The sequence below is a fragment of the Lysinibacillus sp. FW12 genome (genome assembly GCF_050817245.1).
GTDB lineage: Bacteria > Bacillota > Bacilli > Bacillales_A > Planococcaceae > Lysinibacillus > Lysinibacillus irui.
This window is the reverse complement of record NZ_CP139094.1, coordinates 631,543-685,000: the sequence shown is the minus strand read 5'-3', so window position 1 is coordinate 685,000 and position 53,458 is coordinate 631,543. Positions and strand designations below refer to the sequence as shown.

Genomic DNA, 53,458 nt, shown 5'->3' with positions numbered 1-53,458 from the left:
TTAATGTTCACATTCTAAAAAATCATCGCCAGAAAAGCAAAAGTACTGAACAATTATTAACCGATAGAAAGTAAAAAATCCCCCAGAATTCTTTCGAATTTTAGAGGATGCCCATCTCTTATGTCTGTCCTAATTCAACACTTTACTTTGCAAGAGCTGAATTCTTTTTTCTAATTTTTCTTTCCAATCTTCCGCTAATGCATCTACTGCTTGTATTTGTTGCATGGCAATAGCATCTTTGTTTTTAAAATATACTTCATTGCAATACAAAACGGATATACGTGCAGGGTGCTTTTCTACTAATTCAACTTTTGAGTCTGCACAGATTGTTCCTTCTTCTAGTACGCGCGCAAGGAAGCCTGTATAGCCTGTCTCAATTAAACGTTTAAGTAATATGTTGGCCTCAGTATATCGATCAATCGTGCTACATGGAATACGCCCTTGTGTAATTTGGATGACAGCATCCCCAATTTTATAAATATCACCAATACAAACTTCTGCTTCCAACATATTCGTTACAGTTAAGTTTTCACCAAATGCAGCAGTAGGCAATGTTTTACCAAGTTCCTGTTCCCACTGTATGTAATGCTCCGCTGGATATAAACAAACAGCACGATCAGGGCCACCATGATGTTTTTTATCTGCCACATCATCCCCCTCGAAACCACGAGATGATAAATAAACTTCTTGTACTCGTTGCTTTTCAATCCCTGTAATCATCGAACGCCCTTTACTATCAAGTAATTCTTTCGGCATTCCAACTGCAAGTGTGTGAATCATCGGCATCTTTTGCTTCATTTAAATCACCCCTAATCTAAATAGTATCATTTCTTCCATTCATTTAGTTTACTACATACAGCGCTTTATCAGCAATTATTGCTTTATTTTACACTTTGAAGTTTTTGACTGAAGTTTCACTTTATAAACGAAAAAAACCCTAAAAACCTTTTATCAAGGTCTTTAGGGCATTTGTTTCTATTCCCACTCAATCGTTGCAGGTGGCTTAGATGTAATGTCATACACTACACGGTTAACATGTTTTACTTCGTTTACTAGGCGAACTGAGATTTTCTCTAGCACATCCCATGGAATACGTGCCCAGTCAGAAGTCATACCGTCGATAGATGTAACGGCACGGATACCGATTGCATAGTCATACGTACGAGCATCGCCCATTACGCCAACTGAACGGATATCAGGTAATACCGTGAAGTATTGCCAGATGTCACGATCAAGACCAGCATTTGCAATCTCTTCACGTAGGATATAATCAGATTCGCGAACGATTTCTAATTTTTCTTCTGTTACTTCCCCTAGTACACGGATACCTAATCCAGGACCAGGGAATGGTTGACGCCAAACGATTTTTTCGTCAAGACCAAGTTCTAAACCTAGCGCACGTACTTCATCTTTAAATAAAGTTTTCAGTGGCTCGATTAATTGGAATTGCATATCTTCTGGAAGACCACCAACGTTATGGTGTGATTTGATTGTTTGTGCAGTAGAAGTACCCGATTCAATAATATCCGTGTAAAGAGTTCCTTGTGCTAAGAAATCCATACCTTCAAGTTTTGATGCTTCTTCATCAAATACATAAATGAATTCATTACCGATAATTTTACGTTTTTTCTCAGGATCAGAAACACCAGCAAGTTTGTCCATGAAACGTTTACGTGCATCAATTTTAATAACATTCATGTCGAAGTCTTCTGTGAATGTTTTCATTACCTGTTCAACTTCACCTTTACGGTTTAAGTTATGGTCTACAAACATACATGTTAATTGATCGCCGATTGCTTTATGGATTAACACTGCCACAACTGAAGAGTCTACTCCACCAGAAAGTGCACATAATACTTTTTTATCGCCAACTGTTTCGCGAATTTTAGCGATTTCAATCTCAATGAAGTTTGCCATTGACCAATCGCCTTTTGCTTCACAAATATCGAATACGAATTGTCGTAATAAGTCATTACCATAAACAGAGTGACGTACTTCTGGATGGAATTGTACAGCATATAATTTACGTTCTACATTTGCCATTGCAGCAATTGGGCAAGATGCGCTTGTTGCGATAACTTCAAATCCAGCTGGAACTTCAGTTACATGGTCCCCATGACTCATCCATACGATTTGTTCAGCAGGTAACTCACCAAATAACTTGTTTGAAGTCGTTACTTGAATTTCAGCTTTACCATATTCACGCGTTTCAGCACCTTCAACTTTACCACCGTTTGTATGCGCCATTAGTTGCATACCGTAGCAAATACCTAAGATTGGTAAGCCTAAATCGAAAATAGCTGGATCCACATGGAAAGCATTCTCATCATAAACAGAGTTAGGGCCACCAGAAAAAATAATACCCGTTGCATTCATATCTTTAATTTCTTCCGCAGTTACCGTATGTGGATGTAATTCACTGAAAACACCAAATTCACGGATACGACGCGTAATTAATTGGTTAAATTGGCTACCGAAGTCCAGTACAACGATTTTTTCTTGCTCTTTTAATAAAGGGCTAGCTGTCAAAATTTCCACCTCTTCTACTATTTTTAAAGGATATTTTCATTTGTTCAAAGAAAAACGCGAAGAAAGTAAAATAACTTTCTACGCGTTCAAAAGCTCTAGAATCGTGATAAAGGCGAATGCGTAGCAAAGTAAAGTGATTTACTATACTTTTCACCTAACGAAAACATCCGCCTTCATAGAGAAACCATTTATGGTGATTTCGTAGAAACATCCGAACCCTATTATCGAACTTATATGAAAGCAATCCTTGCATTTAATTTTTTTCATTTTACTCTTTGTCTACGTTAAAATCAACTGATAGTGCGATTGATTAAATATTCCCAACTTTCTTTCAGCTTTATAAAATCAACGTCTTCTTTATCTTTCCCATAAACATGTTGCTCATATACTACTGTTAACTTTTGCATTTCATCTGTCTCAAGTGCTAAATCTACACGCTCTGCGAAAGCACGTAATGTTTCCCCATCTCTCCTGCGCAAGCCAATACGAGATAATTGCTTTAATAACACTTGATAAGAAGAATCAAAGTTTGACCAATCAGCTGCCTTTTTGCGATATGACCTTACATGCATTTTCGGGATCCACGTTTTCCTTTTCAAATATAAGGAAATACCAGTAATGATTAATAAAACAATGATGCCAATCCACACATAAGTATACTTTTTCAACCACGTCCACACAGCATCTAAGCTAAATGTTGCCGGAGACTGTACCTTTTCAGTTACCTCTTTTTGCTGTTTCTTCTGCTCAGGTTTTTGTTCTGGCTGTATTACTTCTTCCTGGTCAGATGTATCTAATGGCACATCATAATCTATGTTCACATTACCGGAAAATCCAATGGTAGGTTCAAATTCCATCCAACCAGCCCCTGGTATATATGCTTCAACCCAAGAGTGTGCATTGTCATTTGTGACTTGATATTCACGTAGTCCGTCTGTCATTGGTCCTGCTGTTCCAGGCGCAAAACCTTTAACCCATCTTGCCGGAATTCCTACAGAACGTAAGAGCACAACCATTGAAGTAGAGAAATTATCACAATACCCTACTTTTGTATCAAATAAAAATTGATCGACATAATCTTGATTTTCAGCAGGAATTGCAGCTTCCTTTTTATCATATCTAAAGCCATTTGTTCTAAAGTAACTTTCTACAGCTTTAATTTGATCGTATACCGAAGCTTTACCTTGCGTTATTTCAGACGCCAAGTCTCTTACACGCTGCGGAAGCTGATTTGGTAATTGTAAAAAACGATTAAACGAAGAATCTAATGTTTCAAGTGTAGAGGGATAGGACAATTGGAGCTGTTCCATACTATAAACTGGTTCACTATAAGATAATGAGTAGTTTGATAATGATTTTGATTCATCTACCTGCTGCTCTATCATCATCTTTTCAGTCTGCTCATCTTGAATAAATAACGTGGAGCCTTGTGCTGAAACAGATATCAAACCATATGTTTGAATTAAAAACGGCATTGGAATAGCAATATCTAGTTGGATGTGGCGTTCATTTTCAGATGGTCCTACTTGTAAAGAGGTTAAAATCGGTGTATCTGTCTCATAGACATTTTTCCCAAAGTTCCCCTCTGAAACAACCCAGCCTTTAGATGTATAGGTATCTTTCGTTTCGATGCGCCAATAATGACGATCACGAGAAGAGGCAGTAAAAATTAATGTATTATCTCCTTGAAAGGGACCACCCAACTGACTATCGTCTTGGCTATAACCAACTGATTTTTCACCAGCTCCATTTCCATCTTGTCCAGTAACTCCCTGGATAAATGGAACAGGATCTGCCCATGTTGGTCCAGTCTTTGGTAAAAAGAATGCAACAGAACTAACAAGTAATACTGACACAAGCATAGGAATAACAATTTTCCACTTCTCTATTGCAGTACTTGTTGTTTCCATTTGAAGCCATAGACGTTTAACAAAAAGTACACCTGTCATGATTAATCCAAGAACAACAACTTTTACAATTGCAGCTTTACCATCGTAGTCACTAAACGTATCTAAAGTGGCAATAAAGAATACTGTCATGGCAAAAAAGTAAAATATATTTTTTCGTACTGATACCCAATGGTGAATTAAATATACGAGCATCCAGATTAAAACAAGAAAGAGCACTGTCCTAAAAGCATCTGAAACTTGTCCAAAATCTCCTGATAGTATCGTTGCCATATTCCCTTTCCATTCAGACAATAAGAATGGTACAGTTTCTCGAGAAAGAACAGGACTTTTGCTATAAACAAAAACGATAAACCAAGTTATATAGCTAAACTTTACGAATCCCGATAACAACGGATGTACACGGAGTAAACTTAGCGCTAAGGACATCCCAATAAAAACAAGGAAGAGATTCATCCCACCAGTATTAGTTAATTGCATAATAGGAATGAGCCATTCTCGTAAAATGAAGAATACAATTATATACGCAATGGCCAATTCTATAAATTCCCCTAACGATTGCTTCACGGTTTTATCACCTCCGTGAATAAATGATAAAAATCTGTTGGGTCTACAAAGACAACTTGAATATGTTTATAACGCATCGTGTGCTCTGATTGCACAGGCGGCTGTTTTGCCACTACAAAACAAATACAGCTTTTTACTATATTCGCAAGAGTATGTAGCAACTCGTCAGAGACATCACTTGTCACATAAAGCAATGTTGCTACTTGCTTAAAGGCTTGTTGATCATAGAATCGGAATTTAACATTCTCAGCAGGTTTGATAGCAGCTAAATGATACATGACCTGATCTAACTGCTTTTCACCCTGTATAACCGGAAAAACTTTCGTCATTTCCCCAGCTGTAATAAAAGATAAATCACCACGCTCTTGTATAATCATCTGGAGCATCGATGCAACTAATTCCACTTTTTCTTCAAACATTGAAGACCTTTTAGCGTCAAGCACTAACATTAACTCAGATGATTGCCGATCCTCGAATTCCTTAGATTGTAAGGTTTGTGTTCTCGCAAACGATTTCCAATGAATCCATGAAAATCGATCACCCGGAACATACTCTCTTAACCCAACAGCCATAGAAGTGTCCTTTACAATGGAATAAGGAGACATCATTGGACCAACATCATATTTCGTCTGAAGTGCTGCGTATTTCATCTCTCGTATTCTCGGATAAACTAAAATAGTTTGTTCCTTTTCCGCTACGACAACTTTTTTTGCCCAGCCAAAGAAATCATAGAAGATAACTGTAACTCCTAAGTAGCGATGCTCTCCACGAGGAACATTATCCAAATCATAATGCCAGCTAAACTTTTTTCTAAATCCAACAAACTTAATGGCATTTGAATTTTCTTTTTTAGCTTGTACCAACCCTTTACTATCGACAAGTTCCTCCATCATAATATAAGCAAAAGGGAAACTTGTTTTTCGTTCTATCGTAATATGCACCTTTGCTGATTGCCCACGTTCTATATGCGCTGGTTCAATTTTGCGTTCTACTAATAGAATATCTTCTCGAACAACAAAGAACATGAGTGCGTACACTAAAAATGGACTAACTGTAAAAAAAACAAACCAGCTAACAAATCCACCTTGGAACATAGCATAACAAAATGTTACGACCATCAAGAAAGTAATTAATAGGAAATGTTTACTTTTTTCTAATAAAGCTTTCCATCGCTTCATTGTTCTGCAAACCTTTTTGTTGGTACTGGTGTTTTAGCAATAATACGCTGGATAATTTCATCTGCTGTCACATTATCGTAGCGAGCATCTGGCTTTAGAACTAAACGATGGCTGAAAACAAACGGCACTAGGTATTGAACATCGTCAGGAGTAACATAGCTTCTTCCTTTCATAAATGCGTAAGCTTGAGAAGCTTTCATTAGCGCGATTGTTGCCCGTGGGCTCACCCCTAAATGTACATAGTTATTTTCCCTAGTTTGGGTAGCAAGTTCCACCATATAATTTTTTACTGAGTCTTCTACATACACACCTTGGACGAGCTCCTGTAGTTCTATTAATTGCGCTACGGATAACACCGCTTCAATTTTTTCAATTGGTTTACCATTCTCAGCTCTTCGCAAAATTTCAATTTCCTGTCCCCTAGATGGATAACCCATTTTTATCTTCAATAGAAATCGATCTAATTGCGCTTCTGGCAAAGGATAGGTACCTTCATGTTCAATCGGATTTTGTGTGGCCATAACAAAAAACGGCTGATTTATCATCAATGTTGTTCCGTCAATTGTAACAGAGGCCTCCTCCATACCCTCTAACAAGGCGGACTGTGTTTTTGGCGACGTACGGTTTATTTCATCCGCTAAGACAACATCCCCCATAATTGGTCCAGGACGAAATTCAAACTCCATAGTCTTTGGATTATAAATAGAAACACCAACTACATCTGATGGCAATAAATCTGGCGTAAATTGAATTCGCTTAAATTGTACATCAAAAGATTTTGCAAGTGCTCGCACCATCATTGTCTTTCCGACCCCAGGAACATCTTCCAATAATACATGGCCCCTCGCTAATAATGCGACAATACCGAGCTCAGCAACCTCTCTTTTACCAATCATTACTTTTTCTATATTTTCCAAAACATCTTGTATTTGAGAATTCATAAATCAAAAAACCTCCCATTCCGTCAGACAATTGCGAGAATTGTACGATAACTTATCTAAGCATATCGAAATTTGGCTAGTAAAACAATTATCTGAAACTTCTACCTATAGCTATTAAAGAAGGCTTGTTTGAATGTCATCAAACAAGCCTAGTTCTTATTATATAACGTTCTTCACAATTAGAATGTTACAATTTTAATCTTTTTAACCATATTTTTCACAATTAGATTACAAAAAAACTCCCCACATCAGAAAATGTAGGGAGAGCCATTTTTAAATAGATGAGCGGTAACTATTGAGTCTCTTCTTTTGCTTACTTAAACGACTTAGTTTTAAGGCTGTTTCATTTAATTCGTGACGTATTTGCAAATCACACGCGCTATCCATTTGAATGGGCGCAACATGTTGAAGTTGTCTCTGTTGAGTTGGTGTAGCCATTGTATTGTGCTTCTTCTCTTTATTTCTTTGCAAACTATGTCTAAATTGCTTTTGTGGATTCCCTCCAAAATTGTGGCTTAAATCACCAGCATGTAAATATTGAGTTTCCTGTCGAAAAACACTACTTGTCGTTGCACTTATTCTAGAAGTCCTCATAAAAAGTTACCCTCCTCTACATTTTATTATCCTTATAGGTAATTATATCGACATTATATGCTGTTAATGAACAGTATAGAACCAAATTAAATAAAAAAAGAGAGAAAAGAGCTATTTTTAAAAGTGATAACCACTTTTTCATAACCCTTTTCTCTCATCTTACTTCCAAAAATCATCAAATATCGTAATTGGCATATGACGTTTATGTTGAGAACGTAAATAATAGCCCTCTAATAGCTTGCGCGATTCTTCTGGAATTTCTTTACCCTCTAAATAATCATCAATTTGATCATACGTTACACCAAGCGCCACTTCATCTGGTAATGATGGTCGATTTTCCTCTAAATCTGCTGTTGGTACCTTTTTATAAAGATGCTCTGGACAATTTAGTTCTGCTAACAACTGTTTTCCTTGGCGTTTATTCAATCGAAAGATTGGCATTAAGTCTGCTCCGCCATCACCAAACTTTGTGTAAAAGCCTGTGATAGCTTCGGCAGCATGATCCGTCCCTAAGACAACTGCCCCATTCATTGCAGCAATTGAATACTGCACCTTCATACGTTCACGAGCTTTTTCGTTCCCTTTTACAAAGTCATTTAGCTCAACACCTGCATTTGCTAGGGCGATCACACTTGCATCTACAGCCTCTTTTATATTCACTGTGTACGTTTTCGTTGGTTTTATATAATCAATGGCATCTTGGCAATCTTGTTCATCTGCTTGCACGCCATATGGTAAACGAACGGCAAAAAATGAATACTTCATTTCTCCTGCCTCTGCATTTAATTCATCAATCGCCAACTGCGCTAGCTTCCCAGTTAAAGTTGAGTCTTGACCGCCAGAAATACCAAGAACAAACCCTTTCACAAAGTTATAACGTTTTGCATATTCCTTTAAAAAATCAATGGATTTACGTATTTCCTCCTGAACATTAATAGTAGGTAATACACGCAGCTCCTCAATAATTTTTTGCTGTAAAGTCATCGTACCGTTCACTCCTTCTTTTACATTCGCTTTACCATATTGTGTACTTCTTCAATATTTCGCATCTTATTATCCCAACATTTTTGACTGAGATCGACTGGATATTCTTCAGGATTCATCGCACGTTTATATTCATCCCACAGCAATTCTAAATTTTCAGCAGCATAGTCACGCATTGCCTCTAAAGTAGGATTTTGATAGTGGATTGTCCCATTTTCAATGACATGCTGATGAAGATTTTTCGCTTCAAAATTTGTGACAAACTTTGATACAAATGTATGGATTGGATGGAACATTTTAATGCGTTCCTCTGCTTGAGGATTTTCATCTTGCATCGTGATGTAATCCCCTTCTGCCTTCCCATTCTTTTTATCAATAATTCGGTAAACATTTTTTAGTCCAGGCGTTGATACTTTTTCAGCATTGGCCGAGATTTTAATTGTATCCTCTAGCTGCCCTTCACTATTTTCAATAGCAACCATTTTATAAACCGCACCTAATGCAGGTTGATCGTAAGCCGTAATAAGTTTTGTACCTATTCCCCAGACATCTACTTTTGCACCTTGAGCTTTTAAATTTAAGATTGTATATTCATCTAAATCGTTTGAAACAATGATTTTAGCATCTTGGAAGCCAGCAGCATCCAACATCCGACGAGCTTCTTTTGATAAAAACGCAATATCTCCACTATCTAAACGTATGCCAATAAAATTAATTTTGTCTCCTAGTTCTTTCGCAACTTTTATAGCGGTTGGCACCCCAGATTTCAACGTATTGTAAGTATCTACCAAAAATACACAATCTCGATGACGTTTAGCATACGCATGGAATGCATCATAGTCATTTTTATAAGCTTGTACTAATGCATGCGCATGTGTACCTGAGACAGGAATATTAAAAAGTTTACCCGCTCGAACATTACTAGTGGAAGCAAAACCTCCGATAAACGCTGCACGCGTTCCCCAAATGGCCGCATCCATTTCCTGTGCACGCCTTGTTCCAAATTCCATAGCCACTTCATTTTTGATAATTTGCTTAATTCGACTCGCCTTTGTTGCAATTAATGTTTGGTAGTTAACAATATTAAGCAATGCTGTTTCAATTAGTTGAGCTTCCACTAACGGAGCTTCAATTCGAACAATTGGTTCATTAGCAAAAACAAGCTCTCCTTCTACCATGGAATACATATCCCCTGTGAATCGAACATTCTTCAAATAGTCAATAAAGTCCTCTTTATAGCCTACTTCCTCACGTAAATACGCAATATCGGATTCACTAAAATGAAAATCACGAAGATAATCAAGCATTCGCTCTAATCCAGCAAATACGGCATAACCATTACCAAAAGGTAATTTCCTAAAATATAATTCAAAAACCGCTTTCTTATTATGTATGCCATCCGCCCAGTAGGATTCTGCCATATTTATTTGATATAAGTCTGTGTGTAGCGCTAAGCTATCATCTGCATAGTTTGATCTCACATAAACCCCTTCTTCCGCTTTGATAATTAGTCCTAGTATACACTATATACCCAAATTCTTGCGCCTTACATTTCTTCTACCCGATGTCAGCTTTCCTAACATAAATAGTCAGAAAATTTAGAACTGTACACATTTTAGACACAAATTTTAGTACCGCTTTCATTCCCTTTATAAAAACCTTTTTTGAAAAATAGTTCGATACCAGAAATATATCATGTTATATAACATTACATGTATTCTAAAAAAACAATTGCACTGTTTTTCATACCGTTTTAACATGTAAATTAAATTTACGCAAGGAGCTGGTAGACATGAAAAAAATTGAAGCAATCATTCGGCCTGAAGTTTTTGGGGCAGTTCGGGACGGACTTGCACAGGAAGGAATTGCTGGTTTAAGTGTTTCTGAAATCGCTGGCTGCGGTCGTCAGCTCGGTAGAACAGGGCTATTTCGCGGCAATACGTATGAAATAGAATTTTCACCTAAATTAAAGTTAGAAATGATTGTAGACGATGGAAAAGTTGATGCCATCGTAGAGATTTTGTTGCATGAGGCAGCAACTGGCAAGGTTGGCGATGGAAAAATTTTCATTTATCCTGTAGAACAAGCAATTCGCATCCGAACAAAAGAAGTCGGTTCGGTTGCAGTAGAATAAAGGGGGCGATTAGATGGATGAAGTACTCTTATCTGTTAATTTAATTTGGGTGATGCTAGGCACAATTTTAGTATTCTTTATGCATGCAGGCTTTGCCATGGTTGAGGCAGGATTTACTCGTTCTAAAAATGCAGTCAATATTATCATGAAGAATTTCCTTACTATTTCAATCGGCGGCATCGTCTATTTTTTATGTGGCTACGCCATAATGTTTGGCGACACATTAGGTGGTATTTTCGGCACTAGCGGCTTCGCCTTAAATGGGGTCGACGATCTTTCTTTCTTTATTTTCCAAACTATGTTTGCCGCAACAGGAGCGACTATATTATCTGGTGCTGTTGCAGAACGTACGAATATTTTCGCTTATATCGGAGTTATTATACTCATGTCTTTATTTGTCTACCCTGTTGTAGGTCACTGGGTTTGGAGTGGTCAAGGCTGGTTAACAGATTTAGGCTTTATTGATTTTGCCGGATCTACGGTTGTTCACTTAACAGGGGCTGTCGCAGCATTTGTCGCAGCCGTTATGGTAGGACCACGACTTGGTAAATATGAAAATGGTCGGGTAAATGTTATTACAGGGCACAGTATTCCTTTAGGCGCTTTAGGCGTATTTCTACTTTGGTTTGGTTGGTTTGGTTTTAATGGGGCATCTACTTTAGCCGCAGATCCTGAACTAGTTCCCAATGTCATTGCCAATACATTCTTTGCCGCAGCAGCTGGCGTAGCTGCTACCGCATTCTATACGAAATTTCGTTACGGACATATTGATGGTTCCCTTACATTAAACGGTGCATTAGCAGGTCTTGTAGGGATTACAGCTGGTGCTGCAAATGTTAGTATTATAGGTTCCCTTATTATTGGCCTTGTAGCAGCTCCATTCCTTGTTGAAGGTGTACGGTTCCTAGAGTGGAAGCTAAAAGTAGATGATCCCGTTGGAGCAATTGCTGTTCATGGGATATGTGGGATTTGGGGAACACTAGCCGTTGGATTATTTGACATCGATGGTCAAGGCCTATTTTATGGTGGTGGATTTGGTCTGCTAGGTATCCAAGCAATCGGTATCATCGCAACCATTGCCTGGGTTAGCGTATCTGTGGCAGTTGGCCTTTTAATTATCAAAGCATTTATTCCATTACGCGTAACGGCTGAAGAAGAAATTGCTGGCTTAGATGTAATGGAACACGGTGCTCCAGCTTACGAATTCCAGGATATATTTAAAAGCTCCGCGGTTCGAGGGGAAACCTTCGCCCACCGTTTAACACACTTTGGTAAAACACAGCAAAACCATGTAAAAGAAGAACAACACGTATAACTAGGGAAATCTGCCGCCTTTTCTTAAAGTAATGGGGGCAGATTTCTATATATATTTGTCTATCGAAAGTTATCTCTTTTTTTGCTCGAGGTAGAGAGATGTGATCATACTTTTGCCGAAAGTGCTCTTAACCACTGTTAAAGTGATCATTTCTTTGCCGAAAGCGCTCCTAACCTCGATCCAAGTGATCATTTCTTTGCCGAAAGCGCTCCTAACCTCGATCCAAGTGATCATTTCTTTGCCGAAAGCGCTCCTAACCTCGATCCAAGTGATCATTTCTTTGCCGAAAGCGCTCCTAACCTCGATCCAAGTGATCATTCCCACTATCGATTCACTTAAGCTTTCTCTAAATCAAGTAAAAACTTCTTCATCTCTAGGCCACTGCGAAAACCAGTTAATTGACCATTTTTGCCAATGACACGATGACACGGAATAATAGCTAGAATTGGATTTGCTCCAATTGCACTGCCTACAGCTCTCACCGCTTTCGGATTACCAATACGCTGTGCGATATTCCCATACGATGTCGTTGTTCCATAGGGTAATTCTTTAAGAGCATCCCAAACCGCTAATTGAAAAGGCGTTCCTTTTACATGAATGGGTAGGTCAAATTCAGTTAGTTCCTTGTTAAAAAAAGCTATTAGTTGTTCTTTATACGGTTGTAATTTTTCTCGGTTCTCTTCAAAATTGTATCCTTTAAATCGTTTTTTTGCCCACTCTTCAACCTCTTCAAATGAAGCATTGGGCGTTCCTATATAAACAATACCTATATCTGAAGCTACAATATACATTTCTCCTTGTGCATACGTCACTGTATCAAAATACAATATTCCCATTTCCTAATCTCCCCAACTTTCTTTATTTAAACTGCAACTTCAGTCATTTCATGCTACAGTTATTTTACTGACTATAGCAAAGGAGTTTAATTGATGAACACGCTATACGAGCCTGCCATTCATTTTCAACAAGTTCACTTTTCAGTAAATGACAAATTGATATTAAAGTCAATTACTGGGTCTTTTCCTAAAGGCCAAATTACTACCCTTGTCGGTCCCTCTGGGGCGGGTAAAACAACTTTATTAAAATTATGTAATGGCCTTCTTTCTCCAACAAATGGACACATACTAATTGAAAATCAGCCCATCTCTACCTATGAGCCTACATCCTTAAGAAGACATGTAGGTATTGCTTTACAGGCAGCTCCTATGATAACGGGCACTGTACTAGAAAATCTTGCAATCCCACGAACATTGCAAGGACAAAAACTATCACAACAGGAGGCCATCCAATTTTTAGAGGATGTCGGTTTAGATGAAAGCTTCCTCCACCAATCAGCCAGCGAATTATCGGGAGGCCAACGTCAAAAGGTCTCGATCGCAAGAACACTAATCAATCAGTCCTCTATTTTGTTATTAGATGAAATAACATCTGCATTGGATCGTCAATCAGTACAGGAAATTGAAAAGCTGATTGCTACAATAAATAAAAAATACAATGTTACGATGATTTGGATTACACATAATTTACAACAAGCATTAACAATTGGGCATTACACATGGGTTATGATGGATGGAGAATTAATCGAAACCGGTAAAAGTGCTTTACTCAATGCCCCGACAAATCCACGCGTAGCAGAATTTGTACAGGGGGTAAGCAAATGACCTATACAGCTTTATTACTATCTTTGATTTTTGTATGTATCCCCCTTCTATTATCCAAAACATTAAAATTAGGACTTGAAAGAGATACACTTATCGCAACATTTCGCTCTATCGTTCAATTGCTTGCGGTCGGTTATATTTTAAAGTTTATCTTCGAGGCCAACAGCTATATCTATATTTTACTCATGGTAGCTTTAATGATTATAGTCGCTACGTTAAATGCACGAAAAAAAGGAGCAGGCATAAAGGGGATCACCTGGAAAATAGCACTTACACTAGTGATGATCGAAATAGTGACACAAGGCGTTTTGCTTGGCTTTAAAATTGTTCCGGCAACTGCCCAATATATAATCCCTATTAGTGGCATGTTAATTGGTAATTCAATGGTGTTATCCATATTATTTTTAAATCGATTCACTGCTGAAATTACTAGTCATAAGGAACAAATGGAATTGATTTTATCATTAGGAGGGGCACCAAAGCAGGCCATACATCGACAGCTGATCAATGCTATTAAGGCTAGTATGATTCCTACTATTGAAAGCCAAAAAACTATCGGTTTAGTACAGTTGCCAGGAATGATGAGCGGTCAAATTATTGGCGGAGCAGATCCAATCCAAGCCGTCCAATTTCAACTTTTAATTATTTTCGCTCTACTAACAACAGCTACATTATCCAGCATCATGATTGGCTTTTTAAGCTATCCTGCGTTATTTAATGAACGAATGCAATTACTTGAAATGAAATAATTGTTAGGCTGAATGTAATATAGTTTAAATAATTTATGTTATACTAAGAAGAAAATGCAGTTAGGAGAATGACCATGTTATTACGCGATTTTTTCATCCATTTATCTGAAAACCAACTATTAAATAGTGCTGCAAAGAAATATGGCCTAAAATTAGGAGCACAAAGTGTAGTAGCTGGTACAAATATTGAAGAAACCATTGCAAGCATCAAAGAACTAAATGCACATCATATTTCTTGTACAGTAGATAACCTAGGTGAATTTGTTGCAAATAAAGAAGAAGCTACTGCTGCAAAAGAAAAAATCCTTGCTGTAATTGAAGCTATTCACGAGAATGGTGTTGATGCACATATTTCATTAAAACCATCCCAATTAGGTTTAGATATTGATGTTGATTTTTGTTATGACAACCTGTATGAAATTGTAGAAAAAGCCGCTTCTTATGATATATTTGTTAACTTTGATATGGAAGACTATGGACGTCTGCAAACATCTTTTGATATGGTAGAAGAATTATCAAAAACATTTAATAATGTTGGAACAGTAATCCAGTCTTACTTTTACCGTGCAAAAGACGATATCGAAAAATTCAAAGACTACCGTTTACGCATTGTAAAAGGAGCTTATAAAGAGCCAGTAGAAGTAGCTTACCAAGATAAATTAGATATTGATTTAAACTTTATTGAGTTGATTGAATACCATTTACTTCATGGTAAATTTACATCTATTGCAACACATGATCATAATATCATTGCTCATGTTAAACGATTTGTTGCGGATCACAATATTCCGCTCGATAAATTTGAATTCCAAATGCTATACGGTTTCCGTACAGATATGCAAAAAGAGCTTGCAAAAGAAGGCTATAACTTCTGTGTATACGTTCCATTCGGCGAAGATTGGTACGGCTACTTTATGCGCCGTTTAGCTGAACGACCTCAAAACCTTAACCTTGTAACAAAGCAAGTGTTTACGAAAAAAACGAATACAGTTCTTGCTGTAGCAGCAGGTGCATTCGTTCTTGGTCGTTTAACAAAACGCAAAAAATAATATAGAAAAAGAACCTTGCCGCACCATGCGATAAGGTTCCTTTTTTATTTGTTCCATCCTTTTTCTTTAAAGCGTGCAATAGCCTCAATACGATTACCGACATTTAGTTTTTCTAAAATCGTTGAAATATAATTACGAACCGTACCAGCGGATAAAAACAGCTCTGCGGCAATTTCCTTAGTAGTCTTGCCCTCCGCCACAAGTGTCAGTACCTGGCTTTCCCGTTCTGTTAAAGGATTTTCACTATCATCCTCATAGACAAAATCAACAAGTTCTGGCGCATAAATGCGTTTGCCGTCCATGATGGTACGGATTGCAGTAACTAGTTCCTCAATAGGACTATCCTTTAATAAGTAGCCCCTTACGCCCGCCTTTCTAGCACGCTCAAAGTATCCTGGCCTTGCAAATGTAGTTAAAATAATGACTTTACAATTTGATCCAGTGCTATGCATTTCTTCTGCTGCGTCTAGTCCAGTTTTAACTGGCATTTCAATATCCATAATACAAATATCAGGCTGATGCTCTTCCACAAGCATCAATGCTTCCTCACCATTTTTTGCTAAGCCAACGACCTCCATATCCTCCTCCATACTAAGTAAAGAGCGAAGAGCGCCTAATAGCATCCCCTGATCTTCAGCAATTACAATTCGTATCATGTCACATGCCTCTTTTCTATATGTTCTTCAAATTTTCTTTGACATTTTGATGTGTAATCGTCACTGGAATCGTAACCGTTAATGTAGTACCTTCAACACTTTCAATTTTAAAGGACCCATTAATAAACTCTAAGCGTTCCCGCATCCCATTTAATCCATTACCAGTTTTCCATGCTTGTTTTTTCGTTATTCCTTGTCCATTATCTCGGACTACTAAGTAAACTTCCTTAAAGTTTTGATGAAAAGCAATTTCGCATTTGGTTGCTCCACTATGTTTGACAACATTATTGACTGCCTCTTTTAAGCACATAGATAAAACGTTTTCTACAAGCGGTGGAACTTGCAATGCATTTTTATCGCCCTCAAAGATAAACTCCATTTCTGCCGCCTTTAATATTTGGGAAATACGCATGAGCTCATCTTCAAATTTCGCCGTGCGCATGTCCGAAACCAATTCACGTACCTCTTTTAAGGCGATACTAGCCGTCTGGCGTATATCCTTAATCTCAACTAAAGCTTGCTGTGGGTCACGTTCTATCAGCCTAGAGGCAAGATCACTTTTTAAACCAATCATAGACAATTTTTGACCCAGCGTATCATGTAAATCACGAGCTATCCGTTGACGTTCTTCAAAAACAATTAACTCAGCAATACGTTCATTCGCAGTCTCTAATTGACCTTCCAAGTTTTCACGCTTATTTTTGGAATAAATCGTTAATGGCAATAAGACAACAGCTAAAATGGTCAACACTACAAAGGGTAGCTGTGATAAAAATAAGTGGAGCTCAACAAAAAAGCCTGCTCCTGTAGAAATAACTGTAAACCCTATATGTAGACCATACATAATATAAAAGCCGACCGGTCTTCTTATGTTGCCAATAAAAAAGGCTGTGAAAATAGATAGATATACATAACCATATAGAATGGTCATGACTATATTAATGACCATCTCGAAGCTAATCCACATATAAACTAAGCCGCTTTTCGAATTCATGGAAAATCGATAGAAAATAAAATAGAGCATTAAAAATGTAATACCTATTGATATTTCAATGTATGATGATTTTCTAAAAATAAAGAAAAACGGTAGGAAACAAAAAATAATCCATAAATATACGCTGAGCATTGGACTATTCGGAATAATACTATGCCATTTCCTCAACATAATCTCACGCTCTTTCCTACTTTTCCCTTATTATAACAAGAAAATTAATTTTATGCCTGTGCTTTGGATAAGACTCTTCCCTTTACATAAAACAGCCATCTCCCTTGCAGAGATGGCTGTTATCAACTAAGCGGCAATGCTGCCTCTTTCTTTGCGTTTTATAATTTCATTTACTTCTTTAAACGTAACAAATTTACCTTGATCTTCATCATATAGCTTGTAACGTAATGATTCTAAGCTTGTAGCTAAAGTAATCGTTGTCGCCATATGTAATGGCGGTGTTTCATTGTGTGCTTTTTCAAGATTATAGTTAGGTACACGAGGGGCTAAGTGATGGACATGATGGAATCCGATATTCCCTGTAACCCATTGTAAAATTTTCGGTAATTTATAATACGAGCTACCCTCAACTGCGGCTTTCACATAATCCCACTCTGAGTTATGTTCAAAGTATGAATCTTCATATGTGTGCTGGATATAAAATAACCAAATTCCTAATGATCCGGCAATAAATAATGTAACACCTTGGACTAATAGAAATGCTTGCCAGCCCATAAAGAAAATTAAAGAGGCACACAATCCGACAATGACAATATTCGTTAACACCGTGTTGAAACGTTCCTTTTTCTTTGCATCCTTACGATTAAAGCGATTTAAGACAAGTACCATATATAAAGGCCCTAACCCAAACATAACAAATGGGTTTCGATAAAAACGATACCATAATCGTTGACCTTTTGAAGCTTGTAAATATTCCTCCACTGTCATCATATCAATATCACCAATACCACGCTTGTCTAGATTCGAGCTTGTTGCATGGTGAATTGTATGTTCACGTTTCCACTTTTCATATGGGAATGATGTTAGTACTCCCGTAAAAAATCCAACCCAGTCGTTTGCCTTTTTACTTTTGAAAAATGAACCATGTGTGCAATCGTGAAAGATAATAAAAGTTCTTACGACGAACCCAGCTGAAATGACACTTAAACCGACAGTTAGCCAAGGTGAAACATCCACTAACAAGTAACCTGCTACCCACAATGCAATTAACGGTACAATTGTATTTATCATTTGAAAAACACTTTTACGCGTATCTGATTTAGCAAATGGCGCTACATCTTGGCGTAACTTTTTCGTTTTTTCTTTAATTGTTGCCATCTTTTACTCCCTCGTTTCCTTTTCCTTATGACCTCATAATAAAATAAGAGTACAAGTGAGAACAGATGCAATCATCATAAAAAGGATATGACATTTGTCATACCCTTTATCATTTTGGTCCAACCAAATGGAGTTGATAAAACACAAGGTCTAGCCATTGTTCAAACTTATAACCTGCATTTCTGATTGTTCCTGCATATTCAAAGCCTAATTTTTCATGTGCCTTTATACTACCAATATTTTCACCATCTATACCTGCTACAAGCGTTTTCACACCATTCTCTTGTGCAAATGCTATGAGCCTGTGCATAAGCTTTGTGGCAATCCCTTTTTGATAATGCTCTTTATGCACGTAAACAGAGTGCTCCATTGTATATTGGTAACCGGGATATGGACGGAATTGACTGTAGGTAGCAAAGCCAGCGATCATCCCATTTTCCTCGAAAACAAGCAAAGGATTTCCTAGTGCCTGCTGCTCCTTAAACCACTGTATTTTTTCATCCAAAGATTGTATTTCATATCGATAGACTGCCTTGCTTGTTAAAATAATATCATTATAGATGTCCAAAACTTCAGGTATATCTTGTTCTTCCATGAATCGAATCATGTTGCTCACTTCCTTAACGAAATTGGTCACACATTCAATGTTTAAAAATAATCATCAGCAGAATGTTATTATATTACACCCTTAAACATTAAAATAGCGAGCATCAGGATGAGCAAAAACAATCGCAGATACAGATGCTTCCGGCTCCATCATAAAGCCTTCAGTTAAATGAACACCAATATCTTCAGGCTTTAATAAGCCAAACAGCTTCTCTTGATCTTCCAAGTTAGGGCAAGCAGGGTAACCGAATGAAAAACGTTGCCCTTGATATTTTGCTGCAAACCGATCTCTCATCGTGAAATCTGTCGCGTCAGGGAAGCCCCATTGGTCACGAATTTCTTGATGCATACGTTCAGCAAAGCCCTCTGCTAATTCTAGTGCAGTCGATTGTAGTGCATGGCTTTCGAGGAATTTACCGTCCTCTTTTAACTGGCGTGCTGTAGCCATCACTCCTTTTCCTGCAGTTACTACCATGAGTGCAATATAGTCCATTTCACCGCTTTCTACTGTTTTTAAGAAGTCAGCAAGACATAAAAATGGTTCTACCTGCTGGCGCGGGAAAGTAAAACGTTCAATTTCTGTTTTACTATCAGCAGGATCATAAACAACGACATCATCCCCATCCGCTTGGGCAGGGAAAAATTGATACAAACCTGAAGGCTTTAATAAATCACTTTTCAAATAATCATCTACTAATTCTTTTAGCTCTGTAGCTCTAGAATCTCCCGCTTCAAGCAGTTGATGAACTTGCCCTTTCAAGCCTAAATGATGTCCTAGCAATGTCCGCATATTAACATATGGATATAAATGTGATACAGCATATTCTTTTTTTACATGGCGACGTAAATCTGCTGGTAAATATACAGCTGCTTCTTTGACTGTTCGTGCAGGTTTTATCGTTACCTCTTTTACAGGTCGAGCAGCTCGTTTTTCATCTGCCTCTAAACGTTTTTGGCGAGATTCTGCGATTTCAGCTAAGAAATTGGCACGCGTCCCCTCTCCCATTAAAAGATTGGCCTGCTCTAGGCCTTGCATTGCATCTTTTGAATAAATTACAGGACCATCATATTCATCTGCTATTTTTGTTTCAGTAAAGCGTCGAGAAAGTGCCGCTCCACCCACTAAAATAGGTACATCAATACCTGCCTCTTTGAAATCTTGAGCAGTAATGACCATCTGTTGCGCTGATTTTACTAACAAACCCGATAATCCGATAAAGTCTGGTTTTTCCTTGCGAATTGCTTCAATTAATTGGGCAGGGGTTACTTTAATGCCTAGATCTACAACCTTATAGCCATTATTACTTAATATAATATCCACAAGGTTCTTCCCAATATCGTGAACATCTCCTTTGACGGTAGCAAGTACCATTTTCCCTTTCCCAGCACTCTCTTCATTCTTCTCCATGAATTGCTCTAAATGGGCAACGGCAGCCTTCATCACACCCGCTGATTGTAAAACCTCTGCTACAATGAGTTGATTATCATTAAATAATCGACCTACCTCAGCCATACCTTCCATTAAAGGACCATTAATGATATCAAGAGGTGTCTCAAAGATTTCACGGGCTGCATCTAAATCCTCTATTAGTCCTTCCTTCGTACCCTCTAGAATATAGTAAGCTAAACGACCCTCAACCGTTTTTGGTATATCGGCTTCCGTTTTTTCCTTCTTTTTGTCACGATAGAAGTCTGTGAATACGGCTAAGGTTTCATCATTTGTATTAAACAGCAAGTCATTAGCTAGCTTTATTTCCTCTTCAGGAATGGAAGCATATCGCTCTAGCTTCTCTGTATTAACAATAGCGTAATCCAAACCAGCAATTGTACAATGATAGAGATACACAGCATTCAGTACTTCTCGGCCCACTGGCGGTAAGCCAAACGAGATATTACTTACACCTAGAACTGTTAATGTTTGCGGCATTTTTTCTTTGATTAGTCGAATCCCTTCAATGGTTTCGAGAGCAGATCCAATATACTGCTCATCTCCAGTTCCTACTGGGAACATCAATGGGTCAAAAATAATATCTTCTGGTGCAATACCCCATTTTTCAGTTAAAAGTTGATAGGAACGTTCAGCAATTTCAAGCTTACGATGACGATCAACCGCCATACCTTTTTCATCAATTGTACCAACAACTAATGACGCACCGTATTTTTTCACAAGTGGTAATACGGCATCAAATCGCTCCTCGCCATCTTCCAGATTAATAGAGTTAATGATGGCTTTCCCTTGCGAAAATTTTAGCGCCTCCTCGATGACTTTTTCATCTGTTGAGTCAATCACAAGAGGAACCTTCACTTTTTTCACAACCTCCTGCATAAAGCCACGCATATCTTCTAATTCATCACGATCTGGGTTTGCTAAACAAATATCAATAACATGGGCACCATTTTTAACTTGCGCACGTGCAATCTCTGCTGCTTCCTCAAACTTTCCATCAATGATTAAATTTTTAAATTTTCGGGAGCCGATAACATTCGTTCTTTCTCCAATAAATAATGGACGCATGGAATCGTCATACAATAATGGTTCGATACCAGATACCGCATGACCATGCGTTTTTTCTGGTAATTGTCGTGGTTTTTCACCTTTTAAAACTTCACGAATAGCTGCAATATGTGCTGGAGTTGTTCCACAGCAACCACCTACAATATTAAGCCAACCCTTTTCTGCAAAGCCTTTTAATTTTTGCGATAAAGATTCTGGCGATTCATGGTAACAGCCTTCTTCATCAGGTAAGCCAGCATTGGGATAACAACTTATATAGCCTGTTGAAAGCTCTGCTAATGAACGAATATGATCCGTCATAAACTCTGGTCCTGTCGCACAGTTTAAGCCAACTGATAATGGTTTAATATGCTCAATAGATATATAAAAGGCATCAATCGTTTGTCCTGCGAGTGTCGTACCCATCGGTTCAATTGTTCCTGAAATCATAACGGGAAGTTCCTTGCCAGTTGCCGCGAAAGCACGTGTTACCCCTAATGTGCCGGCTTTAACATTCAGCATATCCTGACTTGTTTCCAATAACAGCACATCTGCTCCTGCCTCAATTAAGGCCTTCGCTTGGATAAAGAAATTTTCCTCGAGCTCATCAAATGTAATACCGCCAGTTACGGATAATGTTTTTGTTGTTGGTCCCATAGCTCCAGCTACAAATCGCGGCCAATCCGATGTTGTAAATTTATCCACCGCTTGGCGAGCAATTTCAACTGCACGTTTATTAATCTCTTCCGCTTTTGCACCCAGATCGTATTCATTTAACACAAGAGGAGTTCCACCAAATGTATTCGTACAAATGATATCTGCGCCAGCCTCTAAATATTTAAGATGAATTTTCTCTATAACATCAGGTCTAGTAAGCACAAGATTTTCATTACACCCATCGAGCTCCTCTCCACCAAAATCATCTGCCGATAAGTTTTCATTTTGTAGCATTGTTCCCATTGCGCCATCAAGAATTAAAATACGTTTCTCTAATTGCTCTTCAATCAAGTGCTTAGCCATGTATACTTACTCCTTTTTTTTGTTCATCCAATTGCTCAATATATTTCATCAACTCTAGTGTCACATCATAGCGTAAAAAAGGTGTAATAAGGTAAATACCATTAAAATATTGCGCAGCCACCTCTACTAATTCCCTTGCAATGGCAATACCCTCAGCTGTTGCACGTTCTTTATCTTCACCACAAGCCTTCATTCTTGCTAAGGCATCTTCTGATAATTTGATGCCAGGCACCTCGTGGTGTAAAAACTCTGCACTTTTATAACTCGTAACGGGCATAATCCCAATATATATCGGTGCTTGTAGATGCTTTGTTGCCTCGTAAATTTCCACAATTTTTTCCTTCGTATACACGGGCTGTGAAATAAAATAATCTGCACCATGTTCGATTTTCTTTTCTAAACGTGCCACAGCACGGTCTAACACACGAACGTTTGGATTAAATGCAGCAGCCACTGAAAAATTTGCTTTTTTTCGAAGGGGTTTACCAGAGAAAGAGACCCCTTCATTTAACTGCTTAATTAATTGGATTAGCTCCATCGAGGATACATCATAAACGCTTGTCGCACCTGGGAAGTCCCCAACTTTTGTTGGATCACCCGTAACAGCTAAGACATCATGAATTCCTAAAGCATTTAATCCCATTAAATGTGATTGCAGACCGATTAAATTACGATCTCGACATGTAATATGTGTTAGAGGACGTACGCCATGTGTATTCTTCAACAATGCTCCCATTGCAATATTGCTAATACGAGGAGAGGCTAGAGAATTGTCTGCCATCATGACTACATCTGCGCCAGCATCATACAATTGTTTTGCTCCTACAAGGAATCCATCAATTTCTAAATGTCTAGGTGTATCCAGTTCTACAATGACAGATCGTTCACGTTTTACTTTTTCATGAAGAGGCTCATACTTAGGAGGCTCTGCTTCTCGAACGATCTCAATCTTTTCAGGTTTCGCATGCTTTTCATGAACGGGTGATAACTCCTCTAAATATTTTTTTGCTGCCGCTATATGCTTTGGTGTCGTACCACAGCAGCCCCCAATCAAGCGTACCCCTTGATCACGTAGTTCTACTGCTGCTCGACCAAAATAATCAGCCTCCGATTCATAAACGACACGCCCATCTTCTAAGTCAAGAAGTGAAGCGTTCGGATAAGCTGACATAAATGCCTTTTCAGGAAGTTCTACGCCTTCAAATGCTTGTATTGTATGATGTGGGCCTAGCCGGCAATTGACACCAACGATATCTGCACCAAGTGTTTCTAGCTCATGCAAAGCATTATTTAAAGACATTCCATTTTGTAAAACACCAGGCTCATGCATAGATACTTGTGCAATAATTGGTAACATTGTTTTTGCACGTAACATTTTTAATGTTGCAGTTAATTCTTCAAAATCATAATAGGTTTCAAGTAAGAGGCCATCTGGATTTCCTGCAAGTAAAACACTTGCTTGTTCCTCTACAGTCGCTAATATTTCCTCTAGTGTTGCATCACTTTTTCGGATACCACGAATACCTCCTATTGTCCCTAAAACAAATTGACCTCCATCTGCAGCTGCTCGCTTAGCAATTGTAATAGCTGCTTCATTAAATTGTTGAACGCGTGATTCTAATCCATAGCGAGCTAATTTGATGGCATTTGCACCGTACGTATTCGTTTGAATGATGTCAGCACCAGCCGCAATATATTCTCTATGAATCTTTTCAATTAACTCTGGTCTCTGCACATTCATTTCCTCATGGCAATATTCCAATCCATAGCCATAAAGAACTGTGCCTATTGCACCATCCGCCGTCAATACATGCGTGTTTAACTTCTCAAGCAATCCCATAAAACTAGCCTCTCTTCCTATGTCTCTGTATAATAAAAAGCCTTCTTTCATAAAAAAGAAGGCTTTAACGATTCAGCATTGTTGTTCCTTCTCATCTTCGACTCAACGGTCTTCTGGATTTAGCACCTGACAATAAGTTGGTTGCTGAAGCTTCAATGGGCCAGTCCCTCTGCTTCTCTTGATAAGAATTAAGTATGAATTTTTTAAATAATTAAAAGAATCATATCGTTTACTGACGAATGAGTCAAGAGTATTTCACGTAACAAAGTAATTTTTAACTTAAAATCTTAGAAACTGGATAGTTCCTCTGCAAGCTCCTCACCAATTTTTTTCCCATTTTGAATGCAAGCTCCGATACCTACACCAAAATATGAACAGCCTGCTATAGCTAAATTTGGATAGTTTTTGTTCAGTTCCTGAAGCAACCCTTGTAACGCTTCTCTGTGAGCTAAGTCGTATTTAGGCATTTGATCAATCCATTTTGTTACATTTACTACGGTTGGATCCTCTTCTATTCCCAAGCTCTTTCGAACATCCTCTAAAGCAACGGTTACCAATTCTTCATCAGTCATGGTACGTAGTTGTTCATACGCTGGGTTAATACTCTTATAGAAGAGTCGTACAAGTAATTTATTGTCTCTCGATGTATGCTTCCATTTACGACTTGTCCAAGTTGCTGCATTACAAGTAACGTTAGAATTATGAGAGACAATATAGCCCGTTCCATCTGCTGGCAATTTCGCGTCTGGTACATCGAAGCCTAAGTATATGGTAATGGCTGACGCAGTAGTAAATTGATTAAAATAACGGTTTAATGATTCATCCTTCATGAGGCTTTGAACAGCTTCATTCGGTAGTGCAAGCACAACATAATCTGCTCCGATATTTTCACCATTTGCTAATGAAATTGTATAGCGGTCTTCCTGTTTTTGAACATGTAAAGTAGCGACACCCTTGATAATTTCAACATTGGTTAATGTTTGCTCAAGTCGATCGATTAAAGAAGTTAAACCATTTTTAAATGATATAAATTTTTTATTGGCAGCTTTAACAAATTGCTCACGGTTCGCATCAAAACCTTTAATGATACTTCCATAATCATTCTTATAATCAATTAAATACGGTAAAGTAGAAGCAATTGAAAGCTGATGTAAATCACCTGAATACACACCTGCTAGAACTGGTGCAATTTGGTTTTTTACTAGTTCCTCTCCTAAATAGTAGGTTAAGAACTCGCCAATTGAACTTTCCTTTGTAAAGCCTTTGTTTGGTAATGTCAAATCCTTTAATGCTTCCTGCTTTCCTTGCTCTGATATTAATGTGCTTTCCTCTAAGGATGCCAAGCTCATTGGAATACCAAATGTAGAATCAGCTGGAATAGCATGTAGTTCATTATTTGTGTAAATATAAGAAATGCCGGTTTCGTTATAAACTAGATTATCTTCAAAATCAAGCTCCTGCACTAGCTCCATAACACCTTTATGGCGAGCGACAATAGAATCAGCACCTGTTTCCATAATAAATCCTTCTTCATATGCCGAATGTAACTTACCACCTAGATATGTATTTTTCTCTACAAGTACTAGACGAACATCTAGATTATTCTCCTTCACTTGACGTTGTAAGTAATGCATTGTGCATAATCCTGTAATTCCGCCACCTAATACAACAACTGTTTTCATATAAACCGCCCCTATTATTAGTTCTTTCTACAGTATAAACCTATTTTCATTGAAAATTGCATTCAACCCTTTACAAATTTAGCAAAAATAGAGCTATCCCTTTAGGAGATAGCTCTAGCCAACATATATATTAATAGGTACTATAGTGTTAATTACGCCTAATACATTGTAGTAAATACTAACCGTCTATACTTTTAAATTTTGCGCAAAGGTCGCTAATTTTTCTGCCGAATTCGTTACTTCTGTAAATGATGTCCCTAACTCACCTAATATACCTACGATTGCTTGTATTTTTGTTGCCATGCAATCATTTTGTTCTTTTGCTTCAGTCATGGCATCTAGTATACTCGTAAACTGGCCTTCTGTTTGCAACATATTTTCCTCACCAGACGCTACTTCTCCTTGAATATTCGTCAAAGAATACTCTAGTTTCTCAGTCCGTTCGCTTGTTTTTTTCAATAACAAAGCAACCGCTGTTACCGATTCTTTTGTTTGAATAGATAACTTTCGAACTTCGTCTGCTACTACACTAAATCCTTTTCCCGCCTCTCCAGCTCGAGCCGCTTCAATAGCTGCATTCAAAGCTAACAGATTAGTTTGATTCGCAATAGTAGTAACAACACTCATGATTGTCTCCATTTCTCTAGACATACCTGATAATTGTTCTATATTTTCTTCAATATCATAAAGTGAATGAATAATATTATGCATATTTTGTGATTGATTTTTTAAACGTTCCCGTCCTGCAAGTGCTTCATTTTCAGCTAAAGTCGATACATCAAGCGATTTTTTGGCCAATTTTTTAATCTCATCAGACTGCTTGCTGAGACAGCAAAAAGAATGATTGGTTTCCTGAGAGATTGTGGCAAGCTCTTCAGAAGAACGTACAATTTGTTGTTCAATTGCGACTCTCTCATGCTCCATGCTTTCTTTCATTTCTTCAACAGTATTTTCAAAAGCTTCTAAGACGAGCTGTTGCTCAAAGTTACAAATTTTCGATATAGCTCTTATTGTATTGAACTGATCATAAGGATACTCTATATTTTTTTCAACTAAATCAATAAATGAAATAGATAAATCTTGGAATGCGCAAATATACCATTGTGTTCTTAGTCCAATGTGGACATGTACCTTCGCAATTTTTACACGCCTTAGATAGAACTCCTCATCAATTATTCCATTAAACATTTCGATAATATGCTTCCGTAACGTTACTTTAAGCTTTTCTACAGAACTATGTTGACTAATAATATCTACCAAATGATGCTCTGTTCCTATCATGTTATAAAAGCGGTTTACGATGTGATCTACATTGTCCATAACATATGGCTGGAAAGCCTTTAAATATTGTAAGTCTTGCTCCGTTAAGTTCAGCATTTCAATTTGCTTCGCCATTGATTGGCGATTAGACAAATCCATTTTCACTGTGTATTGCTGTAGATCCAATACCTTCGTCTTTCTCTGTTTTTGAAAAATCACACAACTTCCCTCTTTCATTCTGTTTACTTTCAGCAGGCCGAGAAACATCAAATACCTTTTAACATATTGATAGATTAATGAAAAAATACCTATCCATAACGTCTTGGCATAACCATATACATTTTTCCAAGTTTATTGAAAAAAACTTCCCTTTCAAACACTATGAATGACAAACAGTAGATTTTTGCATATGTACCTTTTCAAAATCACTCATATACCTTAATCATTTTATAATTTGCTGTCAATTTTTAACCACCCAATATTTTACATAAAATGTATAAAAAGTCCCTACAGTAAATTCACTTTAAAAAACAATTAAAAAGCTACCACACTATTAATTGGTAGCTTTTTTTACCCGATTTCTTGATTATTATGCTTATTTTTTTAAAATTTCTTCTGGCACCCTATAAATTTCACTATATTAATAATTTTTACCCTTATAACAACTAAAACTATATACTTACTAAAAGGTTTATTCATATACCAAAAGTTTCATGTTAATCAGATGTATAAATAATTCAAAGACACTATATTTTTTAACACAAAATTTACAAACTTTTAAGTTCCTGTAATATTTCCGAAGCTTCTTTAATGCCTGCATCTGCTGCAAGTCCATACCACTTGATGGCCTCTTTCAGATTTCTAGCTATCCCTTCACCTTTATTGTACATATGCCCTAGCTGTAACTTGGCCTCTGCATCCCCTTGAAGGGCAGCCTGTTTAAACCAATGAATGCCTTTTTCAATATTTCGTATACCTGCAAGCCCATTACTCCATATATACCCCAAATCATAAAAAGCATCTACATGATATTGTTCTGCAGCTCGTTCATACCAAAATAGTGCGCGGTTTACCTCCTTCGTTTGGCCTAGGCGTCCCTCTAAATAAATTCCACCAAGAAGATATTGTGCTTCTACATAACCGGCCTCTGCAGATTGTTTATAGGCATTGAATGCTGCCTCCATATCTACAGTCACGCCTAACCCCTGCTCATATATAATCCCTAGCGTAAACATGGCCTCTGGTACATTCTTTTTAGCAGCATAGTCAAACCATTTTTTTGCTAATGTATAATCTTTCGTTACTCCTTCACCATTAAAGTACATATCCGCTAAATTATTGGCAGCATCCGCATGTCCCTGCATTGACGCCTTTTCATAGTATAAAAAGGCCATCGAATGACTTTCTTCTACTCCAATTCCTTCAAAGTAAAAATTACCTAACATATATTGTGCATCGGCATTCCCTTGAGTCGCAGCTAACTCAAACCATTTCAATGATTTTTCGATCTGAAAATGATTACCTTCCCTAGCATTGTAATATTCACCTAGTTGATACTGTGCATCCGCGTCCTGTTCTTCAACCGCCTCTTTATATAGATCAATCATGACCTCATGATCCAAATCCTCTTCCTCTGAAATAGCAACTTGTTCATTATTTTGGTGGTGGAAGTACCATTCTATAATATCAAGCACATCATCCACTACTTCTATACGATTTGCTAGCTTTTCTAGCGAGGAAATTTGCCAAACAAGTATATAGATTGACTGTGGTATGGCCTCACGCAACACATCGTCATACTCCGCTAACAATGTTAATACATTCTCCTGCACTGATTGGTATTGTTCTGATTGGACAATTTGTAAATGGCGTTGCTGCTGTTCTTTTAATAGCCTCCTCACTATTTGATACAATATTTTTTGCAAGGCTGCTAGGTTAACTTCAGCGAATGTAAGTAATTTTATATTTTGAGCAAACCATGAATTTTCTGTTTGTATCAGATTTTGTAGAGAATCAATTCGTTCTTTGTTTCGCTTAACTAACATTTGCTCGTACATTATTTTCCTCCCTTGCACGCTCTATCAATTACGTCCAAATTTTTTCGAACTTGCTCGAAAAGCTCACCTTCACAACTACCGCTTCACAATCAGAATAAAAATTGCTGAATCAAGCTAAAAAACTGCCTTACCACTATTATATGGAAGACAGTTGAATTTTGGTTACACATACGCTCTCAATAGCAAGCCTACGAATAGGGTGATGATTAAAAAGACTGTAATGTGTGCCCATTTATACATTTCTAATAAGCCAATAAATTCTCTTGTGAATGCGTTTGGAACATAGTAAAAGGCTGTCTTAGAACCAATTCCTTCCGCATCTAATTTTGCCTTTTTCGCATAAATACTTGCACGAAACACATGAAAATTATTCGTAACAAAAATAGAGCGATATTTTTCACCTTGTGCATGATGGTCCATTACCTTTTTCGAAAAGGACATATTTTGTTCTGTATTAGAGGATTGATCCTCTTTTAGAATCTTGTCAGGGGGAATTTGGTGAATATTAATTAAGTATTGTTTCATAGCAAATGCTTCCGATATCCTTTCATCATTCCCTTGCCCACCTGACACAATGATAAAAGGCCTTTCCCCATACTTTTTATATTGCTTCACCGCCTCATCTAAACGACTTGCTAAAAGAGGGGGCACTCTATCACCAATTAACCCTGAGCCCAGAGCAATTATATAGTTAGGTTCATAGCGTATCGGCGTATAATGATACAATATGGCATATGCTAGGACACTTGTGTATAAAAACATTGTATAGCCAAAAATCAAAAATGCATAGAAGAAAAGAATATGCCAAAGGACATTTTCAATTTCAATAAAAATGACAAAAACATACCATATCATCATCATAACAAAACTTAGCCCCAGAATGGCTAACATTAAATTACGTACTTTACGTCCTTCCTTTTCCAATAATACTTTACTATTGAAAAACATGGCGATTGATAAAATAAACATAATGCTAGGAAAGCTTGCTAATATAATAAATATCCCCATTTCTGAAATAATCCCCTGATCATTTGGCAGCAATAACGGATAATGGATCATAAGTAATCGAATAACATATACACCTATCAAACCAAGAGCTACCACATTGAGAAAGCGCCTTTTTTCTGTTAGGTACAACAGGAAAAATATTGAAATTAATATTATGAATGTTAGTAGCATCACTTCACCCCTTCCTATTACTTCATTTTTACAATCATTGTATCTGTCACTACTTGTTCAATTTTTTTGATAGAGCCCAATTATCTGAAGCGTTTGTTTTATTTTTTAATAAAGTTCATGTAATATTACTATATAAGAAATAGTTTATGACCAAACTCAAAATTATATTGGAGGAATGTAAGTAATGAAAAAAATTCTTGCCGCTCTTTTTGCAGCGACACTGATATTTTCAACGGTTGGTGCAACATTATTCATTTCAGATACACCAACGGCAGAAGCTAAATCCTATAAATCAGGTAAAAAAGGCTTCTCTAACAATAATAATAGCTCGAATATCCAGAAATCACAGGATACTTCTAAAGATCAAAACAATGCAACAACAAATAAATCTAATTCAACATCTACTAATAAAGTGGATACTACTAAAAAAGGTGGCTTTTTCTCAGGAGGTCTGATGAAAGGCTTAATGCTTGGGGGACTTGCTGGTTTATTATTCGGTAGTCTATTTAGTGGTATGGGGTTACTCGGAAATATTTTAGGTTTATTAATTAACGTAGCTGCAATTGTCGTTATTGTGATGCTTGTCATAAAAATTGTGAATATGTTTAAAGATAAAAAGCGTAAAGAGGAAGCACAATGGCACAAATAATTAATGAGCAAGATATTATTAATGCGATTTGTTTATCTCAGGCATATTATAAAAACATCCGCCCAGAAGATGTGCTAGTTGAATTAACATACGATGATGATACAGGCTTCGGTGCTGAGGTTGAAGTAAACGGTCAAATTGAGATGCTCAATACGGCAGCCATGATTGGCGCATTACGTGTTTGGATTAAAGACGTTCTACATGGTGACCCTTTCTCAACAGGAATTGAGCTAGTTTTAGACGATGAAGAAGGCATTATTGCCAAATTATCATAATAAAAATAGCAGTACAATGAATCCTTCATAAGATTCATCGTACTGCTATTTTACTTTTTCATCCGTTTCTTCACCTCTTCTTTTTCTTCTTCATTAAGAGAAAAATCGACTATTGAACGGCCAAGCATTAATAGCATGATAAACATGACTCCCGTACCAACAATTAAATAGATCATTGTGAAAACTTTAGAATATGCCGTAGTTGGATAGAGCCCTGTTTCTACGCCTGTTGGAATCAAACTGACAACTGCAAAATACATAGCGTCCAGCCAATACCATCCTTCAGTCCCCTTGTAAAACAATGTTCCTGAAAGAATGATTAAAAACAGTGTAGTAAATAATGAGATAAACTGTGGTCGCTTAAATGACCTCCACAATCCTTTCGCTAATCTTTTAGCAGATAATATAAATGAGAGCATCCCTAACCTCCTTTTTTCTGAACGTTCTATAACATAGTTAGACTATACGTTGTTTTTAACAAAAACGTCAAAAGGTAGAGGCAAATTACCTCTACCTTGTAAACTTTATTTAATCAATACATGACTAAGGTTTGTAAATATTTTCGCTGCTTGACCTCTCGTTGTGGCAGATTCCGGAGAGTATTTCCCCTGATTCCCTGTCACAATCCCTAATTCATATAACATAGAGACTGCACGTTTTGTTTCAGCATTATAGGAGGCTACATCTGAAAATGGCGATTCAGCTTTTGCAATATATGGCTGATTAAATTGTTGCTCATAGGCACGTTGAATCATTAATGCTAATTGGGCACGTGTAACAGACTGTCCAGGATTAAATTTCCCATCCGTTCCCTTTACGAGACCATGTACATATGCTGCTGCAATTTCAGACTGCATTGTAGCATCATAGTTTGCAATGTCCGTAAATGGTGCTTTTTCCGTTGTAGTTAAGCCCAAGCTTCTTACAAGAATAGCAGCAGCTTGAGCACGAGTTAGACTACTCTCAGGTCGAAATGTACCATCGGGATAACCATTCATAATACCGGTTTCTGCTACATTTTGAATATACTCTTTCGCCCAATGATTCTCTGTATCTGTGAAACTTATTGCTCCCCTTGTAGTAAACGTAACTGTAGGGTTTTGAACACTCTCATTTCCAGCTGCATCTATTGCTTTGATTGAAACACTGTAGGCAGTATTTTCTGTTAAATTTTCGAGCGTCATCTTAGTAGTATTCGCATTCAATGTACTGGCTAACTTACCATTCACATAAACATTGTAATTTGTCACACCTACATTATCCATTGCTTCTTGCCAGCTCACCTCTACCGTTGTCTTATCCTTCATATCTATTTGGATTGCCTTCGTTACATCCCATAGAGAACTTGTTTTAATGATTGGTAAAAATGCTTCATTGGCTACCGCAAAGTAACCCGCTTCGCTTAAATGAATGTTTTCTGGATTTGGTAGGTAGTTAGGAACATCCTTTGCCACAACATCATGTGTTGGTACAAAAATGGCCCCTGCTTTTTCAGCTGTTGTTTTGATTGTTGCATTTACTGTAGTCAATAACAGCTTAAATTGCTTTTGTAAGTTCTCACTATAGTAAGGGAAAGAATTATAATAGCCCATCACATATACTTCCGCATGTGGATTTAACTTTTTAATTTCAGCTAGAATCGAAGCTATATTAGATACAGCTTCTTTAGTTGCTTTTACGATAGCTACAGTATCAATCCCTGTAGTTTGCGACTCCTTTAAAAGAGGCAATAAATCATTTGCCCCAGCAGTTAATGTAATAATCTCTGCTTCTTTTATAGAAGCTCTTAATTTTACCTGCTCCTTTGTATAACCAAAACCTGTTACTGTCTTTTCTACATCGTTTTGTAGATCAGCTAAAACATTTTTGGTTGTGTAGCCAGACATAGCAAAGCCTTTATTATATGAAGCAAGAAAGCCATTTTGCTGTAGAGCCTGTGCAATAAAATCTGTGTAACCTAAACCTATTACACCTACCTCATTCATTCCATGTGCTAATGAGTCCCCCAGTGCTAAATAATCAGTCTGTATAACCCAACTCGGGGCTATGTAATCACTTTGTTCTTCTGCATTAGCTACTGCCGGTATGGTTAATTGCAAAGCTAGTATACTTGCGGCCACATAACGAAATTTTTTTGATAATCGCATATACGCTCTCCTCCATTTAGAAAATAGTCATTGTTTTCACTATTTTACTAGAGGAGGGTTAAAAAAAGGTTAAAATATAACAATCTTTTTAAATTTTTTCATCTTGTATCTAATCTGTCTGAATCTTTCCATAGACACCACCACCACCAACCTCTATTGCTAGTTGGCCTGTTCTTGCTAAATCAATTAAATGAGCAATTTTATGAGGTACTATTCGTTCAAGCTCTTCAATCGTTACATTATGCAGAATATCCATTTCTGTACCAAATGCTTCTATCAAACGTTCCATCATTTTCGGCCCAATACCTGGGATAAAATCAAGGGGGACCTGATGAATATAAGGTGGTCGATATCTTTCTTTCAAAAAATCCTCAGATAGCTCATGTATGCGTGTAGCGACCCCTTTTATGATTTGAGTACTTCCACAGACAGTACAAACCGTTACTTCGTTACTTAGCTGTTCACCACATTTGGCACAGACTGTCTGATGATATTTGCCAAGCAATGGGTTTAGGCCATAATTGGCAATTACTGCTCGACCTTGTTGTTCATGAAGGGCCATTTTTAGTTCTGTAAAATTAGCTTCCTCTAAGCGTAACTTTTGATACTCACGTGCCAATTTCCCAAGTGAATGGGCATCCGAATTACTAACAAACGTGTACGCCTGAAGTTCTTTAATGTGGCTCACCATGTCTGTATCTGAACTTAAGCCTAATTCAATCGCATCTATTAGTTGAGGATCAAAAACTTCCGTTAAACTGCGAAGAACCCCTTTGCCAAACAAACTTTTAAAAGGAGTAAATACATGTGCAGGTATAAAAAGCCCTCCCAATTCATGCACCCTTTGCTGCAAAGTTCGTCCATCACAATATATACGCTGTGAACTTAAGTGAATATTTTTCATATATTGGGACATCCATGTTGAAAAATGCTTCATGAGCTTAAGAGTAGGAAAGTAAGCAAGCACATGAATAGGACCATGGCAATATTGATCATAGATTTCTATTTCCGATCCCGGTATCAAAGTTGTTTCTTGAAAGCGTAATCCTCCTTCCTTCAGTTCCTTTAATTCACCTCGTTCGATCATGTCCATCATTTCTTCAATGACCTCAGGTGAATGACAATCAATAATACCAATCATATCTAACCCTTTTCTTGCACTCGCCATCTCTAAAATCCTAGCTAATGTTAATGTTTTACTGCCAGTAATTTTCACAGCACGCCCCTTATAAGTACGCCCAATATGAATATGTAAATCTGCATAGAATTCTTTCATTTTCATGACTCCTTTAGCTTTTTTAAAACGAAAATACCTTACATCACTGCAAGGCATTTTCATTTATTATGATGGATGATTGTTGGTCGTGCTATTATTAGTCTCGTAAGCACCAGAACCAGGTGTTGGCATAGAAGAAGAATCATAAGCCACTAATGTCACACCAATCTTTTTTTCAAGTTCATTAATTTTTGCAAGTTGTTGTGGATCTAATTGAGCAAATTTTATATTATCCATTATCATCATCCTTTCAATCATAAAGTTCCCTGAAATCATGATAACTATGCAAATAATAATACATCCACTTGATTGCCATAAATCTTCGCTTTCACGCTAATAAACAATCGTCCCAAACTAATCTTTTAAGCTGACGAGTAGGAATGTTAATCCAAAGACTCATGTCCTGCAACAACTGAAGTCGTATTGTCTTTTTTAAGGTCTAGAGGAAAATGACTGACTATCAGTCATTTTTTGTTGACATTCATTTTCTTCTCCTGTAACATACTAATCAAGTAAGGCAAAAGTGAGGGATTGCATGTCAAAGGAAGAAAAGATTATTCAAGCTGCTATTGAAGTTTTTCGTGAAAAAGGAATTGAAAAAACAAAGGTTTCGGATATCGTCAAAGCTGCAGGGATTGCCCAAGGAACTTTTTATCTCTATTTCCCGTCTCGCCTTTCTGTTATGCCTGCTATTGCAAAACATATGGTTGAAAGAATTATTGTAACCTTAGAAGAAGGTATTTCTATTGATAAACCTTTTGACCAACAACTAGAAGAGGTTGTTGAGATGATTTTCTTAATTACGAAAGAATATGGCGATATCGTTGCACTCATTTATGCGGGTATTGCTCAAACAGAGCATTTAAAAGAATGGGAAAATATTTACGCCCCTTATTATGCTTGGATGGGTAATTTTTTATTATCTGCTCAGCAACAAGGAATGATTCGTGATTCTATCGATCCATCACGTTCAGCAAAGCTTATTATTGGTCTCATAGAATCTGCTGCAGAACAAATTTATTTGTTTGATGATAGCAAAGATGAAACGATGAAGCTACTAAAGCTTGAGCTTCTAGACTTTTTATATCATGCACTTGGCCTACGTCACACATAAGTGGCGTTCTTCTTTACCTCGAAAATGACTGAATGTCAGTCATTAATATACTATATGAAAGGAAATTTTTTATGCAAAAAGAATGGGTTTATGTTGGACTAACAAGTTTATTTGAGTTGTTTTGGATATTTGGTTTTAATGTAGCTAACTCTTGGTGGCATTGGGTTATTATTGTGTCTATGATTGCTCTTGATTTTCACTTTTTATCAAAAGCATGTGAAAACTTACCTACTGGCACAGTCTACGCTATTTTTGCTGGAGCAGGTGCAATCGGTACTACATTAATGGATATTTTTATTTTCGATGGAGAGTTTAATGCCATTAAAGGTATTTTTATGTTGATTTTAGTATCAGGCGTTATCGGGTTAAAACTTGCAGATAGCTCATCAGCAGAGCATGAAGAACAGAAAGAGGTGAATGCATAATGGGTTGGATATATATAGTATTAGCAGCAATGTCAGAAATTATAGGTGTTGTAGGTTTACGCTTTTATAGTCAAAATAAAACCGTACGAAATTTATTAATATATATCGGTGGCTTTGGATTATCATTCGCCCTTTTATATGCATCATTCAATTATTTACAGTTAAGCATTGCCTATGTTGTTTGGGTTGGTATTGGTACTGTTGGCGCTGTGCTTGTAAATATCATTTTCTTTGGAGAATCAAAAAACCTAACACGTATTATAAGTATTATTGCTATTATCATTGGTGTTGCAGGTTTAAAAGCAGTCTCTTAATCGGACAATATTACAGGACGCCCCTCAGAGGCGTCCTTTTTAATCCACTTCTTGCTGTATCCAACCTTTTCCTTCTATTGTTCTTGTTACAATCATACTTGCCACAGTATCACCTGTAGCATTTACCATTGTAGCAGGAGGGTCTACTACTACTCCTATAGCAGAGATCATCGGTAAAGCTTGAACTGGTAGACCGTACAATGTGACTATAAGCATTTCTCCAATGAAACCTCCACCTGGAATACCACTCATCACAATACCTGATAGTAAGGCGACGCCAATTGCGGTTACAAAAGTACTGAATCCTGTAAAATCCATATTAAACACACCGAAAACAAACGCTATTTTCAATATGGCGGACAAGCATGAGCCATCCATATGAATGGTGGCACCAAGCGGTAATACGGTTTCACGAATATCCTTTGGCACTCCAATCTGTTTGGCAGCTGTTAGATTAACAGGCAGTGTTGCAAAGCTACTTCCTGTACCTAATGCTGTCACAGCAGGCGTTAAAATATTTTGCCAGAACTTTATAACTCCTACTTTTCCACCTGCAATAAAAGCGTATAAAGTAAAGCCGATTAAAAAATAAAGGATAGCAACAGGATAGTAGAGAATGATGGCTTTAGCATAATCCCCAAGCAATGCCGCTCCAAAATCCCCTATTAATGTTGCAAAATAAGCCATTAATCCAATTGGTGCATAGTACATCACTAGCTTGATGACCTTCATAAATACTTCCGAACCACTTATTAAAAAACGCGCAAACGGCTTACCTGCTTCTCCTGCTAATCCTGTGCCAAGCCCGATTAAGACAGCAAATAAAATAAGTGCTAGCATATTACTTCTGGATAATAAATTCATAAAATCAGGCACAGTGAAGGTGTTAACTAATTGTTCAGCAAAGCTTAAATCCTCTGTTGTTTCAGGGGATACAATCTGAACGGATACCTCAGCCCCAGGGGGATAAATAGTAACAGCAATTAACATGATAATGGCGGCAATAATGCCTGTTGCTATAAATACGAGCATCATTGAGCCCATAATTTTACCTAAACGTTTGAGGCTTTCCATACTAGCAACGGAGGATGCAATGGAGAAAAACACTAATGGCACAACAATCATAAATAATAAATTAATAAAAATATCACCAAAAGGCTTTAACACCGTAGCCTTCTCACCAAAAAGCAAGCCAATAATAACACCTAGAAGAATGGCAATTAATAAAAACATAGAAAACCGATAAGCCCTCAGTTTTCCCATCTTCACATCCCTTCAAGGATCATTTACACTTCAGTGATATTGCTTGTAAATTTTTTAAGCATGCTCCGAAGAACAATGTGACTTGCTAGACGCTATAAAAATTCGTATATCCCCTCTGCAATAAACTCCGCTGGGCCTCGCATCCAAACATGGTCATCGTCAGCCCATCGTATGTTTAAGTCACCTCCACTCAGATGAACAGTTATCTCTTCTCCCCTCTGACAAAAACCATTTAAAATAGCAGCTACTACTGCAGCACAAGCACCTGTTCCACACGCCTCCGTAACACCAGAACCTCGCTCCCAAACTCTAAATTGTAAGGCTTTTGAATGGATGACCTGTACAAATTCAACATTAACACGATTAGGAAATCTCACATCATTTTCTATAATGCCTCCTAGTGTTCTTAACGGCGCTTTTTCTATATCATCGATAAAAAATACCGCGTTTGGATTTCCTAAAAACAACGCTGTTAGGAACAAATTATGTGGAGGCACTGTAAATAATTCATTGATGACGAGCTTATTAGGGGTACCTAACATCGGTATATCTTTACGATACAATAAAGGTTTACCCATATCGACAATCACATCTATGACTGTATTATCCTGAACCACTACCTCTACGTACATAATGCCTGCTTTTGTTTCAATTGTAAAAAACTTTGGTCGCACAATATGGCGTTCAAAAATATATTTTGCAACACAGCGAAGTCCGTTTCCACAGTTAGATCCCTCTGTACCATCCTTATTAAAAATGCGCATACCACAGTCAGCAATTTTAGAAGGTTGAATAATAATTAATCCATCCGAGCCAATGCCTGTATGGACATTTGCTATCTTTTTAGCTAATTCACAAAAGATATTGTCATTATAATCATACCTGAAAAGATCAAGATAAATATAGCTGTTGCCAATACCATGCATTTTCGTAAAGGCTATTTTCATACATTCACTCCTTGTAAAGGATGGTAGATGTATAGACTTTTAACTTTCTTATGATTGGTTAACCTTTTTGGCAAATTGCTCTGGAACATATGTAAGATAAGGCTTACCAGTTAGTGGATGTATTTGAATATCAGCAAAAACATGAAATACTTCCCGTAACAACGTTGGAGTAAGTACTTCTTCTGGCGTCCCATGACAAACTATTCGTCCATTCTGTAAAACGTAAATTTGATCACAGTACATTGCTGCGATATTTAAGTCATGTAAAGCCGCGACTACAGTTAAATGTAGAGTTTGAATTAAGTCCATAAGCTGGAGTTGATGCTGTATATCTAAATGATTCGTCGGCTCATCTAATATCAATACCTTAGCTTGTTGTGCCAGAGCACGTGCAACCATTACGCGCTTTTTCTCTCCACCGGAAAGAGAGCTAAAGCTTCGTTTCTCCAAATGTGAAATACCAGTTTGTAGAAGAGCATCTGCCACAATTCGGAAATCTTGTTCTTGATCAAGCTCCAATAGTTTTTTATGTGGCGTTCTTCCCATACTGACTAAATCATGTACGGTGAAGTCAAATAAAACAGGTGTTTCTTGACTAACAACGGCTAAATTTTTAGCAATCGATTTACTTGATTGCTTTAAAATATCTTGTTCGTTTAATAATACCGTACCACTTTCCGGTTTTAGCAGACGATACATATTTTTTAGCAATGTGGATTTGCCGCTACCATTAGGGCCAATGAGTCCAACAAGTTGTTTTTCTTTTATTTGAATACTTACTTCATGTAGTATACGCTCATCGTAAATGGAGAATGATAGCTGCTTTGCTTCTAATGTCATATAAGTTAGTCTCCTTCACCGAAAGAATAATTGTTACGACGGAGTAGCCAAATAAAAAATGGTCCTCCACAAAAGGCCGTTATAATACCAATTGGCATTTCTTGAGGTGCGATGATTATTCGGGCAAAAGCATCTGCCCACACTAAAAAGATTCCTCCAATTAAAGCACTAATAGGTATCACATATTTATAGTTTGACCCCACAATTAACCGAACGATATGTGGAATGATTAATCCCACAAATCCAATAGAGCCACTGACTGCGACAAGTACACCAGTTAACAACGAAACAAGTAAAATGAGCTGAATACGAAATTGCTGTAAATTAACCCCTAACGTTACAGCTGCCTCTTCCCCTAGTAATAATAAATTTAAATTTCGATAGTGTAGCCATAGTAGCCCAAATACGAGGAAGAATATGAAAGCCGGGATTACAATATTATTCCACTTGGCTCCAGCTAGACTCCCTAGCATCCAAAACATAACAGCCTTTAAAGCCCCTTCTTGTTTCGACATCATCAAAATGAAATTGGAAACGGCCGTTAAAATAAAGGACACAGCCATCCCCGCCAATAACAAGCGAAAAATTGAGACACGACCACCAACTCGTGATAAGAAAAATACGAGCGCAATGGCAAGTAATGACCCTAAAAATGCAGATACAGAAAGAGCATAGATTCCTAAAAATGAAAAGGCACCTAAAATAATTACTGAGGTCGCTCCAACAGCTGCACCTGACGAAATCCCTAATATATAAGGGTCAGCAATGGAATTTCTCACAAGTGCCTGAATTGCTGCCCCAGCAATAGCTAGACCAGCTCCAACAATAGCTGCGAGTAAAACACGTGGTGCTCTTATTTGCCAAATAATGATTTCCTGTGAGCGACTCCAGTCTTGCTCTATGCCATTTTGTATAATGGGGATTTTAGAAAGAATAACTTTCCATACATAGAAGGGTGTAACTGATACAGACCCAACCATAACGGCTATTGTCATAGAAACGATTAATACGAAGAAAAGTATTAAGGAAAAAAACATAAATTTTTTATTCATCCGTTTAAAGCTCCTACTAAGTATTGATGGATGAAGCAATAAAAAAAGGTATTCCATACGAAAATACGCATAGAAATACCCTAGATTAAACAAAGTCAGAAAATATCCAGCTATTGTCCGTAATTGCTTGCATCCTCGTGGGCATTACAGGTATTACTAATGGCAGGTCTCCTGGCTTCGAATCAGCATCCTATAATGGCCTTCCCATACTAACACAGTGGCAAAAAATATTATAAGACTCCTCGTTACAGTTGCGGGACAGCGTCGGACTTCCACCGACTTCCCTTTTAAGTGACATTCAAAAAATATCACACCAATAGTACTTAAAGTTATAAAATTGTGACGATTCTATCATACATTTTTATAATTAGTTAGTCTACACTATAATTGAGTTAACTTAAAATTAAAATAAGGTTGACACAATTATATTCGTTTTTTACACTAGCAGTAAGAAGGTTTATAACGAGGTGAAATTTATGGCTACTGCTACACAACAGAGTCATCATAAATTAAGAACTATTGACATTACCTATATTGGGTTATTCTCAACACTTATGATGATAGGGGCTAATATTACCTCCTTTGCCCCATTTATGATGGTGGGTGGTGTACCGATTACACTACAAACGTTTTTTGCTATTTTAGCAGGACTGGTTCTTGGTAGCAGAAAGGGTGCGCTCGCCTGTACAGTTTATATGTGCATAGGATTAGCAGGAGCGCCTGTTTTTGCTCGTTTTGGTGGGGGAGTTGGACAAATTTTAAGCCCTACCTTTGGGTTTATTATTACATTTATTGGAGCAGCATTTGTTGCAGGACTAATTGTAGAACGAAGTGCAACAAAGAAAAGCTATATTGCGGCAGCGTTAATCGCAACTGCGCTTAATTATTTCCTAGGGACAAATTGGATGTATTTTGCCTACAAACTATGGGCAAGTGCACCAGAGGTCTTTTCATATAAACTAGCTTGGCTCTGGATGATCCCCCCACTACCAAAAGATTTTATCTTAGCGATTTTCGCTGGCATCCTCGCCTATCGATTACAAAAAACATTGAAAATCATGCCCATTCAATAAATAATTCCTCACATCTTTCTTGTTAGATGAAAGATGTGATTTGATTTTTGGTAGTAGATCATGTCCATTATTTCTGCACATTTATTTGCTACAGTATTAGCAAATAGTGAGGAGGATATGACATGATATTCAAACAAAAATGGTCAATGGCACTACTATCAGTATTAGCTTTACTTACTTTATCTGCTTGTACGGAGGATCAAACGAAGCCTGCGTCTACATCTAATCATACGACTGAAGAAATGGATCATTCGACAATGAACCATTCAAGTTCAGGCGAAGTACCAGCTACATTAAAAATTGCTGAAAATCCGAAGTTTCCTGTAGGAAGTACAGCTATTATTACGAACGGGCATATGGACGGTATGAAAGGTGCAGAAGCAGAAATAGTCGGGGCCTATGATACGACTGCTTATGTTATTTCCTATGAACCAACTACAGGTGAAGAACCTGTTAAAAATCATAAGTGGGTCATTCACGAAGAATTAATTGATCCCGAAGAAGCACCTCTGGCTCCTGGTACAGAAGTAAAAACGGATGCAGCGCATATGGAAGGTATGGAAAATGCGCTTGTCCATATTGAAGAGGCTGTACAAACAACTGTTTATATGGTGGATTACACTTCCACTTTAAATGGTGAGGCAGTAAAAAATCATAAATGGGTAACAGAAGAAGAGTTAACTTCAAAATAATTTAAACAACCTCTCCCAGTAGGTATGGTAGAGGTTGTTTTCTAGTTTTTATGTTCAAGTGCTGCGGACTTATGCCATTTATAACCGATACCCCATACTGTTTGTAAATAATCATCCGCAGGGAAGCCGCTTTTTCTTAATTTTTCTCGTAAATTACGCACATGTGAATCAATCGTACGATCTTCAATCATTACATTATATCCCCAAACTGTGTTGATAAGATGTTCTCTGGAAAATACTTTATTTTGATGATTTAAAAATAAGGCTAGCATGGAAAATTCCTTTGGTGTTAATGAGATTGCCTTTTGTTGAAAATAAAGTTCAAACGCTTCCTTATCTAATCGTAGCCCCTCAAAGCATATAACTTTTTCATCTATTTTCGCCCTTCTTAATACCGCATGTATACGCGCTAATAACTCTTCCTCATCAAAAGGCTTTAAAATATAATCATCAGCACCCATGTTTAAGCCTTTTACAATATCAGCATGCTCTCCTTTTGCCGTAAGCATAATAATAGGCACATCCCAAAACTTCCTAATTTCCTGGCAAGCTTGCCACCCATCCATCTCCGGCATCATAATATCCAACAGAACTAAATCCACATGCTCTTCTTCTAAATAATCGAGTCCTTCTAGAACGGACGACATGGCTCTACAATGAAAAGTAGGCTCTAAGTAAAGGGTCAATAGATCTAACATTCTTGGCTCATCGTCTATGCATAAAATAGTCTTCATTCGCTTCTACTCCCTTAAACAATAATTCAAAAGTAGTTCCTTTATTGATTTCACTGCTAACCTTCACTTTCCCCCCATGTGCCTCTACCAATTCCTTAACAATAGCAAGTCCTAGACCAGAGCCACCTAGAGCACGACTACGGGATTTTTCCACTCGATAAAACCGTTCGAAAATATAAGGTACATCCTCCGCTGGAATCCCTTTTCCTGTATCTTTCACAATAATGCTTATCACATCTTTGTTTTTTTTAACAGTGACTGAGGTGGTTTCTCCAGGTGCACAGTAGATTAACGCGTTATTTAATAGATTAAGGAGGATTTGCTCTAGTCTTGCTTCATCTGCCCATAGAAGTAAGCCTTTTTCACAATGTACATCGAAATATATACCTTTCTCTTGAAAAGCAGGATGTAATTTTTCTTCCATGCTTGTAATAAATGAATGTAGCTGGATACATTGTTTTTCAATTACAAATGAGTTTTCATCCATTTTCGCTAAATCAAATAAATCCTTGATGAGTCGAGAAAGTCTATTGGTTTCTTCTATTATAATGGCTAAATACTTTTGACGATCTTGCTCTATCAAATCCCGTTTGGCAAGAATGTCGGTATAGCCTTTAATAAATGTTAGTGGGGTGCGGAGCTCATGTGCAATGCTTGACAAAAACTCCTTACGCTCTTGCCTTAAATGATTTAAGTCATTAGACAACAGTTGGATGGCATTCGCTAAATCACCAAGTTCGTCTTTTGAATTCGTAGAAAGGTCGACTGTAAAATCACCTTTACTCATGTTCAATGTAGCCTCTTTCATCTGGATTAATGGTTTTGCAAGCTTTTTAGATAGCACGATAATCACCGCTATAGTGACAAGACCAGAAACAATGCCAACTATAAGAAAATGCTTATTTAAACGTTTCATTAAGGCGTGGATGGAATCTGTATGTTGAAACATAAAAACGTAGCCAATCGTTGTTTGCTGTTCTTTAATAGGACTGATAGTGGCAATAGCCTTAGCCTCTTGCCAGTTAGCTTGCAATACTCTTCCCTTATAAGGTATTTCCCCGTCTATCTTACTGAACATATCTCTAATTTCTGGATGGGGTTGCGATGAAGCTAGTATTTCTCCCTGATGATTAGTAACCACTACATCCGTACTTTCATCCGATTCCATAAGTACTATATGGGCCAAGGTTTCGTTATTAAAGTTCTGTTCTAATATTGTACGATGGGAGTTTCCCCTTGCTTGTAAGCTTGCTAATTCCTCTTCAACACGAGAATTAGTCAAGGAGGCATGTAAAAAAAACATCATAAATGTTTCGATACAAAATAATGTGATGAAAAAAATGATACCTAACTTCAGTGATAACTTTCTCATCTATAACCACCATTTTTCTTTTTCTTAAAAGTATAACGTGTAAATGTGAAAAATCCATGCAGAAGTAAAAAAAGCCCATAAGTATATTGAATACCTATGGGTCAGATTAATTTAAATGTATTTTTTTGCCCAGTTTAAGAAGTTATCAATGACAACGTCAAGGAATTTCACAGTGCCTTCATCTGTTAAATTGCCTTCTGCATCGAATTTAGTGTGAACAGCACCAATATAAACATCATTGCCACTTAGTAATGGTGAGTTAATACCAGGAGAGAATAAAATATCACGTAAATGTAATTGAGCTTTTACAGTACCTAAGTTCCCCATAGATGCGCCCATAATGATAGATGGCTTACCAATCATTACTTTATCTACACGAGACAACCAGTCAATGGCATTAACCATCACACCTGGAACTGTACCATTATATTCTGGTGTAACCCATAGCACAGCATCTGCTGCTTTTACTTTTGCTTTAAAATCAAGAACTTCTTGTGGTGCTTCATTTTCGATATCTTGATTGTACATTGGTAAATCCTTTAAGCTTAAAACTTCAAGCTCTAATTTTTCTGTATAACGCTTTTGAATAAAGTGAGCTAATTGCATGTTATAAGATTCTTTACGAATACTACCAACGATGGCTACTACTTTCATGATGTTTCCTCCTAAATGTACATTAAACTTAGTATTTGTATAGCTATTGTATTTTATACCACTTTAATAGTAAGTGGCAAATTCTTCAACTGGCTTTCGATAACCACGAAGACGACGACTACTTTCTTTTTCTTTCCCAATTGTGATCATTAGAGCTATTTCATGTGTTTCTGGTACATTAAATAGTTCACGCATTTTTTGATCATCAAAACCAATCATTGGACAAGTGTCCCAGCCGCGATTTTTTGCAGCTAGCATAAATAACATAGCAGACAAAGATGCATTACGAATTGCTTCATCTTTCATAAATGCATCCCCACGTTCTTCATAAAAGTTTGTATTTTCAGCTACTAGCTCATCTAATTCACAAGCTGTAATAATACCTAAATCAACCATACCTTGACTTAATTCAGCAGTATTTTTATACGCCTCTTTATCACCTAATACAAGTATTACCGCTGAAGCTGAATGTACTTTATATTGTCCATAGGCTGCTTCTCGAACCTTTTCTTTCATATCTTCATCCAACACCACTATATAATTAGCATGTTGTAAGTTAAATGCTGATGGAGCGAGCTTAACATCCTCCAAAATAGGACGTATGTCTTCCACAGTCAATTTGACGTCCTTGAGAAAATTATTAGCAGAGCGACGCTTATCAATCAGCTTGGAAAATTCCATTTTTAAACCCCCAATACAGTTATGTATTCATTCAGTAGAGAAACATCTCTCTACTGAATGGAATAGTATTACTCATATTCTTTATCGAACGTAATAGAGCTTCTTACAGTGTCAATTGGACGTACAAGTCCTTCAATCTGTGCGCGTTTAGGTTCTAAAAATGGTGGTAATGATAATTTTTCTCCTAGTGTTTCATATGGCTCGTCTCCCATAAATCCAGGACCGTCAGTAGCTAATTCAAATAAAATTTGCGGTGCAACTCGTGCGTACAATGATTCAAAGAAATGACGATTTACATAGCCAGATGTGTGGAAACCAAAGCTTTCAAAGCGTGCAGTCCATTCATCTAATACCGCACGATCTTCTACACGGAAGGCTGCATGGTGAACTGTGCCAAAACCTTGACGAGCAACTGGTAACACAGTGTTATGCTCAACAATTATTTGAGCGCCATTCCCTCCCTCACCTACTTCAAATAGGTGGAAGTCGCCTTCTTCAGCAATTTCTTTAAAGAGCATTACTTTTTCTAACATATCTTTAAAGTATTTAAAATTAGCCACACGGACGAATACTGGACCTAGTCCTGTAATCGCATATTCAAGTGGAATAGGGCCATCTTGCCAAGGCGTACCAGAAGCAACACCTGTATTATGTTCATCAGAAATAAGCTGATAGTGCTGATCGTCAAAATCAACGAACGACAGAGTTTTCGCACCAAATTGTTCCTTAATACCAGTATGTTTTACATTTAAACGATCAAAGCGTTTAACCCAATAATCTAAAGCTGCATCCGTTGGTACACGGAAAGAAGTTTTTGAAATTTCATTTGTACCATGCACTCCTTTTGGAATGTTCGGGAAATCAAAGAATGTCATATCAGTTCCTGCACTACCTTTATCATCCGCAAAGAATAGATGATATGTTTGAATATCATCCTGATTCACTGTTTTCTTCACTAAACGCATTCCTAAAACAAATGTAAAGAATTTGTAATTCTCTTCAGCACTACTTGTGATAGCCGTTACATGGTGTACACCTTTTAAATGATTCATTTTCTATTCCTCCTATTTATCTCGATATCGAGATATATGTGTAAAAATTTTTTTATTGTTTTAAAGCATTTTTGCCAACCTTTTTAAGAGACAAAATCATTGTGTCCAGCTCTTGAGATTCCAATACTTCAAAAATCTCATTTATTTTTTGTTCATGCTTAGGGAAAATCTCTTCCATCAATGTCTGTCCCTCATACGTTAATAATACGTAAGTAACACGACGATCTTTTGGACACGCCTTTCGATATACAAAGCCTTTTTGTTCGAGCTTATCAATCACATAGGTAATACTACTACTTGCAATTAATATTTTTTTACCAATTACTTGAATAGGTTGTTCTCCACGATGGTACAAAAATTCAAGAACCGAAAACTCGGTTTGATTTAAATCATATTGAAGTAAATCTCTTTTAGTTGCATCCTGAATCGTTTGATATGCTCGGAACAAGACCGTAAATGCTTTTAAGTTACGATTGTTATCCTTCATACGACTCCCTCTTTTACTTCGAATTCAATTATCTTTAATTCGAGATAATAATAACACATTCATTTTTAATCGGCAACTATTTTCTTTCTTCATGTTTGTTATCTTCTTGTACGGGTAGAAGGTAGTTGTAACTTATAAAGGAGGATTCTAAATGAAAAAAGATGTAAATCAAAAACAACAGCAGCTAGAAGCATTCCGAGTAAGTGATAAAGGTCAACCTCTCACAACCAATCAAGGCTTGAAAATATCAGAAGATGAACATTCATTAAAAGCAGGTGAACGAGGACCTACTTTAATGGAAGATTTTCATTTTCGTGAAAAGATGACGCATTTTGATCATGAACGAATTCCTGAAAGAGTAGTACACGCACGTGGATCTGCAGCACACGGAATTTTTGAAACATATGAATGTGCAAGTGACATTACAAAGGCACAATTTTTAAACGGAAAAGGAACCAAAACACCTGTCTTTGTTCGTTTTTCTACTGTTGCAGGCTCAAGAGGCTCAGCAGATACTGTCCGTGATGCACGTGGCTTCGCTACAAAATTTTATACACAGGAAGGTAATTACGATTTAGTCGGCAATAATATTCCTGTATTTTTTATTCAGGACGCTATTAAATTCCCCGATTTTGTACACGCAGTAAAGCCTGAACCGAATAACGAAATTCCTCAAGCTCAAAGTGCCCATGATACATTTTGGGATTTCATTGCAAACAATCAGGAATCTGCTCATATGGTGATGTGGCATATGTCGGATAGATCCATTCCACGAAGTTACCGAATGATGGAGGGCTTTGGTGTGAATACCTACCGCTTCGTCAATAAAGAAGGAAAAGCGCATTTTGTTAAATTTCATTGGAAACCTAAACTTGGCGTTAAATCACTTGTCTGGGATGAGGCACAAATCATTGCCGGAAAAGATCCCGATTTCCATCGTAGAGATTTATGGGAATCAATAGAGCGTGGTCATTTTCCAGAGTGGGAGTTGGGTGTGCAGCTAATTCCTGTTGAAGATGAGTTTAAATTTAGTTTTGATATTCTCGATGCCACAAAAATATGGCCAGAAGAGGAAGTTCCAGTACGCATTCTTGGTAAGATGACATTAAATAAAAACGTTGATAATTTCTTTGCTGAAACAGAGCAAGCTGCATTCCATGTCGGACATGTTGTACCTGGTATTGATTTTTCAAACGACCCTTTATTACAAGGTCGCTTATTCTCTTATACAGATACGCAGTTAATAAGACTTGGAGGACCAAACTTCCATGAAATCCCTATTAATAAACCGATCTGTCCTTTCCATAATAATCAGCGTGATGGCTATGGCCGACAAACAATCAATGTTGGGCAGGTTAGCTATCATAAAAATTCCTTAGCTAGTAATACACCAAGCCCTGTCTCTGAAGCAGATGGAGGATACACACATTATCAGGAAAAAGTGGAAGGCCATAAATTACGTGCACGTAGCGATAGTTTTAAAGACCATTTTTCACAAGCGAGATTATTCTGGCTTAGTATGACAGAAATTGAGAAAAAGCATATCATCAATGCCTTTAGCTTTGAATTAGGAAAAGTAAAGAATAAATCGATTCGAAAACAGGTTGTAGATATGTTTGCTCATGTCAGTTATACACTCGCAGCGTCTATCGCAGATAATATTGGTATTATTCCGCCAGTACAAAAAGAGGTACCCCCTATTACACAAACTTCACCTGCTGTTAGCCAGATCATCAATGCTGTTGAAAGTGCCCAAACTTCTAAAGTAGCGGTAATCGTTTCAGAAAACACGAATGAAAAATTAAATGATCTGATTGCTACTCTATTAAGTGAAAATATAGTAGTTGAACTTGTGAGTACTAAACAGGGCATAATAAATGGTTATGAAGTTCACGAAACATTTTCTACTACTTCTTCAGTGCTCTATGATGGTGTTTATGTTACGGGGACATTCCAAGATTCCTCACTACAAGTAAAATCAGAACAGTTCATTGAAGAGGCCTATCAACATTGTAAAACGATAGGCTTTACAGAAAATATTTCGTTTTTACAGCATATTGCCAATCAAAATGGTGTGACAAACAATCTAAACTCTTTTATTCATTTACTTGCAAAACATCGACATTGGGTACGCTAATCAAAAAGCCAGCTAACGTTTGTTAGCTGGCTCATATTATTTAATTCGTTTAAATTCCTTTTCATTGCCGTCAACAAACTCTACATCCACCTCAATGGATTGGAAGCTATCATCAATATTAAATACTTTGATTACTTGATCAATCACTTCATCATTAGGCGTTGTCGAATCAAAATTCAACTGCTTAAATAACGGCTCTAATTTTGTATAAGCCTCATCACCCTGCAGTTTTTCATTTTTTCGATCATCTTGTAACTTTGCCTCTATCCCTGTTTTCTTATCCTCATACTCTACCTCATAAGACTCCGTTGCAGAGTAATCAACATCTAACGAAAACTCAATAAAATTAAATGTCATTTGGTCTGTAGGCGTTTCACCAGTTTGTTGACTAGCATTCTGATCTGCTGGTGCATTAGCAGGTACATCCTTAACTTCATCCTTATTACAACCATAAAGAATGACAGTGACTAAAGAAACTGCTAATAAAAGTTTACATTTCATATAGACACTCCTTTCTTACATATTCTTCCCCGTTTCCTTTCAAACTAACCTAAAAAAGACATCCCCTTCAATTGATCTGACCCAAAAAAGTTAGACATATTTAGTTAAGCTACTTCTAAGACCTGAGTTCGGTACTCCACCGGGCTTAGGTCTTTTAATTTTGCCTTCATTCGTTTGTGATTGTAATAGTGAATATAGTCATGAAGTTCCTGTTCGAAATGTGCCATGGATTCAAATTCTTGTAGATACAGGAGTTCAGATTTTAATAAGCCAAAGAAATTTTCTATGACTGCGTTATCTAAACAATTGCCCTTACGGGACATACTTTGCGTAATCCCATGTTGTTTTAAGGTTCGTTGATACTTTTTCATTTGATAGTGCCAACCTTGATCCGAATGAAGAACGACTTGATCACCTGATTGAATGCGCTCCAATGCTTGTTCTAGCATATCATGGACGAGGTTATACACTGGACGATTCATTACCGTGTATGCAATAATTTCGCCATTACATAAATCAAGGACTGGTGATAAATAGCGTTTCTCACCAAATAGATGGAACTCTGTCACGTCTGTTACCCATTTCTCGTTCATTTTTTTCGCTGTAAAATCACGTTGTAATATGTTTGGGGCAATTTTTCCGACTTTTCCTTTATACGAACGATATTTCCTCATGCGGACTTCACATTTTATGCCAATGGCATTCATCAAACCGTTAATCGTTTTGGGATCATGAACAATGCCGTATTTTTTAAGTTCTTTAGCAATCCGACGATAGCCATAACGTCCCTTATGTTCATGATAAATGGACTGAATTGCGACTTTCACATCAGCGTATTTATCAGTACGATTCAAACGCTTTTCCCAGTAATAATACGTACTACGTGGAATATCAGCGACTTTGATTAATTCCACCACTTCATAGATTTCCTTTAGTTCGTAAATTACTTGCGCTTTGATTTGGTTGGTAATTTTTCTTTCATTTGAACTAAAGTATTCAACTTTTTTAAGTATGCATTCTCCATTTCTAATTGTTTAATACGTGCTGTTAACGCCTCAACAGACCCTTCAGCTGGTATTGATTTCGTTGTTCTTTTTGTGTCTTTTTTCATGGATGGACGCCCCTTTTTCTTGGAAACAAGAGCATCATAACCACCAACTTCAAACTTTAATTTCCAACCCCGAATTAAGCCAGAAGATGAAATATTAAAGAGAGCAGCTGTATCAACTGAAGATGTACCTGTCTCGTTCATATAATTTAGTACATTCATTTTATAGTCAGCTGAATAGTTTGTATAGGACTTTAAGAAAGTCTCTACACCATTTTTTTGATATCGGCGAACCCATTCACTTACAACCCTTTTTGTCACTCCGATGTCTTCTGCGATTTCAATCATAGATTCATCTCCATTTAAGTATCGCTGGACTGCTTGAATACGTTGTTCAGCCTTTACTTTTGCCATAAAAAAACCCCCGTAAAAGTTAGATTGGTGTCTAACTTTTACGGGGCAGTTCAAATTGAGGAGATGTCTTTGGATTTATTAATAGTAGAAGTTGCGATCACTTGTATTTTCTTGAATTGCTTTTGCTAAACGGACAGTTGAAACAGCAAGGTCTGCATAAGACACATTCTTAGTGGCATTAAAGTTATTTTGCTGTAAATCAATTAGTCCCATACCATTTGCTATGGCAATATGACCTGCATACGCTGGATCAATAGATGCCGCATCAGCAAAGTTTAGTTTGTAAATCTCCTTTAATTTCGCAACATTTTCTAATTGTAAAATTTTAACTGACCAAACTGCTAGCTCTTGGCGTGTTAACGTTTCATCAATTGCGAATTGATTTGCTGGTTGTAAAATTCCCATTCTTACTGCTTGTTCAACAGTTCCATATAATGGATGATTTTTATCGATATTGTTGAACGATTGCTTCTCTCCATCTCCGCCACCGTAATAGCCATATGTTAACGATTTCAGTAAAATCTTTAATGCCTCACCCTTTGTTATAGCAGCATCCGCGTTAAAGTTTGCTAAATCTTTAACTTCTAACACATTTTGATTTAAAAGATAATTTAATTCATTGGCTGCTGTAGGGTGTGAAATCGTAGGCTTCTCTTTTGAGCTATCTACCTGATATAACCACTCACCAGTAATTGCATCAATTTGATTAACTACACTACCATTGAAGATAGGAGCATACACTAAATCATACTGTTGTTTATCTTCTGTATTTTGTTTTACATATTGTAGCTGTAATGTAAGTGCATTACTATATGCCTCTTTTGCTTTTTCATTTGGTATTGCTTGGCTAATAGACGGCCAGTTATTTATCTTTTGTTTATTAACATTCAATGAAAGTAGTGATCCATCAGAGTCAATACCTACACTTATTTCATCTCCAACAACTGCAATACCATTCACTATGCGTGGGAAGGAGAAGTAATATGTTTTACTATATTCATCAATTGCGGGCTCATCGATCGGCATTGAATACTCATGTAAATAAGAAGGAGACCATTGCTTTAAGTATTCAATCGCCTTCGATAATGCAGCATCCTTAGAAATGACATTTGTTTTATCAGAATTTGTAAAGTCTCTCTTTAGATCGTGATACTGTACAATGTCGCCTGTGGCCTTATTAATTTCAAAAGTGGTACCAGAACCACCATTACTGTACATATACATATAATTTATTGAATAAATTGTCTCACCATTTTCATTTTCTCTTTCATCAACCATTTCAATATTGAGCTTTGCCTTGTCATCGTCAACTTTTAAGAAAGTTTTAGCAAATTCTTCAGCGTCTGCTACTGTCATACCACTTTTTCTTGGTGGTAACTGCTGTGAAGATATTTTTATGGCACTCTTCGTTTTTGGAACTTGTGTAGAAAAGCCATTCGTTGTTTGCCATTGCCCCGTTAAAGCATGTACACCATTAAATCCTGAAGCTGGCATATAGACAAGCTTCACATTACGTGTATCTGAAGAATAATCAACATAATAACGAAGTTCAACCGCTAAATTATCACGTACTTGTGAAACCATTT

General features: G+C 37.1%; 49 protein-coding genes and 3 riboswitches (1 of these 52 cut by a window edge). Of the genes, 13 read left to right on the top strand and 36 right to left on the bottom strand.

The genetic code is table 11. The features are described from left to right. Positions 1-129: 129 nt before the first annotated feature. The 8 genes from SJW71_RS03530 to SJW71_RS03495 form a co-directional block, all read right to left on the bottom strand. Positions 130-798: an MOSC domain-containing protein gene (locus SJW71_RS03530; RefSeq protein ID WP_322606695.1), complete on the bottom strand. Its 669-nt coding sequence runs from the start codon at positions 796-798 to the stop codon at positions 130-132. A gap of 177 nt (positions 799-975) precedes the next feature. Next, positions 976-2,529, bottom strand: a complete 1,554-nt coding sequence (gene guaA / locus SJW71_RS03525) for a glutamine-hydrolyzing GMP synthase (protein ID WP_274794605.1) — start codon at positions 2,527-2,529, stop codon at positions 976-978. Between the two features lie 156 nt (positions 2,530-2,685). Continuing rightward, a riboswitch (purine riboswitch) is annotated at positions 2,686-2,787 on the bottom strand. A gap of 32 nt (positions 2,788-2,819) precedes the next feature. Beyond that, entirely contained in the window at positions 2,820-5,003 is a 2,184-nt protein-coding gene (locus SJW71_RS03520; RefSeq protein WP_274794606.1) for a DUF4129 domain-containing transglutaminase family protein, read from the bottom strand. Continuing rightward, a complete protein-coding gene (locus SJW71_RS03515; RefSeq protein WP_431811755.1) occupies positions 5,000-6,181 on the bottom strand; it encodes a DUF58 domain-containing protein in 1,182 nt (393 codons plus the stop codon). The genes SJW71_RS03520 and SJW71_RS03515 overlap by 4 nt, the downstream gene beginning before the upstream one ends. Then, positions 6,178-7,122, bottom strand: coding sequence for an AAA family ATPase (locus SJW71_RS03510; RefSeq protein WP_431811754.1), 945 nt, complete (start codon positions 7,120-7,122; stop codon positions 6,178-6,180). The genes SJW71_RS03515 and SJW71_RS03510 overlap by 4 nt, the downstream gene beginning before the upstream one ends. A gap of 273 nt (positions 7,123-7,395) precedes the next feature. Continuing rightward, the gene (locus SJW71_RS03505; protein WP_431811753.1) at positions 7,396-7,716 is read right to left on the bottom strand and encodes an NAD synthetase; all 321 of its coding nucleotides are present in this window, start codon (positions 7,714-7,716) and stop codon (positions 7,396-7,398) included. 159 nt (positions 7,717-7,875) lie between these two features. Continuing rightward, positions 7,876-8,700: an ammonia-dependent NAD(+) synthetase gene (gene nadE / locus SJW71_RS03500; RefSeq protein WP_274794610.1), complete on the bottom strand. Its 825-nt coding sequence runs from the start codon at positions 8,698-8,700 to the stop codon at positions 7,876-7,878. A gap of 20 nt (positions 8,701-8,720) precedes the next feature. Beyond that, a complete protein-coding gene (locus SJW71_RS03495) occupies positions 8,721-10,181 on the bottom strand; it encodes a nicotinate phosphoribosyltransferase (RefSeq protein WP_274794611.1) in 1,461 nt (486 codons plus the stop codon). Between the two features lie 311 nt (positions 10,182-10,492). Here SJW71_RS03495 and SJW71_RS03490 point away from each other — a divergent pair, with 311 nt between their 5' ends. Together SJW71_RS03490 and SJW71_RS03485 are read left to right on the top strand one after the other, a co-directional pair. Next, entirely contained in the window at positions 10,493-10,834 is a 342-nt protein-coding gene (locus SJW71_RS03490) for a P-II family nitrogen regulator (protein WP_274794612.1), read from the top strand. Between the two features lie 13 nt (positions 10,835-10,847). After that, positions 10,848-12,149, top strand: coding sequence for an ammonium transporter (locus SJW71_RS03485; RefSeq protein ID WP_322611881.1), 1,302 nt, complete (start codon positions 10,848-10,850; stop codon positions 12,147-12,149). 335 nt (positions 12,150-12,484) lie between these two features. Here SJW71_RS03485 and SJW71_RS03480 read toward each other — a convergent pair whose 3' ends face one another. Continuing rightward, complete coding sequence (locus SJW71_RS03480) at positions 12,485-12,985, bottom strand: methylated-DNA--[protein]-cysteine S-methyltransferase (RefSeq protein ID WP_322606699.1); 501 nt, start codon at positions 12,983-12,985, stop codon at positions 12,485-12,487. 93 nt (positions 12,986-13,078) lie between these two features. Here SJW71_RS03480 and SJW71_RS03475 point away from each other — a divergent pair, with 93 nt between their 5' ends. The 3 genes from SJW71_RS03475 (at position 13,079) to SJW71_RS03465 (ending at position 15,608) form a co-directional block, all read left to right on the top strand. Then, positions 13,079-13,810: an ABC transporter ATP-binding protein gene (locus tag SJW71_RS03475; protein WP_431811752.1), complete on the top strand. Its 732-nt coding sequence runs from the start codon at positions 13,079-13,081 to the stop codon at positions 13,808-13,810. Beyond that, positions 13,807-14,559, top strand: a complete 753-nt coding sequence (locus tag SJW71_RS03470) for an ABC transporter permease (RefSeq protein ID WP_429978486.1) — start codon at positions 13,807-13,809, stop codon at positions 14,557-14,559. Before SJW71_RS03475 ends, SJW71_RS03470 begins: the two co-directional genes overlap by 4 nt. A 74-nt stretch (positions 14,560-14,633) precedes the next feature. Beyond that, positions 14,634-15,608 (top strand): proline dehydrogenase family protein, encoded by a 975-nt coding sequence (locus SJW71_RS03465; RefSeq protein WP_274794617.1) that lies wholly within the window; start codon positions 14,634-14,636, stop codon positions 15,606-15,608. 44 nt (positions 15,609-15,652) lie between these two features. On the opposite strand, the gene SJW71_RS03460 is transcribed toward SJW71_RS03465, so the two are convergent. The 10 genes from SJW71_RS03460 to SJW71_RS03415 all read right to left on the bottom strand — a co-directional run bounded on the left by SJW71_RS03460 (position 15,653) and on the right by SJW71_RS03415 (position 30,725). Beyond that, on the bottom strand, positions 15,653-16,264 hold the full coding sequence (locus SJW71_RS03460) for a response regulator transcription factor (RefSeq protein ID WP_274794618.1): 612 nt from the start codon (positions 16,262-16,264) through the stop codon (positions 15,653-15,655). 16 nt (positions 16,265-16,280) lie between these two features. Then, positions 16,281-17,429, bottom strand: a complete 1,149-nt coding sequence (locus SJW71_RS03455) for a sensor histidine kinase (protein WP_429978485.1) — start codon at positions 17,427-17,429, stop codon at positions 16,281-16,283. A gap of 126 nt (positions 17,430-17,555) precedes the next feature. Next, entirely contained in the window at positions 17,556-18,587 is a 1,032-nt protein-coding gene (locus SJW71_RS03450) for a fatty acid desaturase (protein ID WP_274794619.1), read from the bottom strand. A 109-nt stretch (positions 18,588-18,696) separates the two neighbouring features. Next, the gene (locus SJW71_RS03445; RefSeq protein ID WP_312507153.1) at positions 18,697-19,194 is read right to left on the bottom strand and encodes a GNAT family N-acetyltransferase; all 498 of its coding nucleotides are present in this window, start codon (positions 19,192-19,194) and stop codon (positions 18,697-18,699) included. An 81-nt stretch (positions 19,195-19,275) separates the two neighbouring features. Beyond that, entirely contained in the window at positions 19,276-22,707 is a 3,432-nt protein-coding gene (metH, locus tag SJW71_RS03440) for a methionine synthase (RefSeq protein WP_274794621.1), read from the bottom strand. After that, positions 22,700-24,547, bottom strand: a complete 1,848-nt coding sequence (locus SJW71_RS03435) for a bifunctional homocysteine S-methyltransferase/methylenetetrahydrofolate reductase (protein ID WP_431811751.1) — start codon at positions 24,545-24,547, stop codon at positions 22,700-22,702. The genes metH and SJW71_RS03435 overlap by 8 nt, the downstream gene beginning before the upstream one ends. A gap of 88 nt (positions 24,548-24,635) precedes the next feature. Continuing rightward, a riboswitch (SAM riboswitch) is annotated at positions 24,636-24,735 on the bottom strand. A 99-nt stretch (positions 24,736-24,834) separates the two neighbouring features. Continuing rightward, positions 24,835-26,229: a protoporphyrinogen oxidase gene (locus tag SJW71_RS03430; RefSeq protein WP_312507150.1), complete on the bottom strand. Its 1,395-nt coding sequence runs from the start codon at positions 26,227-26,229 to the stop codon at positions 24,835-24,837. 186 nt (positions 26,230-26,415) lie between these two features. After that, the gene (locus tag SJW71_RS03425) at positions 26,416-27,708 is read right to left on the bottom strand and encodes a protoglobin domain-containing protein (RefSeq protein ID WP_407136150.1); all 1,293 of its coding nucleotides are present in this window, start codon (positions 27,706-27,708) and stop codon (positions 26,416-26,418) included. Between the two features lie 548 nt (positions 27,709-28,256). Beyond that, positions 28,257-29,546 carry an SEL1-like repeat protein gene (locus SJW71_RS03420; RefSeq protein WP_274794625.1) on the bottom strand — a complete coding sequence of 430 codons (1,290 nt, stop codon included), beginning with the start codon at positions 29,544-29,546 and terminating at the stop codon, positions 28,257-28,259. 162 nt (positions 29,547-29,708) lie between these two features. Further along, positions 29,709-30,725 carry a YdcF family protein gene (locus tag SJW71_RS03415; RefSeq protein WP_274794626.1) on the bottom strand — a complete coding sequence of 339 codons (1,017 nt, stop codon included), beginning with the start codon at positions 30,723-30,725 and terminating at the stop codon, positions 29,709-29,711. Between the two features lie 184 nt (positions 30,726-30,909). Here SJW71_RS03415 and SJW71_RS03410 point away from each other — a divergent pair, with 184 nt between their 5' ends. Further along, the gene (locus SJW71_RS03410; RefSeq protein ID WP_274794627.1) at positions 30,910-31,374 is read left to right on the top strand and encodes a hypothetical protein; all 465 of its coding nucleotides are present in this window, start codon (positions 30,910-30,912) and stop codon (positions 31,372-31,374) included. After that, positions 31,362-31,649 carry a DUF2653 family protein gene (locus tag SJW71_RS03405; protein ID WP_274794628.1) on the top strand — a complete coding sequence of 96 codons (288 nt, stop codon included), beginning with the start codon at positions 31,362-31,364 and terminating at the stop codon, positions 31,647-31,649. The genes SJW71_RS03410 and SJW71_RS03405 overlap by 13 nt, the downstream gene beginning before the upstream one ends. 50 nt (positions 31,650-31,699) lie before the next feature. Here the strand turns inward: SJW71_RS03405 and SJW71_RS03400 are convergent, their stop codons facing one another. From SJW71_RS03400 to SJW71_RS03385, 4 genes are all read right to left on the bottom strand, one after another. Next, positions 31,700-32,068, bottom strand: coding sequence for an ion channel (locus SJW71_RS03400; RefSeq protein ID WP_274794629.1), 369 nt, complete (start codon positions 32,066-32,068; stop codon positions 31,700-31,702). Positions 32,069-32,173: 105 nt separating this feature from the next. Beyond that, the gene (locus tag SJW71_RS03395; RefSeq protein WP_312507148.1) at positions 32,174-33,796 is read right to left on the bottom strand and encodes an S-layer homology domain-containing protein; all 1,623 of its coding nucleotides are present in this window, start codon (positions 33,794-33,796) and stop codon (positions 32,174-32,176) included. Between the two features lie 109 nt (positions 33,797-33,905). Next, a complete protein-coding gene (locus tag SJW71_RS03390; RefSeq protein ID WP_407136154.1) occupies positions 33,906-35,072 on the bottom strand; it encodes an endonuclease Q family protein in 1,167 nt (388 codons plus the stop codon). A 66-nt stretch (positions 35,073-35,138) separates the two neighbouring features. Then, entirely contained in the window at positions 35,139-35,309 is a 171-nt protein-coding gene (locus tag SJW71_RS03385; protein ID WP_274797398.1) for a hypothetical protein, read from the bottom strand. 298 nt (positions 35,310-35,607) lie between these two features. Between SJW71_RS03385 and SJW71_RS03380 the strand changes: the two genes are divergently transcribed. From SJW71_RS03380 to SJW71_RS03370, 3 genes are all read left to right on the top strand, one after another. Continuing rightward, on the top strand, positions 35,608-36,186 hold the full coding sequence (locus SJW71_RS03380; RefSeq protein WP_431811750.1) for a TetR family transcriptional regulator: 579 nt from the start codon (positions 35,608-35,610) through the stop codon (positions 36,184-36,186). Between the two features lie 71 nt (positions 36,187-36,257). Beyond that, positions 36,258-36,611, top strand: a complete 354-nt coding sequence (locus SJW71_RS03375) for a DMT family transporter (protein WP_312507147.1) — start codon at positions 36,258-36,260, stop codon at positions 36,609-36,611. Continuing rightward, on the top strand, positions 36,611-36,925 hold the full coding sequence (locus SJW71_RS03370; RefSeq protein WP_274794634.1) for a DMT family transporter: 315 nt from the start codon (positions 36,611-36,613) through the stop codon (positions 36,923-36,925). The genes SJW71_RS03375 and SJW71_RS03370 overlap by 1 nt, the downstream gene beginning before the upstream one ends. A gap of 39 nt (positions 36,926-36,964) precedes the next feature. Here SJW71_RS03370 and SJW71_RS03365 read toward each other — a convergent pair whose 3' ends face one another. The 4 genes from SJW71_RS03365 to SJW71_RS03350 all read right to left on the bottom strand — a co-directional run bounded on the left by SJW71_RS03365 (position 36,965) and on the right by SJW71_RS03350 (position 41,027). Continuing rightward, positions 36,965-38,188 (bottom strand): dicarboxylate/amino acid:cation symporter, encoded by a 1,224-nt coding sequence (locus SJW71_RS03365; protein ID WP_431811749.1) that lies wholly within the window; start codon positions 38,186-38,188, stop codon positions 36,965-36,967. A gap of 92 nt (positions 38,189-38,280) precedes the next feature. Then, entirely contained in the window at positions 38,281-39,135 is an 855-nt protein-coding gene (gene dapF / locus SJW71_RS03360; RefSeq protein ID WP_431811748.1) for a diaminopimelate epimerase, read from the bottom strand. Positions 39,136-39,183: 48 nt separating this feature from the next. After that, positions 39,184-39,975 (bottom strand): heme ABC transporter ATP-binding protein, encoded by a 792-nt coding sequence (locus SJW71_RS03355; RefSeq protein ID WP_274794637.1) that lies wholly within the window; start codon positions 39,973-39,975, stop codon positions 39,184-39,186. A 5-nt stretch (positions 39,976-39,980) separates the two neighbouring features. After that, the gene (locus SJW71_RS03350) at positions 39,981-41,027 is read right to left on the bottom strand and encodes a FecCD family ABC transporter permease (RefSeq protein ID WP_312507145.1); all 1,047 of its coding nucleotides are present in this window, start codon (positions 41,025-41,027) and stop codon (positions 39,981-39,983) included. Between the two features lie 144 nt (positions 41,028-41,171). Continuing rightward, positions 41,172-41,360: riboswitch (cobalamin riboswitch) on the bottom strand. A gap of 143 nt (positions 41,361-41,503) precedes the next feature. Here SJW71_RS03350 and SJW71_RS03345 point away from each other — a divergent pair. Beyond that, positions 41,504-42,100 (top strand): biotin transporter BioY, encoded by a 597-nt coding sequence (locus SJW71_RS03345; protein ID WP_274794639.1) that lies wholly within the window; start codon positions 41,504-41,506, stop codon positions 42,098-42,100. A gap of 122 nt (positions 42,101-42,222) precedes the next feature. Next, complete coding sequence (locus SJW71_RS03340; RefSeq protein WP_274794640.1) at positions 42,223-42,792, top strand: YdhK family protein; 570 nt, start codon at positions 42,223-42,225, stop codon at positions 42,790-42,792. A gap of 41 nt (positions 42,793-42,833) precedes the next feature. Here the strand turns inward: SJW71_RS03340 and SJW71_RS03335 are convergent, their stop codons facing one another. The 6 genes from SJW71_RS03335 to SJW71_RS03310 form a co-directional block, all read right to left on the bottom strand. Beyond that, positions 42,834-43,526 (bottom strand): response regulator transcription factor, encoded by a 693-nt coding sequence (locus SJW71_RS03335; RefSeq protein WP_322606710.1) that lies wholly within the window; start codon positions 43,524-43,526, stop codon positions 42,834-42,836. Next, the gene (locus SJW71_RS03330) at positions 43,498-44,898 is read right to left on the bottom strand and encodes a HAMP domain-containing sensor histidine kinase (protein ID WP_274794642.1); all 1,401 of its coding nucleotides are present in this window, start codon (positions 44,896-44,898) and stop codon (positions 43,498-43,500) included. The genes SJW71_RS03335 and SJW71_RS03330 overlap by 29 nt, the downstream gene beginning before the upstream one ends. Positions 44,899-45,009: 111 nt before the next feature. Next, positions 45,010-45,552, bottom strand: a complete 543-nt coding sequence (locus SJW71_RS03325) for an NADPH-dependent FMN reductase (RefSeq protein ID WP_274794643.1) — start codon at positions 45,550-45,552, stop codon at positions 45,010-45,012. A gap of 63 nt (positions 45,553-45,615) precedes the next feature. Continuing rightward, the gene (locus tag SJW71_RS03320) at positions 45,616-46,233 is read right to left on the bottom strand and encodes a nitroreductase family protein (protein ID WP_431811747.1); all 618 of its coding nucleotides are present in this window, start codon (positions 46,231-46,233) and stop codon (positions 45,616-45,618) included. Positions 46,234-46,301: 68 nt separating this feature from the next. Beyond that, positions 46,302-47,285: a ring-cleaving dioxygenase gene (locus SJW71_RS03315; protein ID WP_274794645.1), complete on the bottom strand. Its 984-nt coding sequence runs from the start codon at positions 47,283-47,285 to the stop codon at positions 46,302-46,304. A gap of 52 nt (positions 47,286-47,337) precedes the next feature. Next, positions 47,338-47,772 (bottom strand): MarR family winged helix-turn-helix transcriptional regulator, encoded by a 435-nt coding sequence (locus SJW71_RS03310; protein WP_312507141.1) that lies wholly within the window; start codon positions 47,770-47,772, stop codon positions 47,338-47,340. A gap of 151 nt (positions 47,773-47,923) precedes the next feature. Here SJW71_RS03310 and SJW71_RS03305 point away from each other — a divergent pair, with 151 nt between their 5' ends. Continuing rightward, on the top strand, positions 47,924-49,909 hold the full coding sequence (locus SJW71_RS03305) for a catalase (RefSeq protein WP_431811746.1): 1,986 nt from the start codon (positions 47,924-47,926) through the stop codon (positions 49,907-49,909). A 36-nt stretch (positions 49,910-49,945) separates the two neighbouring features. Here the strand turns inward: SJW71_RS03305 and SJW71_RS03300 are convergent, their stop codons facing one another. The 3 genes from SJW71_RS03300 to SJW71_RS03290 form a co-directional block, all read right to left on the bottom strand. Beyond that, on the bottom strand, positions 49,946-50,410 hold the full coding sequence (locus SJW71_RS03300; protein ID WP_274794648.1) for a YusW family protein: 465 nt from the start codon (positions 50,408-50,410) through the stop codon (positions 49,946-49,948). Between the two features lie 104 nt (positions 50,411-50,514). Then, positions 50,515-51,872, bottom strand: a protein-coding gene (locus tag SJW71_RS03295; protein WP_274793488.1) for an IS3 family transposase whose coding sequence is annotated in 2 segments (ribosomal slippage) — positions 50,515-51,419 and positions 51,419-51,872 — 1,359 coding nt in all. Because the reading frame shifts where the segments join, the coding sequence is not laid out codon by codon here. A gap of 78 nt (positions 51,873-51,950) precedes the next feature. Beyond that, a protein-coding gene (locus SJW71_RS03290; RefSeq protein ID WP_431811745.1) for a YcdB/YcdC domain-containing protein crosses the window boundary here: on the bottom strand, positions 51,951-53,458 show its 3' portion. Its footprint extends 703 nt past the window's final position; only the last 1,508 of its 2,211 coding nucleotides appear in the window; its start codon lies beyond the right edge, outside the window — the gene reads right to left on this strand; its stop codon occupies positions 51,951-51,953.

Excerpts from the sequence above, each read along its gene's own strand:
- SJW71_RS03330 (WP_274794642.1), bottom strand. The coding sequence starts at position 44,898 with ATGAGAAAGTTATCACTGAAGTTAGGTATCATTTTTTTCATCACATTA.
- SJW71_RS03465 (WP_274794617.1), top strand. The coding sequence starts at position 14,634 with ATGTTATTACGCGATTTTTTCATCCATTTATCTGAAAACCAACTATTA.
- SJW71_RS03300 (WP_274794648.1), bottom strand. The coding sequence starts at position 50,410 with ATGAAATGTAAACTTTTATTAGCAGTTTCTTTAGTCACTGTCATTCTT.
- SJW71_RS03420 (WP_274794625.1), bottom strand. The coding sequence starts at position 29,546 with ATGTACGAGCAAATGTTAGTTAAGCGAAACAAAGAACGAATTGATTCT.
- SJW71_RS03350 (WP_312507145.1), bottom strand. The coding sequence starts at position 41,027 with ATGAATAAAAAATTTATGTTTTTTTCCTTAATACTTTTCTTCGTATTA.
- SJW71_RS03310 (WP_312507141.1), bottom strand. The coding sequence starts at position 47,772 with ATGAAGGATAACAATCGTAACTTAAAAGCATTTACGGTCTTGTTCCGA.
- SJW71_RS03335 (WP_322606710.1), bottom strand. The coding sequence starts at position 43,526 with ATGAAGACTATTTTATGCATAGACGATGAGCCAAGAATGTTAGATCTA.
- SJW71_RS03470 (WP_429978486.1), top strand. The coding sequence starts at position 13,807 with ATGACCTATACAGCTTTATTACTATCTTTGATTTTTGTATGTATCCCC.
- SJW71_RS03430 (WP_312507150.1), bottom strand. The coding sequence starts at position 26,229 with ATGAAAACAGTTGTTGTATTAGGTGGCGGAATTACAGGATTATGCACA.
- SJW71_RS03395 (WP_312507148.1), bottom strand. The coding sequence starts at position 33,796 with ATGCGATTATCAAAAAAATTTCGTTATGTGGCCGCAAGTATACTAGCT.
- SJW71_RS03370 (WP_274794634.1), top strand. The coding sequence starts at position 36,611 with ATGGGTTGGATATATATAGTATTAGCAGCAATGTCAGAAATTATAGGT.
- SJW71_RS03340 (WP_274794640.1), top strand. The coding sequence starts at position 42,223 with ATGATATTCAAACAAAAATGGTCAATGGCACTACTATCAGTATTAGCT.
- SJW71_RS03385 (WP_274797398.1), bottom strand. The coding sequence starts at position 35,309 with ATGGATAATATAAAATTTGCTCAATTAGATCCACAACAACTTGCAAAA.
- SJW71_RS03320 (WP_431811747.1), bottom strand. The coding sequence starts at position 46,233 with ATGGAATTTTCCAAGCTGATTGATAAGCGTCGCTCTGCTAATAATTTT.
- SJW71_RS03445 (WP_312507153.1), bottom strand. The coding sequence starts at position 19,194 with ATGATTCGATTCATGGAAGAACAAGATATACCTGAAGTTTTGGACATC.
- SJW71_RS03315 (WP_274794645.1), bottom strand. The coding sequence starts at position 47,285 with ATGAATCATTTAAAAGGTGTACACCATGTAACGGCTATCACAAGTAGT.
- SJW71_RS03345 (WP_274794639.1), top strand. The coding sequence starts at position 41,504 with ATGGCTACTGCTACACAACAGAGTCATCATAAATTAAGAACTATTGAC.
- metH (WP_274794621.1), bottom strand. The coding sequence starts at position 22,707 with ATGGCTAAGCACTTGATTGAAGAGCAATTAGAGAAACGTATTTTAATT.
- SJW71_RS03505 (WP_431811753.1), bottom strand. The coding sequence starts at position 7,716 with ATGAGGACTTCTAGAATAAGTGCAACGACAAGTAGTGTTTTTCGACAG.
- SJW71_RS03515 (WP_431811755.1), bottom strand. The coding sequence starts at position 6,181 with ATGAAGCGATGGAAAGCTTTATTAGAAAAAAGTAAACATTTCCTATTA.
- SJW71_RS03460 (WP_274794618.1), bottom strand. The coding sequence starts at position 16,264 with ATGATACGAATTGTAATTGCTGAAGATCAGGGGATGCTATTAGGCGCT.
- SJW71_RS03480 (WP_322606699.1), bottom strand. The coding sequence starts at position 12,985 with ATGGGAATATTGTATTTTGATACAGTGACGTATGCACAAGGAGAAATG.
- SJW71_RS03530 (WP_322606695.1), bottom strand. The coding sequence starts at position 798 with ATGAAGCAAAAGATGCCGATGATTCACACACTTGCAGTTGGAATGCCG.
- SJW71_RS03455 (WP_429978485.1), bottom strand. The coding sequence starts at position 17,429 with ATGTTGAGGAAATGGCATAGTATTATTCCGAATAGTCCAATGCTCAGC.
- SJW71_RS03325 (WP_274794643.1), bottom strand. The coding sequence starts at position 45,552 with ATGAAAGTAGTAGCCATCGTTGGTAGTATTCGTAAAGAATCTTATAAC.
- SJW71_RS03305 (WP_431811746.1), top strand. The coding sequence starts at position 47,924 with ATGAAAAAAGATGTAAATCAAAAACAACAGCAGCTAGAAGCATTCCGA.
- SJW71_RS03410 (WP_274794627.1), top strand. The coding sequence starts at position 30,910 with ATGAAAAAAATTCTTGCCGCTCTTTTTGCAGCGACACTGATATTTTCA.
- dapF (WP_431811748.1), bottom strand. The coding sequence starts at position 39,135 with ATGAAAATAGCCTTTACGAAAATGCATGGTATTGGCAACAGCTATATT.
- SJW71_RS03490 (WP_274794612.1), top strand. The coding sequence starts at position 10,493 with ATGAAAAAAATTGAAGCAATCATTCGGCCTGAAGTTTTTGGGGCAGTT.
- SJW71_RS03390 (WP_407136154.1), bottom strand. The coding sequence starts at position 35,072 with ATGAAAGAATTCTATGCAGATTTACATATTCATATTGGGCGTACTTAT.
- SJW71_RS03380 (WP_431811750.1), top strand. The coding sequence starts at position 35,608 with ATGTCAAAGGAAGAAAAGATTATTCAAGCTGCTATTGAAGTTTTTCGT.
- SJW71_RS03375 (WP_312507147.1), top strand. The coding sequence starts at position 36,258 with ATGCAAAAAGAATGGGTTTATGTTGGACTAACAAGTTTATTTGAGTTG.
- SJW71_RS03450 (WP_274794619.1), bottom strand. The coding sequence starts at position 18,587 with ATGGCAACAATTAAAGAAAAAACGAAAAAGTTACGCCAAGATGTAGCG.
- SJW71_RS03475 (WP_431811752.1), top strand. The coding sequence starts at position 13,079 with ATGAACACGCTATACGAGCCTGCCATTCATTTTCAACAAGTTCACTTT.
- SJW71_RS03355 (WP_274794637.1), bottom strand. The coding sequence starts at position 39,975 with ATGACATTAGAAGCAAAGCAGCTATCATTCTCCATTTACGATGAGCGT.
- SJW71_RS03400 (WP_274794629.1), bottom strand. The coding sequence starts at position 32,068 with ATGCTCTCATTTATATTATCTGCTAAAAGATTAGCGAAAGGATTGTGG.
- SJW71_RS03405 (WP_274794628.1), top strand. The coding sequence starts at position 31,362 with ATGGCACAAATAATTAATGAGCAAGATATTATTAATGCGATTTGTTTA.
- SJW71_RS03510 (WP_431811754.1), bottom strand. The coding sequence starts at position 7,122 with ATGAATTCTCAAATACAAGATGTTTTGGAAAATATAGAAAAAGTAATG.
- SJW71_RS03485 (WP_322611881.1), top strand. The coding sequence starts at position 10,848 with ATGGATGAAGTACTCTTATCTGTTAATTTAATTTGGGTGATGCTAGGC.
- SJW71_RS03365 (WP_431811749.1), bottom strand. The coding sequence starts at position 38,188 with ATGGGAAAACTGAGGGCTTATCGGTTTTCTATGTTTTTATTAATTGCC.
- SJW71_RS03415 (WP_274794626.1), bottom strand. The coding sequence starts at position 30,725 with ATGCTACTAACATTCATAATATTAATTTCAATATTTTTCCTGTTGTAC.
- nadE (WP_274794610.1), bottom strand. The coding sequence starts at position 8,700 with ATGACTTTACAGCAAAAAATTATTGAGGAGCTGCGTGTATTACCTACT.
- SJW71_RS03435 (WP_431811751.1), bottom strand. The coding sequence starts at position 24,547 with ATGGGATTGCTTGAGAAGTTAAACACGCATGTATTGACGGCGGATGGT.